The sequence below is a fragment of the Paenarthrobacter nicotinovorans genome (assembly GCF_007670255.1).
GTDB lineage: Bacteria > Actinomycetota > Actinomycetes > Actinomycetales > Micrococcaceae > Arthrobacter > Arthrobacter nicotinovorans_B.
On record NZ_SZVS01000001.1, the window covers coordinates 1 to 55,985 of the forward strand.

59 protein-coding genes, 5 tRNA genes and 1 riboswitch are annotated in these 55,985 nt (G+C 62.4%); of the genes, 44 read left to right on the forward strand and 20 right to left on the reverse strand.

Going from position 1 to position 55,985, the window contains the following annotated elements:
* Positions 1–123: 123 nt before the first annotated feature.
* The 3 genes from FDP28_RS00010 to FDP28_RS00020 form a co-directional block, all read right to left on the reverse strand.
* Positions 124–198, reverse strand: a tRNA-Val gene (locus FDP28_RS00010).
* Between the two features lie 38 nt (positions 199–236).
* Positions 237–307, reverse strand: a tRNA-Cys gene (locus FDP28_RS00015).
* A 46-nt stretch (positions 308–353) separates the two neighbouring features.
* Positions 354–426: transfer RNA gene (locus tag FDP28_RS00020), tRNA-Gly, on the reverse strand.
* Positions 427–675: 249 nt separating this feature from the next.
* Between FDP28_RS00020 and FDP28_RS00025 the strand changes: the two genes are divergently transcribed.
* From FDP28_RS00025 to hisF, 16 genes are all read left to right on the forward strand, one after another.
* Positions 676–750: transfer RNA gene (locus FDP28_RS00025), tRNA-Val, on the forward strand.
* A 125-nt stretch (positions 751–875) separates the two neighbouring features.
* On the forward strand, positions 876–1,040 hold the full coding sequence (locus FDP28_RS20455) for a hypothetical protein (RefSeq protein ID WP_186313455.1): 165 nt from the start codon (positions 876–878) through the stop codon (positions 1,038–1,040).
* Between the two features lie 12 nt (positions 1,041–1,052).
* Entirely contained in the window at positions 1,053–1,973 is a 921-nt protein-coding gene (locus FDP28_RS00030) for a PD-(D/E)XK nuclease family protein (RefSeq protein ID WP_260842260.1), read from the forward strand.
* A gap of 50 nt (positions 1,974–2,023) precedes the next feature.
* The gene (def, locus tag FDP28_RS00035) at positions 2,024–2,596 is read left to right on the forward strand and encodes a peptide deformylase (RefSeq protein ID WP_144658580.1); all 573 of its coding nucleotides are present in this window, start codon (positions 2,024–2,026) and stop codon (positions 2,594–2,596) included.
* Positions 2,593–3,513, forward strand: coding sequence for a methionyl-tRNA formyltransferase (gene fmt, locus FDP28_RS00040; protein ID WP_144658581.1), 921 nt, complete (start codon positions 2,593–2,595; stop codon positions 3,511–3,513). The genes def and fmt overlap by 4 nt, the downstream gene beginning before the upstream one ends.
* A complete protein-coding gene (locus tag FDP28_RS00045) occupies positions 3,510–5,090 on the forward strand; it encodes an RsmB/NOP family class I SAM-dependent RNA methyltransferase (protein WP_144658582.1) in 1,581 nt (526 codons plus the stop codon). Before fmt ends, FDP28_RS00045 begins: the two co-directional genes overlap by 4 nt.
* 73 nt (positions 5,091–5,163) lie before the next feature.
* On the forward strand, positions 5,164–5,838 hold the full coding sequence (gene rpe / locus FDP28_RS00050; RefSeq protein WP_144658583.1) for a ribulose-phosphate 3-epimerase: 675 nt from the start codon (positions 5,164–5,166) through the stop codon (positions 5,836–5,838).
* A 77-nt stretch (positions 5,839–5,915) separates the two neighbouring features.
* Positions 5,916–6,073, forward strand: a riboswitch (FMN riboswitch).
* 89 nt (positions 6,074–6,162) lie between these two features.
* Positions 6,163–6,855, forward strand: a complete 693-nt coding sequence (gene pnuC, locus FDP28_RS00055; protein ID WP_144658584.1) for a nicotinamide riboside transporter PnuC — start codon at positions 6,163–6,165, stop codon at positions 6,853–6,855.
* Positions 6,852–7,988: a bifunctional diaminohydroxyphosphoribosylaminopyrimidine deaminase/5-amino-6-(5-phosphoribosylamino)uracil reductase RibD gene (gene ribD / locus FDP28_RS00060; RefSeq protein WP_144658585.1), complete on the forward strand. Its 1,137-nt coding sequence runs from the start codon at positions 6,852–6,854 to the stop codon at positions 7,986–7,988. Before pnuC ends, ribD begins: the two co-directional genes overlap by 4 nt.
* Entirely contained in the window at positions 7,988–8,614 is a 627-nt protein-coding gene (locus FDP28_RS00065) for a riboflavin synthase (protein WP_144658586.1), read from the forward strand. Before ribD ends, FDP28_RS00065 begins: the two co-directional genes overlap by 1 nt.
* Positions 8,611–9,300: a 3,4-dihydroxy-2-butanone-4-phosphate synthase gene (ribB, locus tag FDP28_RS00070; RefSeq protein WP_144658587.1), complete on the forward strand. Its 690-nt coding sequence runs from the start codon at positions 8,611–8,613 to the stop codon at positions 9,298–9,300. Before FDP28_RS00065 ends, ribB begins: the two co-directional genes overlap by 4 nt.
* Positions 9,297–10,004, forward strand: coding sequence for a GTP cyclohydrolase II (gene ribA / locus FDP28_RS00075; protein WP_144658588.1), 708 nt, complete (start codon positions 9,297–9,299; stop codon positions 10,002–10,004). The genes ribB and ribA overlap by 4 nt, the downstream gene beginning before the upstream one ends.
* An 18-nt stretch (positions 10,005–10,022) precedes the next feature.
* Entirely contained in the window at positions 10,023–10,508 is a 486-nt protein-coding gene (gene ribH / locus FDP28_RS00080; RefSeq protein WP_144658589.1) for a 6,7-dimethyl-8-ribityllumazine synthase, read from the forward strand.
* A 123-nt stretch (positions 10,509–10,631) separates the two neighbouring features.
* On the forward strand, positions 10,632–10,895 hold the full coding sequence (locus tag FDP28_RS00085) for a phosphoribosyl-ATP diphosphatase (RefSeq protein WP_018778638.1): 264 nt from the start codon (positions 10,632–10,634) through the stop codon (positions 10,893–10,895).
* Between the two features lie 86 nt (positions 10,896–10,981).
* A complete protein-coding gene (gene hisG / locus FDP28_RS00090) occupies positions 10,982–11,842 on the forward strand; it encodes an ATP phosphoribosyltransferase (RefSeq protein WP_144658590.1) in 861 nt (286 codons plus the stop codon).
* A gap of 45 nt (positions 11,843–11,887) precedes the next feature.
* A complete protein-coding gene (gene hisF / locus FDP28_RS00095; RefSeq protein ID WP_144658591.1) occupies positions 11,888–12,664 on the forward strand; it encodes an imidazole glycerol phosphate synthase subunit HisF in 777 nt (258 codons plus the stop codon).
* Positions 12,665–12,749: 85 nt separating this feature from the next.
* On the opposite strand, the gene FDP28_RS00100 is transcribed toward hisF, so the two are convergent.
* Positions 12,750–13,394, reverse strand: coding sequence for a TIGR03085 family metal-binding protein (locus FDP28_RS00100; protein ID WP_144658592.1), 645 nt, complete (start codon positions 13,392–13,394; stop codon positions 12,750–12,752).
* Positions 13,395–13,484: 90 nt separating this feature from the next.
* Here FDP28_RS00100 and hisI point away from each other — a divergent pair, with 90 nt between their 5' ends.
* The 11 genes from hisI (at position 13,485) to pyk (ending at position 28,709) form a co-directional block, all read left to right on the forward strand.
* Positions 13,485–13,901 carry a phosphoribosyl-AMP cyclohydrolase gene (gene hisI, locus FDP28_RS00105; RefSeq protein WP_144658593.1) on the forward strand — a complete coding sequence of 139 codons (417 nt, stop codon included), beginning with the start codon at positions 13,485–13,487 and terminating at the stop codon, positions 13,899–13,901.
* A 60-nt stretch (positions 13,902–13,961) separates the two neighbouring features.
* A complete protein-coding gene (locus FDP28_RS00110) occupies positions 13,962–15,542 on the forward strand; it encodes an anthranilate synthase component I (RefSeq protein WP_144658594.1) in 1,581 nt (526 codons plus the stop codon).
* A complete protein-coding gene (locus FDP28_RS00115) occupies positions 15,539–16,141 on the forward strand; it encodes a Trp biosynthesis-associated membrane protein (RefSeq protein WP_144658595.1) in 603 nt (200 codons plus the stop codon). The genes FDP28_RS00110 and FDP28_RS00115 overlap by 4 nt, the downstream gene beginning before the upstream one ends.
* A gap of 123 nt (positions 16,142–16,264) precedes the next feature.
* Complete coding sequence (locus FDP28_RS00120) at positions 16,265–16,537, forward strand: HGxxPAAW family protein (RefSeq protein ID WP_144658596.1); 273 nt, start codon at positions 16,265–16,267, stop codon at positions 16,535–16,537.
* A gap of 2 nt (positions 16,538–16,539) precedes the next feature.
* Positions 16,540–17,358, forward strand: coding sequence for an indole-3-glycerol phosphate synthase TrpC (trpC, locus tag FDP28_RS00125; RefSeq protein ID WP_186313456.1), 819 nt, complete (start codon positions 16,540–16,542; stop codon positions 17,356–17,358).
* A gap of 114 nt (positions 17,359–17,472) precedes the next feature.
* A complete protein-coding gene (gene trpB / locus FDP28_RS00130) occupies positions 17,473–18,849 on the forward strand; it encodes a tryptophan synthase subunit beta (RefSeq protein ID WP_144658598.1) in 1,377 nt (458 codons plus the stop codon).
* Positions 18,849–19,661, forward strand: a complete 813-nt coding sequence (gene trpA / locus FDP28_RS00135) for a tryptophan synthase subunit alpha (protein ID WP_144658599.1) — start codon at positions 18,849–18,851, stop codon at positions 19,659–19,661. The genes trpB and trpA overlap by 1 nt, the downstream gene beginning before the upstream one ends.
* Before the next feature lie 21 nt (positions 19,662–19,682).
* A complete protein-coding gene (lgt, locus tag FDP28_RS00140) occupies positions 19,683–20,837 on the forward strand; it encodes a prolipoprotein diacylglyceryl transferase (protein WP_144658600.1) in 1,155 nt (384 codons plus the stop codon).
* Between the two features lie 259 nt (positions 20,838–21,096).
* Complete coding sequence (gltB, locus tag FDP28_RS00145; RefSeq protein WP_144658601.1) at positions 21,097–25,710, forward strand: glutamate synthase large subunit; 4,614 nt, start codon at positions 21,097–21,099, stop codon at positions 25,708–25,710.
* Positions 25,703–27,160 carry a glutamate synthase subunit beta gene (locus FDP28_RS00150; RefSeq protein ID WP_144658602.1) on the forward strand — a complete coding sequence of 486 codons (1,458 nt, stop codon included), beginning with the start codon at positions 25,703–25,705 and terminating at the stop codon, positions 27,158–27,160. The genes gltB and FDP28_RS00150 overlap by 8 nt, the downstream gene beginning before the upstream one ends.
* Positions 27,161–27,215: 55 nt before the next feature.
* Complete coding sequence (gene pyk, locus FDP28_RS00155) at positions 27,216–28,709, forward strand: pyruvate kinase (RefSeq protein WP_144658603.1); 1,494 nt, start codon at positions 27,216–27,218, stop codon at positions 28,707–28,709.
* A 68-nt stretch (positions 28,710–28,777) separates the two neighbouring features.
* On the opposite strand, the gene FDP28_RS00160 is transcribed toward pyk, so the two are convergent.
* Positions 28,778–29,284 (reverse strand): HPP family protein, encoded by a 507-nt coding sequence (locus FDP28_RS00160; protein ID WP_260842261.1) that lies wholly within the window; start codon positions 29,282–29,284, stop codon positions 28,778–28,780.
* 202 nt (positions 29,285–29,486) lie between these two features.
* Positions 29,487–30,092: an ANTAR domain-containing response regulator gene (locus FDP28_RS00165; RefSeq protein WP_144658605.1), complete on the reverse strand. Its 606-nt coding sequence runs from the start codon at positions 30,090–30,092 to the stop codon at positions 29,487–29,489.
* Positions 30,093–30,290: 198 nt separating this feature from the next.
* Between FDP28_RS00165 and FDP28_RS00170 the strand changes: the two genes are divergently transcribed.
* The 7 genes from FDP28_RS00170 (at position 30,291) to FDP28_RS00195 (ending at position 32,255) form a co-directional block, all read left to right on the forward strand.
* Positions 30,291–30,372: transfer RNA gene (locus FDP28_RS00170), tRNA-Leu, on the forward strand.
* 232 nt (positions 30,373–30,604) lie between these two features.
* The gene (locus FDP28_RS00175) at positions 30,605–30,811 is read left to right on the forward strand and encodes a ribbon-helix-helix protein, CopG family (protein ID WP_260842262.1); all 207 of its coding nucleotides are present in this window, start codon (positions 30,605–30,607) and stop codon (positions 30,809–30,811) included.
* Positions 30,808–30,933, forward strand: coding sequence for a hypothetical protein (locus FDP28_RS20700; protein ID WP_260842263.1), 126 nt, complete (start codon positions 30,808–30,810; stop codon positions 30,931–30,933). Before FDP28_RS00175 ends, FDP28_RS20700 begins: the two co-directional genes overlap by 4 nt.
* Positions 30,923–31,177, forward strand: coding sequence for a type II toxin-antitoxin system death-on-curing family toxin (locus FDP28_RS00180; protein ID WP_260842264.1), 255 nt, complete (start codon positions 30,923–30,925; stop codon positions 31,175–31,177). Before FDP28_RS20700 ends, FDP28_RS00180 begins: the two co-directional genes overlap by 11 nt.
* Before the next feature lie 171 nt (positions 31,178–31,348).
* Positions 31,349–31,510: an FCD domain-containing protein gene (locus tag FDP28_RS00185; protein WP_260842265.1), complete on the forward strand. Its 162-nt coding sequence runs from the start codon at positions 31,349–31,351 to the stop codon at positions 31,508–31,510.
* Positions 31,511–31,561: 51 nt separating this feature from the next.
* The gene (locus FDP28_RS00190; protein WP_186313457.1) at positions 31,562–31,732 is read left to right on the forward strand and encodes a hypothetical protein; all 171 of its coding nucleotides are present in this window, start codon (positions 31,562–31,564) and stop codon (positions 31,730–31,732) included.
* 7 nt (positions 31,733–31,739) lie between these two features.
* Positions 31,740–32,255, forward strand: coding sequence for a Dabb family protein (locus FDP28_RS00195; protein ID WP_260842266.1), 516 nt, complete (start codon positions 31,740–31,742; stop codon positions 32,253–32,255).
* A gap of 181 nt (positions 32,256–32,436) precedes the next feature.
* Here FDP28_RS00195 and FDP28_RS00200 read toward each other — a convergent pair whose 3' ends face one another.
* The 5 genes from FDP28_RS00200 to FDP28_RS00220 form a co-directional block, all read right to left on the reverse strand.
* Positions 32,437–32,760 carry a DMT family transporter gene (locus FDP28_RS00200; protein ID WP_144658607.1) on the reverse strand — a complete coding sequence of 108 codons (324 nt, stop codon included), beginning with the start codon at positions 32,758–32,760 and terminating at the stop codon, positions 32,437–32,439.
* 1 nt (position 32,761) lies between these two features.
* Positions 32,762–33,112: a DMT family transporter gene (locus FDP28_RS00205; RefSeq protein WP_144658608.1), complete on the reverse strand. Its 351-nt coding sequence runs from the start codon at positions 33,110–33,112 to the stop codon at positions 32,762–32,764.
* Positions 33,109–33,657 (reverse strand): TetR/AcrR family transcriptional regulator, encoded by a 549-nt coding sequence (locus tag FDP28_RS20940; protein WP_144658609.1) that lies wholly within the window; start codon positions 33,655–33,657, stop codon positions 33,109–33,111. Before FDP28_RS20940 ends, FDP28_RS00205 begins: the two co-directional genes overlap by 4 nt.
* An 81-nt stretch (positions 33,658–33,738) precedes the next feature.
* Positions 33,739–34,359: a PAS and ANTAR domain-containing protein gene (locus tag FDP28_RS00215; RefSeq protein WP_186313459.1), complete on the reverse strand. Its 621-nt coding sequence runs from the start codon at positions 34,357–34,359 to the stop codon at positions 33,739–33,741.
* A 47-nt stretch (positions 34,360–34,406) separates the two neighbouring features.
* Complete coding sequence (locus tag FDP28_RS00220; protein ID WP_144658611.1) at positions 34,407–34,757, reverse strand: hypothetical protein; 351 nt, start codon at positions 34,755–34,757, stop codon at positions 34,407–34,409.
* A gap of 275 nt (positions 34,758–35,032) precedes the next feature.
* Here FDP28_RS00220 and FDP28_RS00225 point away from each other — a divergent pair, with 275 nt between their 5' ends.
* Positions 35,033–35,344, forward strand: coding sequence for a putative quinol monooxygenase (locus tag FDP28_RS00225; protein WP_144658612.1), 312 nt, complete (start codon positions 35,033–35,035; stop codon positions 35,342–35,344).
* Positions 35,345–35,461: 117 nt separating this feature from the next.
* Here the strand turns inward: FDP28_RS00225 and FDP28_RS00230 are convergent, their stop codons facing one another.
* The 3 genes from FDP28_RS00230 to FDP28_RS00240 are packed head-to-tail and all read right to left on the reverse strand — an operon-like array spanning position 35,462 to position 38,096.
* Positions 35,462–36,034, reverse strand: coding sequence for a flavin reductase family protein (locus FDP28_RS00230; RefSeq protein WP_144658613.1), 573 nt, complete (start codon positions 36,032–36,034; stop codon positions 35,462–35,464).
* A 2-nt stretch (positions 36,035–36,036) separates the two neighbouring features.
* On the reverse strand, positions 36,037–37,083 hold the full coding sequence (locus tag FDP28_RS00235) for a methionine synthase (protein ID WP_144658614.1): 1,047 nt from the start codon (positions 37,081–37,083) through the stop codon (positions 36,037–36,039).
* 20 nt (positions 37,084–37,103) lie between these two features.
* On the reverse strand, positions 37,104–38,096 hold the full coding sequence (locus FDP28_RS00240; RefSeq protein ID WP_144658615.1) for a DUF1852 domain-containing protein: 993 nt from the start codon (positions 38,094–38,096) through the stop codon (positions 37,104–37,106).
* Between the two features lie 120 nt (positions 38,097–38,216).
* Between FDP28_RS00240 and FDP28_RS00245 the strand changes: the two genes are divergently transcribed.
* The 4 genes from FDP28_RS00245 to FDP28_RS00260 all read left to right on the forward strand — a co-directional run bounded on the left by FDP28_RS00245 (position 38,217) and on the right by FDP28_RS00260 (position 41,309).
* Complete coding sequence (locus FDP28_RS00245) at positions 38,217–39,158, forward strand: LysR family transcriptional regulator (protein ID WP_144658616.1); 942 nt, start codon at positions 38,217–38,219, stop codon at positions 39,156–39,158.
* 129 nt (positions 39,159–39,287) lie between these two features.
* Positions 39,288–39,749 (forward strand): hypothetical protein, encoded by a 462-nt coding sequence (locus tag FDP28_RS00250; protein ID WP_144658617.1) that lies wholly within the window; start codon positions 39,288–39,290, stop codon positions 39,747–39,749.
* 8 nt (positions 39,750–39,757) lie between these two features.
* Positions 39,758–40,486, forward strand: coding sequence for a cyclase family protein (locus FDP28_RS00255; RefSeq protein ID WP_144659086.1), 729 nt, complete (start codon positions 39,758–39,760; stop codon positions 40,484–40,486).
* A gap of 64 nt (positions 40,487–40,550) precedes the next feature.
* On the forward strand, positions 40,551–41,309 hold the full coding sequence (locus FDP28_RS00260; RefSeq protein ID WP_144658618.1) for an IclR family transcriptional regulator: 759 nt from the start codon (positions 40,551–40,553) through the stop codon (positions 41,307–41,309).
* Here the strand turns inward: FDP28_RS00260 and FDP28_RS00265 are convergent.
* The 3 genes from FDP28_RS00265 to FDP28_RS00275 form a co-directional block, all read right to left on the reverse strand.
* The gene (locus FDP28_RS00265; RefSeq protein ID WP_144658619.1) at positions 41,306–42,076 is read right to left on the reverse strand and encodes an IclR family transcriptional regulator; all 771 of its coding nucleotides are present in this window, start codon (positions 42,074–42,076) and stop codon (positions 41,306–41,308) included. The genes FDP28_RS00260 and FDP28_RS00265 overlap by 4 nt on opposite strands.
* 33 nt (positions 42,077–42,109) lie before the next feature.
* On the reverse strand, positions 42,110–43,264 hold the full coding sequence (alr, locus tag FDP28_RS00270) for an alanine racemase (RefSeq protein WP_144658620.1): 1,155 nt from the start codon (positions 43,262–43,264) through the stop codon (positions 42,110–42,112).
* Positions 43,265–43,332: 68 nt separating this feature from the next.
* The gene (locus tag FDP28_RS00275; protein WP_144658621.1) at positions 43,333–44,778 is read right to left on the reverse strand and encodes an amino acid permease; all 1,446 of its coding nucleotides are present in this window, start codon (positions 44,776–44,778) and stop codon (positions 43,333–43,335) included.
* Between the two features lie 277 nt (positions 44,779–45,055).
* On the opposite strand from FDP28_RS00275, the gene FDP28_RS00280 reads away from it, so the two are divergent.
* Genes FDP28_RS00280 through FDP28_RS00290 form a run of 3 tightly spaced genes read left to right on the forward strand, consistent with a single transcriptional unit; the run spans position 45,056 to position 48,939 of the window.
* A complete protein-coding gene (locus tag FDP28_RS00280; protein ID WP_144658622.1) occupies positions 45,056–46,102 on the forward strand; it encodes a homoserine dehydrogenase in 1,047 nt (348 codons plus the stop codon).
* On the forward strand, positions 46,095–47,504 hold the full coding sequence (locus FDP28_RS00285; protein WP_144658623.1) for an aldehyde dehydrogenase family protein: 1,410 nt from the start codon (positions 46,095–46,097) through the stop codon (positions 47,502–47,504). The genes FDP28_RS00280 and FDP28_RS00285 overlap by 8 nt, the downstream gene beginning before the upstream one ends.
* Positions 47,505–47,517: 13 nt before the next feature.
* The gene (locus FDP28_RS00290; protein ID WP_144658624.1) at positions 47,518–48,939 is read left to right on the forward strand and encodes an aspartate ammonia-lyase; all 1,422 of its coding nucleotides are present in this window, start codon (positions 47,518–47,520) and stop codon (positions 48,937–48,939) included.
* Here FDP28_RS00290 and FDP28_RS00295 read toward each other — a convergent pair.
* Complete coding sequence (locus FDP28_RS00295; protein WP_144658625.1) at positions 48,936–49,385, reverse strand: Lrp/AsnC family transcriptional regulator; 450 nt, start codon at positions 49,383–49,385, stop codon at positions 48,936–48,938. The two genes, FDP28_RS00290 and FDP28_RS00295, sit on opposite strands and share 4 nt — an antisense overlap.
* Positions 49,386–49,456: 71 nt before the next feature.
* Between FDP28_RS00295 and FDP28_RS00300 the strand changes: the two genes are divergently transcribed.
* Positions 49,457–50,176 (forward strand): HAD hydrolase-like protein, encoded by a 720-nt coding sequence (locus tag FDP28_RS00300; RefSeq protein WP_144658626.1) that lies wholly within the window; start codon positions 49,457–49,459, stop codon positions 50,174–50,176.
* Positions 50,177–50,635: 459 nt separating this feature from the next.
* The gene (locus tag FDP28_RS00305) at positions 50,636–53,986 is read left to right on the forward strand and encodes a galactose oxidase-like domain-containing protein (RefSeq protein WP_144658627.1); all 3,351 of its coding nucleotides are present in this window, start codon (positions 50,636–50,638) and stop codon (positions 53,984–53,986) included.
* A 72-nt stretch (positions 53,987–54,058) separates the two neighbouring features.
* Here FDP28_RS00305 and FDP28_RS00310 read toward each other — a convergent pair whose 3' ends face one another.
* Both FDP28_RS00310 and FDP28_RS00315 read right to left on the reverse strand, forming a co-directional pair.
* A complete protein-coding gene (locus tag FDP28_RS00310; RefSeq protein ID WP_260842267.1) occupies positions 54,059–55,048 on the reverse strand; it encodes a serine hydrolase in 990 nt (329 codons plus the stop codon).
* A 301-nt stretch (positions 55,049–55,349) separates the two neighbouring features.
* Positions 55,350–55,937 (reverse strand): neocarzinostatin apoprotein domain-containing protein, encoded by a 588-nt coding sequence (locus FDP28_RS00315; RefSeq protein WP_144658628.1) that lies wholly within the window; start codon positions 55,935–55,937, stop codon positions 55,350–55,352.
* Between the last annotated feature and the right edge of the window lie 48 nt (positions 55,938–55,985).

Consider the following 55,985-nt stretch of genomic DNA (forward strand, 5'->3'; position numbering starts at 1 on the left):
CGACGAGATTCGAACTCGCGACATCCACCTTGGCAAGGTGGTGCTCTACCAGCTGAGCTACGTCCGCACATGCTGCCCATCGAAATGATTCCGACGTTCAACAACAAACAAGTTGCCTTGTTCTGGTGGGCGATACTGGGATCGAACCAGTGACCTCTTCCGTGTCAGGGAAGCGCGCTACCGCTGCGCCAATCGCCCATGCATCCAGCCAAAGCTGGAAGACATGGTTTTCACCGAGGTGGGTACGGGATTCGAACCCGTGTATACGGCTTTGCAGGCCGCTGCCTCGCCTCTCGGCCAACCCACCGTGTAAGCAGGATTCCGGGGAATTCTTGCCTTGACAGTGCCTTGCGAGCGGACGACGAGATTCGAACTCGCGACATCCACCTTGGCAAGGTGGTGCTCTACCAGCTGAGCTACGTCCGCAGTGCGGTTCCAACGGGCTGCCCTGCAGGCATTCCGTCGCTTTCCGACGAGTAAAAACTCTATAGGAGGTTCCTGCATTCTCCAAATCGGTTCCTCGCAGGTGGTTGCGGAACCGCTTGGATCGTTGAGTTGACGCGGAATTGGGGGAGTTTCATGGCTGTAATTCCATTGATGTAGTTCGTAGCTTTCCGGAACCTGGCGTCCCGTTTTGCAATCCGGCCGGGGTCCGTTAGTGTTTTCTATGCACCCGGGCGATTGGCGCAGTGGTAGCGCGCTTCGTTCACACCGAAGAGGTCACTGGTTCGAACCCAGTATCGCCCACCACCGGGAACCCCGTTTGGACTGTTTGCGACAGTCCAGGCGGGGTTTTTTCATGCAGTTTGTGCTCGTCCCAAGGACTGGAGATGCTTTCTCCGTCACGAATCCCGGCCGGGACACACACTTCCTACGTGCGTGGAGAAGAAGAAGAGCGGCCCGGTACCTTGCCGGAATCGTCGTTGCCGTTGGGCGAACTGGCACAGACGGCCCCCATCCTTGCTGGAAAGTTGGCCCGCCTGGCGCCGGAACAGCTCGCAATGATCTTCGCCTTGGAGAATTCTGTCGGCCCTCTATGACACAGTCTTTATATGACTGCTCCACTGCTTGCCCACGCTACTGACTACGGCCGAATGTATGCCCGGTCCACCACAGAGCAATTCTCCGTACCATCCATCACCACAGTGATCGGGCAACAGGCCCACGCCCTGGACGGTTGGTTCAGCTACATGGGCGCCAGCAGTCTGGCCTCGGATCCGGAGCTTCCTGCGATTCTTGGAAGTCCCGCACGGGTACGGCAAGCAGTCAACAAGGCTTCCAAGGCAGCTGAGCTATACCGGGACACGGCCGCTGCCCGCGGCGATCGTGTCCACACTTATTGCGAGCAGGTTGCCTTGCGGGCCCTGGGGCGCCCGCACCGGATGCAGGAATGCAGGGAAGAATTGGCAGCCAACGGCGAGCAGGCCTTCGCAGCCCGGTTTGATGAGTGGTGGGAGCTGTACCGGGTCGAGCCCTTGGCACCTGAAATCACTGTGTGGAACAACACGGTGGGATACGCGGGAACCTTGGATCTGGTGGCGAAGATCAACGGGCGAATTTGCCTTATCGACTACAAGACCAAAGGCACCACGCGTGATGGAACCGTGAAAGCCCTTGATGACAAAGTGGTCATGCAACTCACGGCCGGGATGAAGGCCGAGGAAAGCCTGGTGGATCCCGTCTCGGGTGAATGGGAGCCGTGGAGGTACGGAGACAACCCCATGCTCCTGGCGGTTGCGATTGGAGAGACGGAGGTAAGGCCCATGCGCGCCAATCCCGAGATCCTCAAGCACCACTGGTGGAAGTTCTGCGCTCTTCGACGGGTGTGGGAGATGTCGGCGGATGTCACTGCTGCCGGACAAGCGCTGCTTCCCGTGGCCCCGCCGGTGTTCGCTGCAGCCGGTCCTGTGCAGGTGAACAGCGTGGGCGCCGTGGCCTCAACGAACGCCATGGCCTCAACTAAACTGGCTTAGGCCCCGCAACACACGGGCCTAGGTTTGACGATCGTGAGGACAGGCAACGCATGGCAATTTTGAGTATCCGAATCATCGGGGATCCGGTGCTGCGCACCGTGGCTGACCCTGTCACCGACTTCGGTCCGGAGCTCGCCAAGCTGGTCGCCGACATGACAGAAACCATGGAGGATGTCGAAGGCGCTGGCCTCGCAGCTCCCCAGGTAGGGGTCAGCCTGCGGGTCTTTACCTACCGCATCGGGGGAGTGGAAGGCCACATCATCAATCCCGTCTTGGAAAACAGCGAGGATTTCCAACCCGACGAAGTAGAGGGCTGCCTCTCCATCCCCGGCCTGGGCTTCCCCGTGCGCCGCTACCGCACCACCCGGGCAACAGGCGTGGACTTGAACGGGAACCCCGTCTCCGTCGAAGCGGAAGGCATGTTGGCCCGTTGCTTCCAGCATGAAACAGATCACCTTGACGGTGTGCTGTACACCGACAGGCTGGAAGGCGAGGACCGCAAGGCCGCCTTGCGTGCCATCCGCAACGCCAACTACCACGCCATTACAGAACAAACCACCTCCAAGCGCGCCAACACGGTAGGGTCCAGCTTCGGCGGCGGCAGTTTTGGAGTTCCCGAGTGAGGGTGCTCTTTGCGGGCACCCCCGCCGTTGCGGTCCCGTCGTTGGACGCCTTGGTTAAGGCCGGTTTCGACGTCGTCGCTGTCCTGACCCGTCCGGACGCTCCGTTGGGACGCAAGCGCGTCATGACGCCATCCCCGGTGGCGGCGAGGGCAGAAGAGTTGGGCATCGACATCATCCGGGCAGCCAAGGTCGACGCCGACACCACAGCACGCATTGCGGACTACGCACCCGATGTGGCCGCCATCGTGGCGTACGGAGGAATAGTGCCCCGGGCGGCTTTGGATGTTCCCAAGCACGGTTGGGTCAATCTCCACTTTTCCCTGCTTCCGGCCTGGCGCGGGGCTGCTCCCGTCCAACGCTCGCTGATGGCAGGTGATGACATCACCGGAGCCGTGACGTTCCAACTGGAGGAAGGTTTGGATACAGGGCCGGTTTTCGGAACCCTGACTGAGGCCGTCGGTCCGGAAGACACGGCCGGCGATCTGCTGGAGCGGCTCTCTTTCAGTGGGGCAGTCCTTCTGAGCCAGACACTCTCCGCCATCGATGCGGGGCAAGCATCGCCGCAGCCCCAAACGGGGGAAGTCTCGCTCGCGCCGAAACTCAGCCTCGATGACGGACGCCTGGACTGGCAAAAGCCCGCGTTGGCCTTGACTCGTCAGGCCCGCGGCGTCACCCCCGAGCCGGGTGCGTGGACGACTTTGGATGGGCAGCGGGTCAAGTTGGAATCCGTAGGGCTGAGGTCGGAAGTCAAGGACCTGGCACCGGGCGCAATCCGCGTGGATGGCAAAGTTGTCCTGGTGGGAACCGGCTCCCATGCAATTGAACTGGGCCGCATCCAGCCGGCCGGCAAGAAGATGATGTCGTCGGCTGATTGGGCCCGCGGCCTGGCAGCACCCGAGAGAGTGGTATTCGAATGAGCGAGTCCGGCCGCCGAGGCCCGAACAACAGCGGCAGCCGGGACGGCGGCGGGAACGGCAACCGAGGGGAAGGCAGCCGCGGGCAGGGGCACCGTGGGGCCGGGGGCGGAAGCCGCCGCAACGCCCAGGGCAGGGAGCGGAACCGGGGACCCCAGCGGGGCTTTACCAATAATGCCCCCTCGCAGAGGACCCGCCGGGCGGACCCCGCGCGATTGGTCGCCTTTGAGGTACTCCGCGCTGTCGCTTCCGAGGACGCCTATGCCAACCTCGTCCTCCCTGCCAGGATCCGGGAGCACCGCTTGGACCGGCGCGATGCCGGGTTCGCCACGGAATTGAGCTACGGCGCCCTCCGTGGCCAAGGCACCTACGATGCCATTCTGGCCCGCTGCGTGGACCGGCCCCTGAATCAGCTGGATCCGGCGATTCTCGATGCTCTCCGGATCGGCGCACACCAGCTTTTGTCGATGCGTGTTCCTGCTCATGCTGCCTTGGACCAGACTGTTGGTCTGGCAAGGGCAGTCATCGGAGCCGGCCCGTCAGCCCTCATCAACGCTGTACTCCGCAAGGTCACCGCCCACACCATGGACCAGTGGCTGGACATCCTGCTGGACCACGAAACGGACGAGACCAAAATCGCCGCCCTGCGCCATGCCCACCCGGAATGGATCGTTCGCGCACTGCGTCAATCACTGGTGAACCATGGGCGTCCCAAGAGCGAGATCGATGCCCTGCTGGAAGCGGACAATGCCGCACCGGTGGTGAACCTTGTGGCTTTGCCTGGACTGGGCGACCTCGACGAGGCGTTCGACAACGGTGCGACACCCGGTGAGCTGGTGGAAGGATCGGCCCTTTCCGCCGGCGGCGACCTTGGTCGCTTCGAATCGGTCCGGCGCGGCACAACCCGTGTACAGGATGTCGGCTCCCAGCTTGTGGCACGTGCGTTGGCCGGTGTTGACCGGGGAGAGCGTTCCGCACGGGGTGAGAAGTGGCTGGACCTTTGTGCCGGTCCTGGCGGCAAGGCGGCGCTCCTGGCGGCCCTGGCTCATCGCGATGGCGCAACCCTCCTGGCGAACGAGCCTGCACCACACCGTGCCAAGCTTGTTCAACAGGCGCTCTCCGCTGTCCCGGAAGAAGCTTGGACCGTGCGGACAGGTGATGGACGCGAAGTGGGCAACGAGCACCGCGAATCGTTCGACCGTGTCCTGGTAGATGTACCTTGCAGTGGCCTGGGCGCGCTGCGCAGGAGGCCGGAGTCGCGCTGGCGGCGTTCACCCAAGGACATTGGAGACCTCGGCCCGCTCCAGCGCGAACTCCTGAATTCCGCCATTGACGCGGTCAAGCCCGGCGGTGTGGTGGCCTACGTGACGTGTTCGCCCCATCCGGCGGAGACCACGGCCGTGGTCAGCGATGTCCTGGGCAAGCGGGCGGACCTCGAACTGCTGGACTCCGGGCAGGCACTGGACCACGTCAGCCTTACGGGCAACCTTGGGGCAGGACATGAACACACTGCCCAGCTGTGGCCGCACATCCACCAAACAGATGCCATGTTCATGGCCATCATCCGCAAGAAGCCGTAGCTGCACGTTCCTGGCCGCATCGGAACCCCCGCCACGGCCGCACCATGACCCACACCGACCCGAAGGGGCTGCCTTGTCTCAGTGCTGTATCAACCCGAGCATCCTGTCTGCTGACTTCGTCAATCTTGAGGCAGAGTTGCAGCGCATCAGCAACGCCGACGCCGTGCACGTCGATGTCATGGACAACCACTTCGTGCCCAACCTGACGCTCGGATTGCCGGTGGTGCAGAGGATCCAGGCGGTCAGCCCGGTTCCGCTGGACGCGCATCTGATGATTTCCGACGCCGACCGCTGGGCACCTGCCTACGCAGACGCCGGCGTCGCGTCCGTGACGTTCCACGCCGAAGCGGCCGTCGCTCCGGTCAAACTGGCCCGTGAATTGCGCGCGCGGGGTTCCAAGGCCGGAATGGCGTTGCGTCCGGCCACCCCGGTGGAGCCGTACCTGGACATGCTCAGCGAACTGGACATGCTGTTGATCATGACCGTTGAACCTGGCTTTGGCGGGCAATCCTTCCTTGACATCACGCTGCCCAAGATCAGGCGGGCCCGCGCGGCAATCGAGGGTTCGGGCGTTGCCGTGGCGATCCAGGTCGATGGCGGGATCACGGAGGAAACCATCGTCAGGGCTGCTGAGGCGGGCGCCAACGTCTTCGTGGCCGGCTCAGCGGTCTACGGCCATGAGGACCCGGCAGCAGCCATCGATCGGCTGCGCACCGCAGGACAAGCCGCGGCGGCGGCAAAAGCCTGATGGTTGTTATGGGATGTTACGAAGATGGCCGGGAATAGCCTGGCCGTCGTCGTAGGTGTGGCACAATAACAACACACATACGTGCTCCGGGGTCGGTGTAAGTCCGAACCGGCGGTCATAGTCCGCGACCCGCGAGCCACTGATGTCCTGAGCGATCAGGACTTTCGGTGGCAGACGGTTGAACCGGTGGAATTCCGGTACCGACAGTTAAAGTCTGGATGGGAGAAGCACGTACAGTCATGCCGTGGGCGTTCCTTCAGCGACGCCCGGTATTGCGCTGTCGTACACCCCCGGAGTCATCGCGGCTTACTGGGAAGGAACGGCATGGACTTTCTGCGATGGCTCTTCGAAGCACAGATCCCCGTTGGTGGATCTGCCCTTGTCTTACGCGAAGTGCTTGGAAACATCTTTGGGTTGCTCAGCGCCCTCGGCGGAATGCGCCGGAAAGTCTGGGCCTGGCCGGTCGGCATCGTCGGCAACATTCTTTTGCTCACCGTGTTCCTCGGCAACGTGTTTGGTGCCGCTGCGCCCGCCACTCTCTGGGGACAGGCCGGACGGCAGGTAATGTTCATCGCGGTGGCCGCCTATGGCTGGTACCGCTGGCAGCAAGGCCGTCAAACGAGTACCCAGGGCCGTGCGGTGATACCAGGCTGGGCCTCCAACAAGGTCCGCCTGGCGTTGATCGGCGCAATGTTCGCCGGAACCGCCGCCCTCACACCCTTGTTTGACTCGCTGGGCTCTTATCCGCCGGTGTGGGCCGACGCCTGGACCTTCATGGGCTCGCTCCTGGCCACCTACGGAATGGCACGCGGTTGGACCGAATTCTGGCTTATCTGGGTCGCCGTGGATATCGTCGGAGTGCCTTTGTTGTTCAGCGCCGGTTACTACGCCAGTGCTGTCATGTACCTCTTCTACGGATTCTTCACGCTGACCGGCTTCTTCGTTTGGTGGCGGGCGGAAAAGCGTGAGCGCGGCGCAGTTCAGGCCGTTGCAGTTGCCGCGGGGGCTGTTCGATGACCGCGCACGGTGCATTTGCGCCGGCTGAGACGTCGGCGATGGATGCGGCCCTGGCGGCCGCGCTGGCTGGCCCCCGTGGGGCGAATCCCTTGGTCGGCGCTGTCATTCTCGGCCCGGATGGCGAACAGCTGGCCACGGGATACCATCGCGGAGCTGGAACTGCCCATGCCGAGGCCGACGCGATTTCAGAGGCCCGGCGCCAAGGCATCGATATTCAAGGCAGCACCATGGTGGTATCCCTTGAGCCTTGCAACCATGTAGGCCGTACGGGCCCGTGTGCCCAGGCAATCATCGCGGCCGGTATCGCGAAGGTGATTTACGCCGTCGACGATCCCCATGACCCGGCCGCCGGCGGCGCCAGGACCCTGCGCGCAGCGGGCATTGAGGTTACGTCAGGACTCGGCCGTGAAGAATCACTTGACCTGAACCGGGAATGGTTCGACGCCGTTGCCGCCAAGCGCCCCTTCGTCACCTTGCACATAGCCCAGACCCTGGACAGCCGCATCGCTGCCGTCGACGGCACCAGCCAGTGGATCTCCAGCGCCGAGTCGCTGGAAGACAACCACGGGTTGCGTCGCCTGATCGACGCGATCCTGGTGGGGACCGGAACAGTGCTTATTGACAACCCGCGGTTGACGGCCCGGACCCCGGCCGGTGAACTTTCCCAACGCCAACCCATCAGGGCAGTCATGGGCCTCAGGGATGTCCCGGAGGAAGCTGCCGTGCGGGGAAACGACGGCCGCTTCCGTCATCTGCCCACAAGGGATCCTGCCGAGGCGCTGGGCATGCTGTTCGACGAGGGCGTCCGTCACGTGATGGTCGAAGGGGGCTCGAGCATTCTGAGCACCTTCCTTGCTGCCGGCTTGGTGGACGAGTTGATCGTCTACCTCGCCCCGACCTTGCTGGGATCGGGGACTCCGGCCCTGAACGACCTCGGCATAGGCACACTCGCCGATGCCCAGCATTGGGAATGGGACGCAGCCTCCGGGGGATCGGTCCGCACTCTGGGCAATGACCTTCGGCTGCATCTTCGCCCCGCCGGACGCACTTCCAACACACCACAGAATTCGATTCCGCAGACGCGTGTGACCTCACACAGTGAAGCTGCGGAATATGTCACAGGAGGACACTGATGTTTACCGGAATCGTTGCAGAACAAGGCACAGTCCTTGGCATCGAGCACGACGGCGACGCCAGCGCGACACTGCGCTTGAAGGCTCCCACAACCGCGGGCGACCTGCCCTTGGGCGGCTCCATCGCCGTCAATGGCGTGTGCCTGACTGCGACCAGCATCGACGGCCAGGATTTCAGCGTGGACGTCATGGGGGAAACCTTGGTCCGTACCACGATCGGGGAGCTGGCGGCGGGGGACACCGTAAACCTCGAGCGCTGTGTTCCTGCCGGCGGTCGGCTGGACGGCCATGTCGTCCAGGGACACGTGGATGGCGTTGGTGAGCTGCTTGAACGCGAAGCGCTGGGGAACTGGGACCGCCTGCGGTTCGGCGTCCCGGCCCCGCTGGCGCGCTACATCGCCGAGAAGGGTTCGATCGCCGTCGACGGTGTTTCGCTGACCGTAACCGCTGTCAGTGCCGCGTCCGAAGCGGAACCGTGGTTCGAAGTCGGCCTTATTCCCACCACACTTGAGGAGACCGGACTGGGGGCAAAGGCCGTAGGCGGCCGCGTCAACCTGGAAGTGGATGTCCTGGCGAAGTACACCGAGCGCCTTTTGTCGTTCGCCCCGCAGGGAGGCACCCGATGAGCGCCACCACCAAGCCCGAGCAAAAAGCGGCGCCGCGTCCCGGTCTGGATCCGGTGGAGTCGGCGATCGCCGCAATGGCGGCCGGCAAAGCCGTTATTGTCGTGGACAACGAGGACCGGGAAAACGAAGGCGACATCATCTTTGCCGCTGAACACGCCACTCCCGCCCTGATGGGATGGACCATCCGGTATTCCTCCGGGGTTATTTGCGTTCCCCTGGAAGGTGAGCGGGCTGATGCCCTGATCCTGCCTCCCATGGTGGAAATAAACCAAGATGCTAAGGGTACTGCCTATACTGTTTCCTGTGACGCTGCGATAGGAGTCAGCACGGGAATTTCTGCCACGGACAGGGCCTTGACGGCTCGAATCCTGGCAGATCCCGCCAGTACTCCGGCGTCACTCACCCGTCCTGGGCATATTTTTCCGCTGCGGGCCGTTAAGGGGGGAGTGCGAGAACGTCCGGGACACACGGAAGCTGCCGTGGACTTGTGTCGTCTGGCCGGGCTCGCCCCGGTGGGTGTTATCGCAGAGTTGGTACATGACGACGGTGAAATGATGCGCCTGGACAGCCTGCGCGGATTTGCCGCTGAACATGGATGCCCCCTCATCTCCATTGAGGACCTGGTGTCGTATGTTGAAGCGGTGGATTCCCGGGCGGCGCATCGGGTAGACGAGGAGAAGCGATGACCGCATCGACAGCACACAGCAGTGAGCACACGGACTCCGGGCCGCACCCGGTGAGCGGTGGACCCATCGTGCAGTTGCCCACCGCCTACGGCGATTTCGTGGCGCAGGCATGGACGGACCATGTCACGGGAGTTGAACATCTCGCTGTCAGTTCACCCAACGCGCCCAAGGGTGGCCAGGCTCCTCTGGTCCGCCTGCACTCGGAATGCCTTACGGGCGATGTCTTCGGTTCCTACCGCTGCGATTGCGGTGAGCAGCTGGCTTTCGCGCTGGAACTGATCCATAAGGAAGGCGGTACGCTGCTTTACCTGCGTGGACAGGAAGGCCGTGGGATCGGCCTGGCCAACAAAATCAAGGCCTACGCCTTGCAGGAGGCCGGGTTCGATACCGTCGAAGCCAATGAGCAACTTGGACTGCCCGTGGATGCACGCTCCTATGACGCGGCTGGGCAGATCCTTGCGGAGATGGGACTCCACGAAGTCCGTTTGCTGAGCAACAACCCCGATAAGCAGCACCGCCTTGACAAGGCAGGGGTGACTGTCGTTGAGATGGTGCCCACAGAGGTGCCGTCCCGGGAGCAGAACCTCCGGTACCTGCAGACCAAGAAGGACCGGATGGACCACCTGCTCAGGCTCGAAGTCGAGCCGGTCAGCAACGGCAAGAACCCAGCTTCACCCAAGATTTTCAACAGCAACCAAGACTGAACGGATCCACAGCACACCATGAGCGGACACGGCGCGCCCACTATCGACCTCACTACCCTCAACCCCGAGGAGACCTCGCAGCTCAAGCTCGCCATCGTGGCGGCAAGCTGGCACACCCAGATCATGGACGGCCTGGTGGACGGTGCCCTGCGTGCAGCCAAGGAAGCGGGCATCGCGGAACCCACGCTGTTGCGGGTTCCGGGCAGCTTCGAACTTCCGGTCGCCGCTGCCAGGCTGGCACCGCACTTTGACGCCGTCGTGGCCCTGGGCGTCGTTATCCGCGGCGGAACCCCGCACTTCGACTACGTCTGCCAGGCCGCGACGTCGGGACTTACCGATGTCAGCGTCCGCACCGGAGTGCCGGTGGGCTTTGGCGTACTCACCTGCGATACCGAACAGCAGGGCCTCGACCGGGCCGGCCTTCCCGGCTCCCAGGAAGACAAGGGCCACGAGGCCGTCACAGCTGCCCTGGCTACCGCGGTGACGCTGAAGCACTTCAGCTGAGCGGGTACTGCCTCGGCTAAGCGTGCACGAGAAGGGGATGTCGGTGTGTCTTCACTCACATCCCCTTCGTCATGCAGCGCCCCAACGAGCGGCGTCGGCCCAGGAGCAAGTAGTCTGGAGGGCGTGAAGAATTTCGAGACGCTGTTCGCAGAACTGAGTGAGAAAGCAGCGACCCGCCCGGCAGGCTCGCGTACGGTAGCCGAGCTGGACTCCGGAATCCACGGCATTGGCAAAAAGGTGGTCGAAGAGGCCGCTGAAGTCTGGATGGCCGCGGAGTATGAATCGGACGAGGCTGCTGCTGAGGAAATCTCCCAGCTCCTGTACCACCTGCAGGTCCTCATGCTTGCCAAGGGCCTCAGCCTGGAAGACGTTTACAAGCATCTCTAGCCACGCCACTCCGCCTGCCCGCAGGCGGAGCAAGCCGCGTGGCCGATGTGCCTGAAACCTCCATTCCAAACAGAAAGTCTCCCAAAATGCTCCGTGTAGCAGTCCCCAACAAGGGATCCCTGTCCGAAGCCGCCTCCGCAATGCTGTCCGAGGCCGGATACCGCCAACGCCGCGACTCCCGCGAGCTGGTGATGGTCGATCCCGACAACGACATTGAATTCTTCTTCCTCCGTCCCCGGGATATCGCCGTGTATGTGGGACAGGGAACCCTGGACGTCGGCATCACCGGCAGGGACCTGCTCCTTGACGCAAAAGTCGAAGCCGAAGAACTGCTTCCCCTGGGTTTTGCGCCTTCGACCTTCCGCTTCGCCGGCCCTGTGGGTGACTTCACCGGCGTCGAGCAGCTTGAAGGCAAGCGCCTGGCCACCAGCTACGACGGCCTCCTGCGCGACTACCTGGCTGAGCGAGGCGTCAATGCCAAGGTGGTCCGCCTGGACGGCGCCGTCGAGTCCTCTGTCCGCCTCGGCGTTGCGGATGCCATTGCTGACGTGGTGGAAACCGGCAATACCCTCAAGGCCGCCGGCATGGAAATCTTCGGTGACCCCATCCTGAAGTCCGAGGCCGTGTTGATCCGCCGTTCGGGTTCCGGTGGCGCCGCCAATGGGACGGCCAAGGAAATCGACATCCTCATCCGCCGCCTCCAGGGCGTTCTGGTGGCGCGACAGTACGTGTTGATGGACTACGACATCCGCAAGGATCTGGTGGAAGACGCCGCGGCACTGACCCCCGGCCTTGAGTCGCCCACGGTTTCCCCGCTGCGTGATTCCGAATGGGTGGCCGTGCGTTCCATGGTTCCCAAGAAGGAAACCAACCGCATCATGGACGAACTGTACGACCTCGGCGCCCGCGCCATCCTGGTCAGCAGCATCCACGCCTGCCGGATCTGACACACGCACTGATCAAGTAGAGCCAGCAGAACTGAGGAGCAGCACATGGCTGTAGCCGTACGCGTCATCCCATGCCTGGACGTGGACGCGGGCCGCGTCGTCAAGGGCGTCAACTTTGAAGGCCTCCGCGACGCCGGGGACCCGGTGGAACTTGCCCACCGCTATGACAACGGCGGGGCCGACGAACTGACGTTCCTGGACGTCACTGCCTCATCGGGAAACCGTGAAACGACGTTCGACGTCGTTCGCCGCACCGCAGAGGAAGTGTTCATTCCCCTCACCGTGGGTGGTGGGGTCCGTGGTGTGGCCGAGGTCGATAAGCTCCTGCGCTTCGGTGCGGACAAAGCTTCCATCAACACGGCCGCCGTTGCCCGCCCCGAGGTGATCGACGAGATCACCCGGCACTTCGGCTCCCAGGTGCTGGTGCTCTCGGTCGACGCGCGCCGTACCCGGGAAGGTGACGTTCCGACGTCGTCCGGTTTTGAAGTCACCACGCACGGCGGCCGGACCGGTACCGGAATCGACGCCATTGCCTGGGCGAAGGAAGCTGCTGACAGGGGAGTCGGGGAGATCCTGCTGAACTCCATTGACGCCGACGGCACCAAGGATGGCTTCGACCTCGAACTCATCCGCCTGGTCCGTGCAGCGGTCAATATCCCGATCATCGCCTCGGGCGGCGCGGGGGCTCCAGAGCATTTTCCGCCGGCCGTCCAGGCAGGCGCCGACGCCGTGCTTGCAGCCTCGGTGTTCCACTTTGGTCCGGACGACATGATCTCCCAGGTCAAGACCGCGATCCGTGAGGCTGGCTTCGAAGTCCGCTGATTTCCCGCCGTAAACGTACAACGCGGGGTCACTTATGGCCCATCATCCCCTCCGGGATGGGCCATAAGTGACCCCGCGTTGGTGGTTAAAGTCCGATGTCCGCTGACTGCAAAAGCGCGACGGCGTCCGGCTGGCCCTCAAAGGTGACCAAGGCCTGGTTGGTGCGGCCGTGGGCGTGCATCAGCAATTCGCCCGGCTCGCCAACGATGGCCACGGAAACGGGTGCGCGCTTGGCAACGTGCCGCGGGCCTGTGGGCCTGACCAGAACGATGCCAAGGTCCACGCCACGGTACAGGAACGCTGCGCGCTTGATGAGGTCGTTCCAGAGAGCGTCCGAGTAGGCCTCGTCCAGTGCCCGGGGTGCCCAGCGGTCCCCGGCGCGGCGGATGTCTTCGGTGTGCACGAAGAATTCGATGAGGTTCGAGGTCTCGTCCAGCGCCTTGATCTTCAAAGGAGAAAACGCCGGCGGGCCCGAGCGGAAGGTCTTGACGAGGTCTGCGTAGTCGTCCGTGGTCTTCAGTTGCGAGGCCAGTTTGGAGGTGGCTTTCTCTGACGCTTTACCAAGGCGGGGGATCAGCAGTCCGACGCCGACAGCGAACTTCCGCTCCCGCAGATACAAGTGCGCGGCAAGGTCCCGTGTCCGCCACCCTTCGCAGAGCGTGGGGGAGTCAGGTCCGGCCGCCAGCAGGGTTTCGGCCAGTACTTCTCGGGAGGGATCGACGAAATGCATCACTTGTGAAACTAGCACGATCGGCGCGCACTTGCGCACTGGAACCGCCGCAGAATCGCCAGTCCCGCCAAAGGCACTAGACTTGATCTGATGTCAGAGCAGTCCGCCCCCAGCCCCTCTCCCGCCGTGGAGCTTTCCAGCGACCCCGCGGGTCCGTTGCCGCAGGAGATCGCAGATGCCCTTAAGCGCGATTCCGCAGGCCTGGTTGCCGCCATCGTGCAACAGCATGACACCAACGAGGTCCTGATGCTCGGGTGGATGGATGACGAAGCCCTGCACCGCACGATGACCACCGGACGCGTCACGTTCTACTCCCGTTCCCGCCAGGAGTACTGGCGCAAGGGCGACACTTCCGGACACGTACAGTTCGTGAAGTCAGTCGCCCTGGACTGCGACGGCGACGCCCTCCTGATCCGTGTTGACCAGATCGGCGCTGCCTGCCACACCGGAACCCGGACCTGTTTCGACGGTCGCGACCTGACGGTCGTCACGGGCCACCGCGAATAAGGCACCCCAGCACTTTCCACTGACGCACCACCTCAGACCAAAAGGCGGAGAACAATAGCCATGCAGGACCTTGGAATCATCAGCCCGGGCCTGGAAGAGTTCCGGGAACTCGCCGTCCACAGCCGTGTCATCCCTGTCCGGCTGAAAGTCCTTGCCGACGCCGAAACCCCCATCGGGCTCTATCGGAAACTGGCCAAGGGGCAGCCTGGGACCTTCCTGTTGGAATCAGCGGCCGTCGGCGGCGCCTGGTCGCGCTACTCCTTCATCGGTTCGAAGTCCCGCGCCACGCTGACCACCAAGGAAGGCCAGGCGCATTGGATCGGCGAGCCTCCGGTGGGCGTGCCCGTTTCCGGCAACCCGGTCGAAGCCGTCCGCGACACGATTTCCGCATTGCAGACCGACCGCTTCGAGGGCCTGCCGCCCTTCACCTCCGGCCTGGTGGGCTTCCTTGGCTGGGAATCCGTGCGCCACTGGGAGCGTTTGACCTCCCCGCCCGAGGATGACCTGCAGTTGCCGGAAATGGCGCTGAACCTGGTTACCGACATGGCCGTCCACGACAACGTCGACGGTACTGTCCTGTTGATTGCCAACGCCATCAACTTTGACGACAGCACCGAACGCGTTGACGAAGCCTGGCACGATGCCGTGGCCCGCGTGAACGGGCTCCTGGAGCAGATCAGCACGCCCGTGCCCCAGCCTGTTTCCGTGCTGGATACGGCTGCGTTGGACTTCGCCTCCAGCGTGCAGGAACGCTGGGACGAAGCCAAGTACTTGGAAGCCATCGACCGCGGCAAGGAAGCGATCGTGGACGGCGAGGTTTTCCAGGTGGTGATCTCGCGACGCTTCGAGATGGAATGCGCCGCTGATCCCTTGGACGTTTACCGCGTGCTGCGCAACACCAACCCCAGCCCGTATATGTACCTCTTCAGCTTGGAGGATGCCGACGGCCGCGAGTACTCGATCGTGGGGTCTTCGCCCGAAGCTCTGGTGACGGTGACCGGTGACGAAGTCATCACCCACCCGATCGCCGGCTCACGTCCTCGCGGCAAGACGGTTGAGGCGGACAAGGCCTTGGCGACTGAGCTGCTGGCGGACCAGAAGGAACGCGCCGAACACCTGATGCTGGTGGATCTCTCGCGCAACGACCTCTCCAAGGTGTGCGTCGCCGGTACCGTCGATGTCACGCAGTTCATGGAAGTGGAACGCTTCAGCCACATCATGCACCTGGTCTCCACGGTAGTGGGCGAGCTCGCTCCCCACGCCAAGGCTTACGACGTCCTGAAGGCTACCTTCCCCGCAGGCACGTTGTCCGGTGCCCCCAAGCCCCGCGCCCTCCGGCTCCTGGACGAGTTGGAGCCGCACCGCCGCGGCATCTATGGCGGTGTGGTGGGCTACCTGGACTTCGCCGGCGACATGGACATGGCCATTGCCATCCGTTCTGCCCTGCTCCGCGAAGGCCGTGCCTACGTTCAGGCCGGTGGCGGAATTGTGGCGGATTCGCACAAGCCCTCCGAAGCCTTGGAGACGGTGAACAAGGCCGCTGCGCCGCTGCGCGCCGTGCACACCGCGGGCTCGCTGCAGAACATTGCGGTAGATGCCGGTCGGGATGAACTGCCCGACGGCGGGACGTCCGCCCCGTGAGCACCGCCGCCTCCGCACTTCCCGCACAGGCCCCGCCCCGCTGGGCCCGCAAGTCGACTGTGGTCCTCGCGGCCGTCGTTCTTGCCTTGGCTGTTTTCGGAACCACCACGCAGACCTGGATCGAGGTGCAGCTGGATCCCGCTGGGGTGTCCAACAGCAACCTCCACGTGCCCGGCAACAAGGCTGCAACCGCCGTCACCGCACTTGCTCTCGTGGCGTTGGCCGGTGGCCTGGCCGCGTCCATCGCGGGCCGGGTGGCGCGGTGGATCATCGCCGTCATCATTGCCTTCTCGGCCGCCGGAATCGTCCTTGCCGCCTCCACCGTACTGGCCGATCCACTCGGAGCCGCCCAGGGATCCATCGCTGCGGCCACCGGTGTTGCTGGTGGGCAGGCGGGTGTGGTTGCCACGGCCTTCCCAGTGGTGGCCATCGTCGCAGGCGCCCTGCTGGCTGTGTGCGCCGCGGTGCTGCCGCTGGCCGGGCGTCACTGGAAAACCCGGACCAAATACGACGCGGGTTCGAGGGGCAGGCAGGACGGCGAGCCAGTGGACGAGATTGACAGTTGGGACAGCTTGTCACGGGGCGAGGACCCAACCTAGAGGCACAAGTGCAAAGTTTCGGTGCGGCGTTGCGCCAGCGTTGCCCCGCGCGTCGGTCGATGTCCCCGGCCGACGTCAATAAATGGCAGAATGTAAGCAGTATTCATCCTGAGGAGATTTCACATGAGCAAAACCACAGTGTCCGCAAACCAAGCTGATTCCACCATGGCCAGCCACGCTGACGCCATCGGTCACGGAAACAGCCCGGCTGCCTGGACCTGCGTGATTGTCATGCTGGTTGGTGCCTTGATCTCTTCCATTGCTTTCGTCATCGCCAGCACCCCCATTTTCGTTGGCGGCCTGGTTGTCATGGTTATCGGCCTCATCGTTGGCCTGGTAATGCGCAAGGCGGGCTACGGAGTGGGCGGCAGCAAGCTGCAGAACAACGGCCACTAATCGTGACCGTTCTTGATGACATCATCGTTGGCGTCAAGGAGGACCTCGAGGCACGCCGCGCCCTTGTGTCCCTCGAGGAGCTGAAGGAGCGCGCCGCCGCTGCTGCGCCTGCACGTGATGCCTGGGCAGCCCTGGGGGGAGCTTCGTCCGACCGCAGCGAGCTCAAGGTCATCGCCGAGATCAAGCGCCGGAGCCCTTCCAAGGGTGACCTCGCCTCCATCGCCGATCCCGCATCGCTGGCAGTGCAGTACGCGGACGGCGGAGCTTCCGTCATCAGCGTGCTCACCGAACAGCGCCGTTTCGGCGGCTCGCTGGCGGACCTTGATGCCGTACGTGCCGCCGTCGAAACGCCGTTGCTCCGCAAGGATTTCACGGTTGATGAGTACCAGATCTGGGAAGCCCGTGCACATGGCGCGGACCTCATCCTGCTCATTGTCGCCGCTTTGACCGATGAAGAGCTTGTACGGTTCAGCACCTTGAGCCACGAGCTCGGCATGAATGTCCTGGTGGAAACGCACACCGAGGAAGAGATTGAACGGGCTGTCGCTGCGAAGGCCAGGATTATCGGCATCAACGTGCGGAACCTGAAGACGCTCGACGTCGACCGCTCGGTTTTCGGTTCGCTGGCCGGTTTGATTCCCGCTGGTGCAGTCGTGGTCGCCGAATCCGGGGTCAGGGGTGCAGATGACGTCGCGCACTACGCCGCAGGTGGCGCCAACGCCATTCTTGTCGGCGAAGCGCTGGTCAGCGATTCCACCCCGCGCGAGCGGATTACCGAATTCAAGGCAGCTGGAGCTGCCGCCATCGCCGTCAGGAACTGAGGCAGTTACTGAATCACGGCGAGAATTCATAAGGCAGCCCGGGCTCAAGCCCGTGGCTGCCTTGTGGCACGTGGAACTACCCAAAGAACTAAGTGGAACAGGACGGTGAGACTGATGGTCGACGCGCCAACAGCCGGCTCAGAAGAGAATGCCGCAGACGCATTCCTGCAAGGTGGCCCTTCGCTGCGCAACGCATCGGGGCCCTACTTCGGAAGCTACGGCGGACGCTGGATGCCCGAGTCTCTCATCGCCGCGTTGGACGAAGTGCAGGACACCTTCGAAAAAGCCAAGGCTGATCCTGATTTCATCGCAGAGTTGAAGGACCTCAACAAGAACTACTCCGGCAGGCCGTCATTGCTGACGGAGGCGAAACGCTTCTCCGCGCACGCTGGGGGAGCGCGCATCTTCCTCAAGCGCGAAGACCTCAACCACACCGGCTCGCACAAGATCAACAACGTCCTCGGCCAAGCGCTGCTGGCCAAGCGGATGGGCAAGACCCGCGTCATCGCCGAAACCGGTGCCGGGCAGCACGGTGTTGCCAGCGCCACCGCAGCAGCCCTGCTGGGCCTTGAGTGCGTGGTGTACATGGGAGCCGAGGATTGTCGCCGTCAGGCTTTGAACGTAGCCCGCATGCAGTTGTTGGGTGCCACTGTTGTACCGGTCACCAACGGCTCCCAGACACTTAAGGACGCCATCAACGACGCCCTCCGCGACTGGGTCTCGAACGTGGAGAACACCCACTACCTTCTGGGCACTGCTGCCGGAGCCCACCCGTTCCCGGCCATGGTCCGCTACTTCCACGAAGTCATTGGCGAAGAAGCCCGGAGCCAGATCCTCGAGCAGACCGGAAAGCTTCCGGATGCCATTTGCGCCTGCATCGGCGGCGGATCCAACGCGATCGGTCTGTTCCACGCGTTCCTGGACGACGCATCGGTGAAGATCTACGGTTTTGAAGCCGGCGGTGAAGGCGTGGAAACCGGCCGGCACGCAGCAGCCATCTCCCTGGGCCGCCCCGGTGTGCTCCATGGCGCGCGTTCGTACCTCATGCAGGACGAAGACGGACAGACCATTGAGTCCCACTCGATTTCCGCAGGCCTGGACTACCCCAGCGTGGGTCCTGAACACTCCTACCTCGCGGACATCGGACGCGTCAGCTACGAGGCCGTCACTGACACCGAAGCCATGGATGCGTTCAGCCTCCTGTGCCGGACGGAAGGCATCATTCCCGCCATCGAGTCCTCGCACGCCCTGGCCGGTGCCATCAAGATTGGCCACCGCCTGACTGTTGGCAAGGAAAACCCTTCCGACGTCACGGTGATCGTGAATCTGTCCGGTCGAGGCGACAAGGACGTGGAAACCGCTGCGGCCTGGTTCAACATGTTGGACGAAGAGGGACACGTCAAGGGCACCACCCTGTCCACCCGTAAGCCCAAGGGGCCGTCCGACCGCGTGTCCGGGACTGCTGCGGATGAAAACGAGGACCAGAACTGATGAACGCCCAAACCGCCAGCAAGTCCGCTGCCGCCATCGACAAGGCCCGCGCCGAAGGCCGCGCCGCCTTGGTGGGCTACCTGCCTGCCGGGTACCCGACGGTCAAGGAAAGCATCGAAGCAGGCATCGCCTTGGCCCGCAACGGTGCCGACCTCATTGAAATCGGCATCCCGTACTCCGATCCCGTCATGGACGGTCCGGTCATCCAGGCAGCCACAACTGAAGCCATTTCCAACGGATTCCGCGTTGCAGATGTCTTTGACGTGGTGGCGGGCATCACGGCAGCTACGGATGCTGCCGTGCTGGTGATGACATACTGGAACCCCGTCATGCGCATGGGCGTGGACGAGTTCTCCCGTCGCCTGGAAGAAGCCGGGGGAGCGGGACTCATCACCCCGGACCTCGTTCCTGACGAAGCCTCTGAGTGGTTCGAAGCTTCCGACAAGTACGGACTGGACCGCGTGTTCCTCGTGGCTCCCTCGTCCACCCCCGAGCGGCTCGACATGACCGTGAAGGCAAGCCGCGGGTTCGTCTATGCCGTGTCCATCATGGGTGTTACCGGCACACGGACTTCAGTCAGCAGCGCCGCCGAGGAAGTGGTGGCACGCGCCCACGCGGCCGGGGCTGATCGGGTATGTGTGGGCTTGGGTGTCTCCAACCCGGACCACGTCCGTGAGATCGCTGCCTACGCCGATGGAGTCATCGTGGGCACCGCCCTGGTGGCGGCCCTCCGCGACGGCGGCGTGGACGCCGTCGGGCAACTCACCAAGAACCTCAGCGCCGGCCTGGGCCGCGCCGCTGCAGAAGCCTAGGAAAAGGAAACAGCGAAGCGCATGCAGACCGTCCTCCACGCAGCGGCAATGGTCCCCCTGAGTATTCCGAGCCCTTCGTGGTCCGGATTCGACATTCCGTTGCCGTGGGGGACTTTGCGCATCCACGCCTACGCCCTCTGCATCCTGGCGGGAATCATCGTCGGCTTGTGGCTGACCTCGGCGCGATGGAAGCAGCGCGGAGCGCCTGAGGGCAGCCTGTGGGATATCGCTATCTGGGCCATCCCGTTCGGCATCATTGGCGGCCGCCTTTACCACGTCTTTTCTTCGCCCGATGCGTACTTTGGGCCCGGCTTTGATGGCACGGGCGACCTCTCGCTGATCCCCCAGATCCAGCGCGGTGGACTGGGCATCTGGGGCGCCGTGGTCCTTGGCGTGGTGGGCGCCTGGATCGGCTGCCGCCGGGCCGGTGTCAAGTTGACTGCCTTCCTGGACGCGGCCGCTCCCGGCCTGCTCCTGGCCCAGGCCATCGGACGGCTGGGGAACTGGTTCAACCAGGAACTCTTCGGCGCACCCACAACCTTGCCGTGGGGCCTCGAGATCGACCCGTCCAACGCAAACTTTCCACCGGGAATGGCGGCGGACACACTGTTCCACCCGACGTTCCTCTACGAAATGCTGTGGAACCTTGCCGGCGTAGCCATCCTGTTGCTGCTGGACAAGAAGTTCAGGTTCCGTCGGGGCCGGCTGTTCTGGCTGTACGCCATGTACTACACGCTGGGCCGTGTCTGGATCGAGGCATTGCGTATTGACGATGCCGAGCAGATCACCCTCTTTGGAATCACCACCCGTCTCAACGTGTGGACCAGCATCTTCGTCTTCGTAGCGGCTCTGGTCATCTTCCTGGTACTAGGCCGACGTGCTCGGCCGGTGCCGGATACCCCTTATTTGGCGGGGCGGGAGCCGGAAAAGGACCCTTCCGGAGAGCCCGCAGCGGTGACGAGCGTCACCAGTCATGATGTGGACGCATCTGTCTCAGATAGTGGTTCACGTGATAATCTCCCTGATAACCACAGTGATCCGGACAACGTTGACGGGCCGCGGGACGCATCAGAGAAGACCGTTCAAGACACCACGTCTGCCACGGACGCCTCAGCTGATGCCACCGCCGCACGGAAAGCACCCGGATCCTCGCCTAGGGCAGACGACACCAAGTAGTCGCCGTAGGTAAAGGGGCAACAGAGTCACCGCTCGTAGGGCCCAGTCCACAGCGTCGTGGCACCCCGGAAACCGGATCGCAGCATACCGATGTTCACTGGTCAAGCCGGGGCCAGAGGTCTGCGTAACTGTTAGTTGCGCTGGATCGGCTGGCCTACAATTCCAATAACTAGCGCTTTGTTGTGCCCGTCACAGGGCAGGCAAGGTGGGGCCAACGTTGTCCCTTCCATACGCACGATCTCGAGGAAGGACGTCTCCCATGACCCATCTTCATAACCCCGGTTGGTCCGAAAATATCGAACCGCAGGGTGCCATGTCTCCGTTCAAGCGCTTCGCCGCGCTCCCGGAGGCCCAGGGTCTTTACAACCCTGATAAGGAGAAGGACGCCTGCGGCCTGGCCATTATTGCCACGCTCCGCGGGGAACCGGGATACGACATCGTGGAGGCGGCACTGACCGCCCTCCGCAATCTCGAACACCGCGGCGCCGTAGGCGCCGACGAAGGAACCGGCGACGGCGCGGGTCTGCTCATGCAGGTCCCCGACGAGTTTTTCCGGGCCGTCACCGAATTCGAACTGCCCGCACCCGGCCAGTACGTTGTGGGTACCGCATTCCTGCCGGCTGAAGCCCGGGAAGCTGCCACGGCCAAGGCCGGCATCGAGGCACTGGCTGCTGATGAGGGGCTTACGGTCCTTGGCTGGCGCGAGGTTCCCGTCGTAGCGGACCTCGTAGGTGCCATGGCGCGTGCGTGTATGCCCTACTTCTCGCAGCCGTTCTTCGCTGCTGCCAACGGCGAGCAGCTTGAGCACAATGAACTTGACTCCCGTGCCTGGCGGATCCGCAAGCGCGCCCAGAACAAGTTCGGCGTCTACTTCCCGTCGCTGTCCTCCCGCACCATCGTGTACAAGGGCATGCTGACCACGGCCCAGCTGGAGCCGTTCTACCCGGACCTTTCGGACAAGCGCTTCAAGACCAAGCTCGCCATTGTCCACTCGCGCTTCTCCACCAACACGTTCCCTTCCTGGCCGCTGGCCCAGCCGTTCCGCACCATCGCGCACAACGGCGAAATCAACACGGTCAAGGGCAACCGCAACTGGATGCGTGCACGCCAGTCGCAGCTGGCCAGCCCCCTTCTGGGTGACACCCCGGAAGAGCTGTACCCCATCTGCACCCCGGGTGCCTCTGACTCGGCTTCCTTCGACGAGGTTGCCGAGCTCCTGTGGCTCTCTGGACGCCCCATCACGCACTCCATCATGATGATGATCCCGGAGGCATGGGAGAACCACGCCACCATGGATCCGGCCCGCCGTGCCTTCTACGAGTACCACTCCCTCCTCATGGAGCCCTGGGACGGTCCCGCAGCTGTGTCCTTCACCGACGGCAGCCTTGTCGGCGCCACCTTGGACCGCAACGGCCTGCGCCCGGGACGCTACTGGATCACTGAAGACGGCCTGATCATCTTTGCCTCCGAGGTAGGCGTGATCGAGGTTGAGCCCTCCAACGTGGTCAAGAAGGGCCGCGTTGCCCCGGGCAAGATGTTCCTGGTGGACACCGAAGCCGGACGCATCATTGACGACGCCGAGGTCAAGGCCGAGGTCGCGGCAGCCAACCCGTGGGCCGAGTGGCTCAAGGACAACCTGATCGACATCAACGAGCTTCCCGAGCGTGAGCACGTGCTCCACACGGCAGCTTCGGTGAACATCCGCCAGCGGACCTTCGGCTACACCACTGAAGAGTTGAAGATCCTGCTTGGACCGATGGCCCGTACCGGTGCCGAGCCGCTGGGTGCCATGGGTTCGGACACTCCGGTCGCCGTGCTCTCCAAGCGCCCGCGGTTGCTGTTCGACTACTTTGTGCAATCTTTCGCCCAGGTCACCAACCCGCCGCTGGATGCCATCCGTGAAGAGCTGGTCACCTCCCTGAAGTGCGCCATTGGCCCCAACGGCAACCTGTTGGATGGCAAGCAGGTCCGCCAGCCGCAGATCTCGTTGCCGTTCCCTGTGATCAACAACGACCAGCTCGCCAAGATCGCGAACATTGAAAGCCCCGACGGCGACCGCATCGCCATGAAGGTCCGCGGCCTTTACCGCCCCGAGGGCGGAGAAGCGGCGCTGCGCGCCCGCTTGACGGAGATCTGCGAGCAGGTTTCCGGTGCGATCAACCGTGGCGTGCAGTACGTCGTGCTGTCGGACCGTGACTCCAATGCCCAGTGGGCACCGATTCCTTCGCTCCTGCTGGTCAGCGCTGTTCACCACCACCTTCTTCGCAGTGCCAACCGCACCAAGACTGCGTTGGTGGTCGAAGCCGGCGACGTCCGTGAGACGCACCATGTTGCCGTGCTCATCGGCTACGGCGCTTCGGCGGTCAACCCGTACCTGGCCATGGAGTCGGTGGAACAGCTGATCTCCAACGGCGATGTCACGGGAGTGACTGCCGAAGACGGCGTCTACAACCTCATCAAGGGCCTGGGCAAGGGTGTCCTGAAGATCATGTCCAAGATGGGCATCTCCACCGTGGCTTCCTACACGGGTGCCCAGACGTTCGAGGCTCTGGGCCTGTCCCAGGAACTCGTGGATGAATTCTTCTCCGGTACGCACTCCCAGCTCGGTGGCGTCGGCCTCGACGTCATCGCCGCCGAAGTTTCGGCCCGTCACCAGATGGCTTACCCCGAGGGTGGCATCGAGCACCCGCACCAGCCGCTGCTCGGCGGCGGTGAGTACCAGTGGCGCCGCGACGGCGAACCGCACCTCTTCAACCCGGAGACGGTATTCCGTTTGCAGCACGCGACACGCGAACGCCGTTACGACATCTTCAAGGCCTACACCAAGGGCGTAGACGACCAGTCCGAGAACCTGATGACCCTGCGTGGGCTCCTCAAGTTCAAGGACGGCGTCCGCCCGGCTGTTCCGCTGGAAGAAGTTGAACCCGTTTCCAGCATCGTGAAGCGTTTCTCCACCGGAGCCATGAGCTACGGCTCCATCTCCAAGGAAGCGCACGAAACCCTCGCCATCGCCATGAACCGTTTGGGCGCCAAGTCCAACACCGGCGAAGGCGGCGAGGACGTCGACCGCCTCCTGGATCCCGAGCGCCGCTCTGCCATCAAGCAGATCGCTTCCGGCCGTTTTGGTGTCACGAGCCTCTACCTCACCAATGCCGACGACATCCAGATCAAGATGGCACAGGGCGCCAAGCCCGGTGAAGGTGGCCAGTTGATGGCGCAGAAGGTCTACCCCTGGGTGGCCCGGACCCGTCACTCGACCCCCGGCGTCGGTCTGATTTCCCCGCCTCCGCACCACGACATCTACTCGATCGAAGACCTCGCGCAGCTCATCTACGATGCCAAGCGCGCCAACCCTTCGGCCCGGGTGCACGTGAAGCTGGTTTCGGAAGTCGGGATCGGCACGGTGGCCTCCGGCGTGACGAAGGCGAAGGCCGACGTCGTGCTTGTGTCAGGTCACGACGGCGGAACCGGCGCCTCGCCGCTGAACTCGCTCAAGCACGCGGGTGTGCCGTGGGAGCTCGGCCTCGCCGAAACCCAGCAGACCCTCATGCTCAACGGCCTGCGCGACCGCGTTGTGGTCCAAGTTGACGGACAGCTCAAGACCGGCCGTGACGTGGTCATTGCCGCCCTGCTCGGTGGCGAAGAGTTTGGTTTCGCAACCGCTCCTCTGGTGGTTGAAGGCTGCATCATGATGCGCGTCTGCCACCTGGACACCTGCCCGGTTGGTGTGGCCACGCAGAACCCCGAGCTTCGTGCCCGGTTCTCCGGCAAGCCCGAATTCGTGGTCAACTTCTTCGAGTTCCTCGCAGAGGAAGTCCGCGAAATCCTCGCAGAGCTTGGATTCCGCAGCATCGAAGAGGCTATCGGCCACGCCGAGGTGTTGGACACCCGGGACGCCCTCAACCACTGGAAGGCCGAAGGCCTGGACCTCGATCCCATCCTGCACGGGCTGGAATTCGACGACGACGTGCCGCTGCGCAACATGACCGGCCAGAACCACGAGCTGGACAAGCACTTCGACCAGCGGCTGATCACCATGGCACAGGAAGCGCTCAGCGACCGCATGCCCGTCAAGATCACCCTGGACGTTATCAACACGGACCGTTCCGTGGGCACGATGCTGGGCCATGTGGTGACCAAGACCTTCGGTACTGACGTCCTGGCAACGGACACGATCGATGTGACCCTGAACGGCACTGCCGGCCAGTCCTTGGGCGCGTTCCTGCCTGCAGGCATCACGCTGCGCATGTTCGGTGACTCCAACGACTACGTGGGCAAGGGCCTGTCCGGTGGGCGCATCATCGTCCGTCCGGACCGCACCAATGTGTTCCAGGCAGAACGCAACGTCATTGCCGGCAACGTCATTGGTTACGGTGCCACCAGCGGCGAGATGTTCCTGCGTGGTCAGGTTGGCGAACGCTTCCTGGTCCGCAACTCCGGTGCGACCGCCGTCGTCGAGGGCATTGGCGACCACGGCTGTGAGTACATGACCGGTGGCCAGACGCTGATCATCGGCCGTACGGGCCGTAACTTCGGCGCCGGCATGTCCGGCGGCACCGCCTATGTTCTGGACCTGCAGCCTGAGCGCGTCAACAAGCTCGCCCTCGATTCCGGCGAACTCCAGCTCCTGGAGCTCGACGCCGAGGACCGCGACATTGTCCACGGCCTCCTCACCAAGCATGTTGAGGAAACCGAATCCGTCCTGGCGGGCCGTCTGCTCGAGAACTTCGACGACACCGCAGCCCGCATCACCAAGGTACTGCCGCGCGACTACGCCGCAGTCCTGCAAACCCGTCTCGACGCCATCGAAGAGGGCCTTGACCCCGATGGCGAAGAAGTATGGTCTCGAATCCTGGAGGTAACCGGTGGCTGATCCACGCGGATTTCTGAAAGTCCGGCAGCGCGAGACGCAGCCACGCCGTCCCGTTCCCGTCCGCATCATGGACTGGAAAGAGGTCTACGAAGCACAGGAAAAGGGTGTCCTGAAGAGCCAGGCCGGCCGCTGCATGGACTGTGGCGTTCCGTTCTGTCACCAGGGCTGTCCTTTGGGCAACCTCATTCCTGAGTGGAATGACCTCGTATGGCGGGACAAGGGTGAAGAAGCCATTGAGCGACTTCACGCCACGAACAACTTCCCTGAGTTCACGGGCCGCTTGTGCCCGGCCCCTTGTGAAGCGTCGTGTGTATTGGGCATCAACCAGCCCGCCGTGACCATCAAGCAGGTTGAGGTCTCCATCATTGACCAGGCGTTCGACAACGACTGGGTCCACCCGCTTCCGCCGACGCGCCTTACGGGCAAGACGGTTGCCGTGGTTGGCTCCGGTCCGGCCGGCTTGGCCGTCGCGCAGCAGTTGACCCGCGTTGGGCACACCGTTGCGGTGTACGAGCGCGATGACAAGATCGGCGGCCTGCTCCGGTACGGCATTCCGGACTTCAAAATGGAGAAGGAACAGGTTGACCGCCGCCTCGAGCAGATGAAGGCCGAAGGCACCCGCTTCCGGACCGGCGTCGCCGTGGGAACCGATGTCACCTGGGAGCAGCTTCGCCGTCGTTACGACGCCGTTGTTGTCGCCACCGGGGCTACGGTCCCGCGCGACCTGCCGATCCCTGGCCGCGATCTTGATGGCGTCCACTTCGCCATGGACTACCTGGTCCCGGCGAATCGCGTAGTCGCGGGGGAGACCCCGGAGAACCACATCGATGCCCGCGGCAAGCACGTTGTCATCCTCGGTGGTGGCGATACCGGTGCTGACTGCATCGGAACCGCCCACCGCCACCAGGCAGCGTCGGTGACGACCCTCGCGATCGGCAAGCAGCCGCCGTCGGAACGTGCCGCACACCAGCCGTGGCCGACCTTCCCCACCTTGTTCGAGATGGCCAGTGCCCACGAAGAAGGCGGCGAACGCACGTACCTTGCCTCCACTGTCGAGTTCGTGGGGGAGAACGGCAAGCTGACGGGCGTCAAGGTTGCTGAAACAGAGTTCGTAGATGGCAAGCGCCTGCCCAAGGCAGGCACGGAGCGGATTATTCCGGCTGACCTGGTCTTCCTGAGCCTCGGCTTTACCGGCGCTGAGCCGGCAGGGATCACGGAACAGGTCAGTGCGGAATTCGACGGTCGGGGCAACGTGGCCCGCGACGGCTACTACATGACAAACACTGAGGGAGTGTTTGTCGCCGGCGATGCCGGACGTGGCCAGTCTCTGATTGTGTGGGCCATTGCGGAAGGCCGTGCATGTGCGGCCGCAGTGGACAAGTTCCTGATGGGAAGCACCATTCTCCCGGCACCGGTCGCCCCCACCGACCGGGCGATAGCGGTCTTATAGCGCCGGCAGGAACTGATCTTTTACTCAATCAGCATGAACTACTTAGGGTAGGTATATGAGACGCGCGAAAATTGTGGCAACTTTCGGCCCGGCTATCTCCAGCTTCGACAACACCCTCGCGGTGCTGGAGGCCGGCGTCGACGTTGCTCGCATGAACATGAGCCACGGCGACTACTCCGTGCACGACAACACCTACGAGAATGTCCGCAAGGCGGCGGCGCAGCTGGGCAAGCCCGTGGCCATCATGGCCGACCTCCAGGGCCCCAAGATCCGCCTTGGCCGCTTTGTTGACGGTCCCCACGAGTTGGCCGTTGGCGACACCTTTACCATCACCACCGAGGACGTCCCTGGCACCAAGGACATTTGCTCCACCACGCTCAAGAGCCTCACCGAAGATGTCAACGTCGGCGACGCGCTGCTGATCGACGACGGCAAGGTGGCGCTGCGCGCCGTTGAAGTTGACGACGTCAAGGTTGTTGCCACTGTGACTGTTGGCGGCAAGGTCTCCAACAACAAGGGCATCAACCTGCCCGGCGTCGCCGTCAACGTCCCCGCGTTGAGCGAAAAGGACGAGGATGATCTGCGCTGGGCGCTCAAGCGTGGCGCCGACCTCGTGGCCTTGTCGTTCGTTCGTGACGCTGCGGACATCACCCGTGTCCACGAGATCATGGACGAAGAAGGCCGTCGCGTCCCCGTGATCGCCAAGATCGAAAAGCCGCAGGCCGTGGACCAGCTCCACGAAATCATTGACGCATTCGACGCCATCATGGTTGCCCGTGGCGACCTCGGCGTCGAACTGCCGCTCGAAGAGGTTCCGATTGTCCAGAAGCGCGCCATCGAGTTGGCCCGCCGCTGGGCCAAGCCGGTCATCGTGGCAACCCAGGTCCTCGAATCCATGATCGACAACCCGCGGCCGACACGCGCCGAAGCCTCCGACTGCGCCAACGCAGTTCTCGACGGCGCCGATGCAGTCATGCTCTCGGGTGAGACCTCCGTGGGCCAGTACCCGATCGAAACCGTCAAGACCATGGCGCGGATCATCGAATCCACCGAGGTCCACGGACTTGAGCGCGTCCCCCCGCTGGGTACCAAGCCCAAGACCCGCGGTGGCGCCATCACCCGTGCCGCCGTCGAAATCGCAGACCAGCTGGACGCCAAGTACATCTGTACTTTCACACAGTCCGGTGACTCGGCACGACGCCTGTCGCGTCTGCGCCCGGTCAAGCCGGTCTTCGCGTTCACGCCGGTTGAGCACGTGTGGAACCAGCTGGCCCTCACCTGGGGCATCCAGCCGGTACTGGTGCCCTCGGTCGGCCACACCGACGAGATGACCGCCCAGGTGGACCGCAGCCTGCTCGACATGAAGCTCGTGGACGAAGGTGACCTCGTGGTCATCGCCGCCGGTTCCCCTCCAGGACAGGCCGGTTCCACGAACTCTCTGAAGGTTCACAAGGTAGGCGACCTCGCCGACACCTCCAAGGTCGATGACGGTTCCCGCAAGGAACCCGTTGGCCCGTGGCCCGAAAAGAAGTCCAAGACCAAGGCGTAGTCCCTGGTTTTGCGCAACAGGCCCCGCCGTTTGGCGGGGCCTGTTGTCGTTTAGATACTGCAGATGTATCAGGAAGACGAAGGCCGGGTTCCGAGGATGAGATTCAGGGTCCAGCCCAGTGCTGTAACCAGGAGAATCGCACCCGCCATGGTGAGCAATTGCGCAGGCGTCTTGAGGATGCCGAGGCTGACAATGAGTGTTGTCGCCCCGGCTGGCGGGTGGGGCTTCTTGATCAGCGCCAGGATGAGGGAAGTCAGGCCTACCGACGCTATGCCGGCTACTACGTGCCCCGGAGTGAGTCCACCGGTTGGGGCTGGTGGGATGTCCTGGAGGCCCAGAGCATAAAGGCAGCCAGCACCCGCAAGCAGTCCCACCCCATGGCCTGCCAGGGTGTTTCCGGGCGATGCCGCCTTTTGCTGCGGCGACTCGAAGAAGAGCATCACCGTCGGCCCCAGGCTGGGAAACAGCCAAGGCAGGTGGCTCAAAAGACCGACGAGGCCAGCTGCGGCCAAGGTAGCTGCGCCAAGGACGCAGGCATAAGTTCCCGCTCCCAGCTGGCCTGCGCTTTTGTTCATTCTTTCAAGTACCGACGTCGTTGGCATACTCCCGCCTCTCAGGCGTGATTCCAAAGTCCCTTGGTTCTGGATTCACCCTCCCGAATAAGATCAGCATACTTATTATCTGTCGCCGTGGGTAGGGATTGAATGCCCAGCGCTGGCTTCGCTTAAGGGGAGAAGGGCGGCTTCGCAAGGAAGCCGCCCTTCTTTTCGAGGGATGCTAGTTGACCTGGTTGATGATGGTCTCGGCAACCTCACGCATGCTGAGGCGACGGTCCATGGAGGTCTTCTGGATCCAGCGGAAGGCTTCGGGCTCCGTGAGGCCCATCTTGGTGGTCAGGAGGCTCTTGGCGCGCTCTACAAGCTTGCGCGTGGCGAACTGCTCCTGGAGGTCGGAAACCTCGTTCTCGAGTGCCTTGATCTCCTCGTGGCGGGAGAGGGCAATCTCGATGGCCGGGATGAGGTCGGCGGGGGTAAACGGCTTGACGACGTACGCCATGGCGCCGGCATCGCGTGCCCGCTCCACCAGTTCCTTCTGGCTGAACGCGGTCAGGAGGACGACGGGGGCGATGCGGGCCTTCACGATCTTCTCAGCTGCCGAGATGCCATCCATGACGGGCATCTTGACATCCATCAGCACGAGGTCAGGCTTAAGTTCTTCGGCCAGCTCCACGGCCTTTTCGCCGTTGTCCGCCTCGCCTACGACGTCGTACCCTTCGCCCTTCAGGATCTCGATAATGTCCAAGCGGATGAGTGTCTCATCCTCGGCTACGACAACACGTCGGGCCGGCTGGCTTGTGGGTGCGGACTCCGTCTGTTCGGTCACGGGATCTCCTTGGAAAGGTTCGGCGGGTTCAAGTCCATCTTAGTGGGGACGGTCGTGGAGCATGTTTTTGTTGCACCAGCGCGTCCGGTTCTTTGAATCAGCCTATCTGCATGTAGAGTAGTTTCGCGTGCTGGGAACGGATCGCGTTGCTCACAGAAATGAGAGCAGTCAGCGAGAATTAACGTCCCGGTAATCCGCGCCCGAGTGGCGGAATTGGCAGACGCGCCGCACTCAAAATGCGGTATCGAAAGGTGTGTGGGTTCGAGTCCCACCTCGGGCACGGCACAACCCCTCTTCGGAGGGGTTTTGCTCTTAAGTGTGAACAAACCTTGACATGTTCCTCCGCCTGATAGTCCTGGAGGGTGCCTGGCCGCCGGGTGCGGCCCGTTCAGTTGGATAGGGGAGCGGGTCGGGCGTGACATGGCTGGTGTACTCGGAGCATATTCGCGAGACGGTCCAGTGGATTGTCAGCCCCTAGGTTAATTCTTTGTACCGTTTTGGTACCAGTGGGTATGGCAATGAATCTTCGCGTCCCGGAAGACCTTGATCGCAGGTTGGAGAAGCTCGCGGCGGAGGAACATGCCTCCAAGTCGGCGTTGCTGCTTCAGGGTGCCGAGCTGATCCTGCAGCGCCACGCGCGCCGGAGTGAGATCAGCGAGGGCTTGGAGTTCGTCATGAGCCATGACGCCGAGCTGTTGACGCGGCTTGAGGACGCGTGACCACCTACCTCGACATTGAGGACGCGCTGCAAGTAACCGACCGGTACGGATTCCACATTCGTGATGTTGGCTTGCTGGCCTCGGCCCCTGGCCCGGCCCGCGACAACAGTTATGGGTACTGACGCCTATGCTGAATTGACGATGAAGGCGGCTGCGTTGCTGGAGTCGGTAGCCCGATTCCACCCGCTCATTGACGGCAACAGGCGCACCGCCTGGACGCTCATGGTCCTGCTCTTGTGGATCAACGGCTACCGCCACGACTTCACCACTGATGAGGGTTTCGGGCTGGTTGTGGGAGTCGCTGCCGGCGACATCGAGTGGCGGGACTCTGCCGCGCAAATATCGAAGCACCTGGTGGCTCGATAGCCATTGTTGTCTGAAGTGCCGTGACGCGGACGTGCCCTGGGAGGATTAAGCCCAGTTCGAGCCCGGAGAACAGTATCGACTATATTCCTTTGGCCGTCCCGGACCCTGGCCACGAGGCCCCTAGCTGCCGAGGAAGTCCGCGGATAGGGGTCCAAAGATTTCGGTGTTGTCATGTCGGACCGTGAAGGCCATGCAGAGGCTGCCTTGCGCGAACACACAGCTATCTACAAAGCACTCGTGGCCCGTGACACTTCAGCCGTCTCGGCGACCATGCGCTCGCATATGGCCACTGCCTCGCGGCGCCTGCTGGCCGGTTTCGACGCCGCCCAGTAACGGCAAGCCGATCGTCAGTCACCGCTGAAGCCAAGGAACTGGGTCACCGGCGTGAGCTGCTCGCCCCCGAACAGCGCGCAGGCCTCGTTGACTGCACCATGCTCGGGCGGGCTGGCACCGCCGCGGATGTCGAAGGCATCATTGGTCTACCTGGCCAGCGACGATTCCGCATACGCTACCGGTGGCATCTTCACCGTCGACGGCGGACTGACAGTAAAGTAGGAATGCATTGACAGAAGCACCGATACCGGAAGCCCCACACGACGTCGTCATCACTGCGCCCGATTACCGGCCAGGCGTGATCAAGCACATTGTCCTGTTCCAGTTCCGTGAGACAACATCCCAGGCCCAGCGTCAGGAGATCGAAGACCGGTTTCATGCCCTGGGGACATCCACCAGGGGCGGACAGACGTACATCCTCAGTATCGAGTCCGGCCCCCAGAACAGCCCGGAAGGCCTTCACCGCGGGCTCGAGCAGGGTTTCATCGTCACGTTCGGCTCAGAAGGAGACAGAAACTACTATCTTGGTGAGCCACTGATCACTGATCCTGATTGCTTTGACCGAGCGCACCACGAGTTCAAGCAGTTCGTCGGTCCGCACCTGGAGCCAGACGGAGTTCTCGTCTTTGACTTCCCCGTAAAGCGGGGTGACCCCGTGGAGAGGGGACTTAACGAAACGACGTCGCGAGGGCCCACCACCTGGATATGGACTTCCAGACTGCATTGTTCGAGTCCTCCGGCCTGAGCAGGCTACCGGCGATCATGGAACACCGCCATCTTCGAAGCCATCGATGCCGCTGACCTCCGGGCGACGACCCTGAGCTGGCAGTCAAAAATGGAGGACGGATTGAGCTATGACGCCGAGCACGATGGCGTACGCGGCCTTTGGCAACTCCAATCCAGGACCATCACGGAAACTGAGTGGCTCAGTGATGAGAGCCGAGTTCCACAAGAAGTACTCCGATTCCTATGGACACCATGCCCGCGGCCATCAGGGGAGTCAGCGGCTCCTTGAAAAGGATCCGGGCCGAAACAGCAGTGAGTGCAACCCCGCAAGCTACCCAGATCCCGTAGGCCACCCCAAGGGGAAAGCCTTCGGCCAAAGTCAGGCTAAGAAAGGCAAAGGCACTGGTGTAGCCTGCCACCACAGGGATGGCCCACAGCTTCTTCTTGAGGCCTTCAGAGGCACGTAAAGACATCGTCGCAGCAACTTCGGTGAAGATAGCCAGGAAGAGATAAAGCCACGCCATTTTATTGTTCCTCCGGAACGGCGATGCGTTCGGGCTGATGGGACCCAATTTCAACGGCGAAAACACCAGCGAGAATCAGCGCCATGCCCAGGCCCATGAGCCAAGTGAGGTCCTCGCCGAAGAGTAAAGCGGATGCCAGGGCTGTCATGGTGACCCCGCCGGCGCCCCAGACGCCATAGGCCACACTGATCGACATGCCGAGGCGCAGGCAAACCGTGAGAAGGGCAAATGCTCCCGCGTAGCCGCAAACAACCACGGCATACCAAGCGGGTGCGTCAAGAGCTGCCTTTAGGGCCAGCGATGCGCTGACCTCACTGAAGATTGCAATCACCAAAAACAGCCACTTGTTCATGTCAATCCACTTCCCTGTGTCAAGGCGAGCAAGTGCGCAACAACAGCCTTTCTGTCCCCTTCGTTGGGGGCAAGAACGCCACTGGCCTGTGCCGCCCAGAGCCCTTCGGCTGCCAACCTGGCTGTATTCAGTCTTATGCGCTGCTCATGTGGCGTCTCCGGGGGAAGGTCGAGCATTGGACCCAAGTGGCGTTTCCATGCTTCTTGCAATTGCGGAATGTAAGCCGAGTGGGACCATAAGGCCCATTCAGCGCGGGCGTTCTGCCCTTCGGCGGCAGTCTTGATGTAGGCGGCGTAGCGTTCGGTCAACGAAGCCTTTTGAGGCTCAGTGGCTAGGAACTTTGACATCCGTTGGATTACTTGGAGGGCGGCGTGTTCAACCAGGCCGCTCATGAGGGCGTCACGGGTTGGGAAGTGATACATGAGCCCAGGCTTGCTAACGCCAGCCTCCCTGGCCACTTTGTCCAGCGTTATAGCGGCACCCTCGAGGGTGCCGGCCACTCTTAGTCCGGCGTCCAATATTCGCGGCCGTTGGTTCTCGCGCACGCTCGTTACTTTACCATCCGGACGGTAAAGTTTGGATCAGGACGGCCAACAGAGAGAAAGTCGCGTTAAACGAGGGGAGCTCTAGGCTGCCCACCCTCGTAGAACCTCCTGGATGCGCCCTCGTTCAGCTGCGGCAACGAGTCCTGCAGCGAGTACAGCGAGTTTCGTGTTGGTGTTCTGGCTGTATCGTGAGAGGAGGTCAAATGCCGCTGACGGGCCGACGTTGAAGCTGGCCATGAGGATGCCTTTGGCTTGCTCGATGACTCCCCGGCTGGCGTAGGCGTTGACCAGGGCGGCGGCGGCAGCATGACCACTTTCAATCGCTATCGCCCGCGTCAGGTCAATCATGAGCCCGTGGATGGACGCGACCTGCCCGTCCTTGTTCCGGTCGGCCTCGGCAACCGTCAGGACCCGGTGTTCTTTGCCTTTGCTGTCGATGATGCGGTGGAAGTTCGATCCCTGCCCGCCGTCCCGGGCCAGTGTCGCGATAAACCGCCTGGACGCATCCCGGTCTTCCGGGTGCTTGTGCGCCAGAATCAGCTCCTTCGTGGGGACAACTTCACCCCTGGAGTAGGCGTGGATCCGGAACAATCCATCGGACCACTTGCACTTGCCCGTATGCACCGAGAGTCGAAACGAGCCCGTGGGGCACACCTCACCGTCGGGCAGCGGAAATCCGTACGAGACACGTCCCTCTGACACCCGGCCATCCCTTTCAGCCATGACCGCCACCGACGCTTTTTTCACGTCTAGGGATCGCTTTCCAGAACGGCGCGGGCGGCTGCGGGGTCTGTGGGATCGTGAGCATACTTCTCCTGCTCTTCCGTTTTTCGGCGGTAGAAGTCATAGGCCGCTTGTTTGGTGACCCCGAGCGCCTGACCGATCTGGGACCACGTCGCGCCGGCCTCCCGGGCTGCTTTCATGACGTACCAGCGCCTGGCGGTAAGCCGGTCAACAGCTCGTGCATTCACCCGCAAGGCCTCCAGGGCGGATACTTCGCGTGAGGCTTCGTCTGCGGTGAAGTCTTCCCAGAGCTTGAGTGGGTCGTAGATGTCGGGCTTGTCGGGATCCCGCTGGATTGACTCTGGCCCGTCAGTCATGGTGTCAAGCTATCTTGACGCCGGCTCCGGGTCAATAGTTCCCGACACACCCCTCAGTTCCAGCTCGCGTTGATGCCGTCCATCCGCATTGACTCGTTTACCCAGTGTGTCTTGTAGTGACCAGCTATCACTGGGACACTGGGCAGATCGTCTCGCCGCTCCCTCGATAAGTTGGGAGGCCACCCACCACCTTCGCAGCAATACCGTTCCACGATGACTCGTCATGAGAATCGTCGTGCAGTAGGAAATCGTCCAGATTCGGAAGGTGCAGGAAAATGATTGAAGTTGCATTGTTGGTGACCCTGAAAGCCAGGGCCGGCAAGGAAAAGGAAGTCGCGGAATTTCTTCGCAGCGCGCGCTCCATCGTTGAACAAGAGGAAGGCACGCGTGCATGGTTTGCACTTCAGTTCGACGAGTCGACTTTCGGAGTCTTCGACGTCTTCCCTGATGACGAAGCCCGCCAGACCCACCTGTCGGGGGGTGTCGGGCAAGCTCTTGCCGCTCAGGGGGCAGAGCTGTTCAGCGTCGAACCCAACATTCAGAACGTCGACGTGCTCGCCTTCAAGCTACCCGGTGAAAGCGTATAAGGCTGCGGCTGACCCGCTGCATGACTTCGATGACAGCTTCTTTGCCTCCCGACGGCGGGAGTTATCCTCCCGCCGTCGTGAGCCGTTAGGCTTTCGGTCCCGGACTCCGCACGCCGCTCAGGCTTCAAGCCTGGAGTGCTCGCCCAGACGGTGCCATGAACGGTTGTGGTAGACCAGGGCGTCACCGGGTTCGCCCGCTTGGACGTCACGCATTACGCGGGACTCCAGCGCGTGAACGGCGATGATTGTGGAGGTCCCCACTTCCATGCGATTGATGACGGCGCAGCGCACCCAGGCGCGGACATCGTCATATACCGCCTCGCCGGTTGCAAGGGCCGACCACCGGTGCGTCTGGTCAAAGCGGTCAACGCCGGGCGTCGCTCCAAACTTGGCCAGATCGACGTCGTGCGCGTCCAGCAGGTGCACGACGACGGTTTCGGCGCGCGAAAGCACTTTCGACGCAGAGGACAGTGCCGAGACCGAGAAAATCAGCAACGGAGGATCAGCGCTCACCGAGACGACCGACGATACCGTCAGTGCAACCGGACCTTCGCCGGCATCCGCCGTGACGACGGCGACACCTCCCGGGTGGCCACGGAACAGTGCCTTGAATTCGTCGGCCGTGAGGGAAGACGGGAAGCTTTGCTTCGGAGCCTCCAGCCACGTGTCTGTGGGGTAGGCGTGAAACATCGTTATGACACCCTCGTGGCGGAGACGGCCAGTTCCTCGCGAATGATATTCGTCCCTGCGCTGAGAGCACTCAGCTTGGCCAGTGCGATGTCCCGCGGGAACGGTGCCATGCCGCAGTTGGAGCTGGGGATGAGCTTATCCGCATCGACGAACTGCAGGGCCTTGCGGAGGGTGTCGGCGACTTCCTCCGGCGTCTCTATGGTCTCGCTTGCGACGTCGATTGCCCCGAGCATGACTTTCTTGCCGCGGAGAAGCTCAATGAGGTCCATGGGGACGTGGGAGTTCTGGCATTCCAGCGAGATGATGTCGATGCTGGAGCTCTGCAGCAGCGGGAACGACTCCTCGTACTGCCGCCACTGTGAGCCGAGCGTTGCCTTCCAGTCGGTATTTGCCTTGATGCCGTAGCCGTAGCAGATATGTACGGCAGTCTCGACGCGCAGTCCTTCTGCCGCTCTCTCAAGCGCGGCCACGCCCCAGTCCTTGACTTCATCGAGGAAGACGTTGAACGCGGGCTCGTCGAACTGGATGATGTCAACGCCGGCCGCTTCCAGTTCTTTCGCCTCCTCGTTCAGGATCGCAGCGAATTCCCAGGCCAGCTTCTCGCGGCTCTTGTAGTGGTCATCGTAGAGCGTGTCGACCATCGTCATGGGACCGGGAAGAGTCCATTTGATTGGCTGGTCCGTGGTTTTGCGGAGGAACTTTGCGTCTTCAACGAATACCGGCCGCTCGCGGCGCACAGGTCCGACGACGGTCGGCACGCTTGCGTCGTAGCGATCGCGGATGCGCACGGTCTTGCGCTGTTCAAAGTCGACCCCGGTCAGGTGCTCGATGAAGGTCGTTACGAAGTGCTGGCGGGTTTGCTCGCCGTCGCTGACGATGTCGATCCCGCGTCGGGTCTGTTCGTGGATGGCGATGCGCAGCGCATCCTGCTTGCCCTCGACCAGCGCATCTCCCTCCAGCTTCCACGGGGACCAAAGAGTCTCCGGCTGTGCGAGCCACGATGGTTTCGGCAGGCTTCCGACAACGGTGGTGGGCAAAAGTGTGTTCATGATTGACGATTCTCCGTGGGTCAGTTGACGAGAGCGGGGTATTGGGCGGTCCACTGATCCAGCAGATCCTTGTGGGGCGTGATGAAGTGTTCCTCCGTGTACTTCGCCTGAGTGACCGCGAGCTGACTGCGCTCGACGCGGTCGTAGGCGATCTGGGTCCGCGAGTAATCCTGCTCGCCCAGGCTCGGCTGGTAGATTGCGGCCGCCGCGGAGTTCGCGTTGTAAATCTCCGGGCGGTAGATCTTCTGGAACGTCTCCATGGTGCTGATGGTGCCGATGAGCTGCAGGTTGGAGTAGTCGTTGAGCAGGTCGCCGCGGAAATAGAAGGCGAGCGGCGCAACGCTGCCGCGTGGCATGAAGTATCGGACCTGCATCCCCATCTTCGCGAAATATGCGTCCGTCAGCGAGAACTCGTCCTGCTGGTACTCGACGCCCAGGACCGGGTGACGGTTCTCCGTTTGCCGGTACGTCTTGCTCGTGGAGACACTGATGCACACCACGGGCGGCTGCGGGAAGCGCTCCTGGCACGCCGGGGAATCGAGGAAGTGCTGGAACAGTTTGCCGTGGAGATCGCCGAAGTTTTCGGGAACGGTGGGCTTGCCCGATTCACTTGCGGCCGCCGGCAGTACAACGCTGAAGTCGAAGTCACGGACGTAGGAGGAGAAGTTGTTCCCTACGATCCCTTGGTGGCGGACCCCGTTCAGCTGGTCGACGATCTGGATGTCGAGAACCTCAAACAGGGGGAACTGCCGGTCCGTGCCCTCCGCGGTGAATTCTATTTGCACGGAAACGATCTCGAGTTCGAGCGAGTATCGGTCCCGGTCCGGGTTGTCCCAGCTTGCGAGATCGTTGAAACGTCGCCGAATCATGGTCAAGGCGTTGCGGAGGTTCTCCTGGCGGTGCTCGCCGCGTGCCAGGTTGGCGAAGTTCGTCGTGATCCGGGAGCCTTCCGACGGCGAGTAGTCCTCGTCGAAGCGGGTGGTGGTAATGCTGAAGGTAAAGTCGTCTGCCATGATGCCAATCCGTTGATGATGGCCGGAGACGGCCTTTCAGAAGGGGATGTATCAATGGTGCAACCTTCACCGGGGTATCGGGTAACTCAGCGTTACTATGCATTCATATAGACTTTGCCTATGGCACAGCTTTCCAGTGGACTGACCCTGCAGCAGCTCCGGTACTTCATAGAAGTTGCAGCCGAGGGGTCGATCTCCGCCGCTGCCGATCTTCTCTACGTAGCGCAACCGACAATGTCCGCCGCGATGAAGGACCTTGAGGCCCGGGTGGGACGTGCGCTTCTGGTGCGCTCCGCCCGCGGGGTCACCCTCACCGCAGACGGGGCGGAGTTCCTCGGCTACGCGAGGCAGGTCGTCGAGCAGTTCGCTCTCCTCGAGCAGCGCTACCTTGGCAGGCCACCGACGCGCCGTCTGCTCGGGGTTTCAACGCAGCACTACTCATTCGCGGTGGATGCCTTCGTCCGGATGGTCAAGGCCACTGAGGTGGCCGAATACGAGTTCTCACTGCGTGAGTCCCGTACCTGGGACATCATCGAGGATGTCCGGACGCTCCGCAGCGAGATAGGCATCCTCTACCGAAACGATTTCAACCGGAAGGTCATCGACAAGCTGCTCCGGGAATCCGGGCTCGCGTTCACTTCTCTTTTCCTCGCCGATCCGCACATTTTCGTTTCGCGTAAGAACCCGCTTGCCTCAAAAGAGCGGGCGACTCTCGCCGATCTCGCCGGTTTGCCGCGTCTGACCTTCGACCAAGGTGCGAACAACTCTTTCTACTTCGCCGAGGAGATTCTCTCCACTTTGTCCAGTAAGCAGGAGATCCGGGTCTCTGACCGTGCCACGATCTTCAACCTCATGATCGGGCTCCACGGTTACACGATCTCAACTGGCATCATCAGCGGCGAGCTCGACCCGGAGATCGTCGCCATCCCGCTCGACGTTGACGAACGCATCGAGATCGGCTGGATCGGCCACGCCGCGATTCCGCTCACCGACCAAGCGCAGCGCTACCTCAAGGAGTTGCGGGCCGTCGTCGCTGAATTCGGCGTAGCGCTCCTGGACTGAGTGCAGTTGAGCCGCTAGAAACGCCAACCTTGATGGGCGTGCACTATTAACATCTCTAAATGCTTGTAATGCACAGTCACCTGTGTCACGATGATCCTTGGCATCTACTCTCAAGCAAGGAATTCAACCGTGATCATTGAACTCAAAAGTGTTCGGAAGCTGCGCATCCACTGGCCCATTTCGGTGGAGACGATGACCCGCCTTGGTCAGGGGGAGCCCAGCGCCCTCGAAGCGGACGCTGGTATCGCCCGCCTTCTGGACACCCTTAAGTCTTCCCCTGAACTCGGCGGTTTCGGGAACTACCACCACGTCTTCGAATCCTCGGCCGGTTTTGAGGGCTTCACCGTAGCGGAGGGCGCGAATCCAACGCTGGGCCACGTCGGCCAGCGGACCATTTCGCCCACATTCGTTTTCACCTCGTACTTCGACGCCGCCATGGATGAACCAACCGTCCAGCGATTGGTGCAGCGCATCGTGGACATCCATCCCTGGGAGGTTCCCGTCATTGAAGTCTCCGGGCCACTCAGCGTTTCCACCAGCGCTGGCACCTCCAACGCCGCGAACATCCTGCAGGAAAGGATCGCCTCGTGAGCAATTCGATGTGGCAGCAACTGGCACCGCTGCTCGCCAACAGGACCTTCACCGACCTGACCCACGCCTTCCACCCTGGCCAGCCACACTTTGCGGCGTTTCCCGATGAGCAACGCGAAGCCCTCTTCGACATGGACAAGGGCGATGGTTTCACCGCACACAGGTACTCAATCGTCGGCCAGTGGGGCACCCACGTCGATCCGCCGTCGCACTTCATCCGGGACGGCCGCACCCTGGACCAACTGCCGGTTCAGGACATGGTGCTGCCGCTGGTGGTCCTGGACATCGCCAGCCGCGCCTCTGTCGACACCGATGCAACGCCCACTCTGACGGACATTGACGCCTGGGAGGAGCGCAATGGCAAGATCCCGGCTGGATCCTTCGTCGCGCTGCGCACGGGCTGGAGCCATCGCTGGCCCAATGCCCAAGAGATGGCCAACCGGGATTCAGAGGGCATCAGCCACACGCCGGGATGGTCGCGGGAAGTCCTGGAGTTCCTGGTCGAAGAACGCAACGTAGCGGCGATCGGACATGAACAGACCGATACCGACCCCGGCCTTGCCACATCCCGCCAGGACTTCAGCCTTGAAACGTACATCCTGGCCAAGGACAAGTGGCAGATCGAACTCCTCGCCAACCTGGACGGACTGCCGGAGTCCGGAGCCGCAGTCATAGCCACCTGGGCCAAACCGCTGGGCGGAAGCGGATTCCCCGCCCGCGTCTTCGCGATCCACTGAGGCGGCAGGTCGCCGTCGTTCTTGCCTGCGGCGACCTTGGCCGCGGACTGGCTAGAATCGAGAAATGTCAAAGACCTCCAGCATGGGCCGCGGCATGATGGCCATTTTCGCCGTCGGCGAGCGTCACACCGAAGGGTACGACGGCGGTACGGTCGCCGAAGTCGCGGCCCGCCTGGACAAAGACCGCAGCCAGGTCTCGCGGAGCCTCAAAGGAGCACTCCAGGAAGGATTCCTGGCACGCACGTCGGACCGGGCATACTGCCTCGATTGGTCGTTGCTCACCGACGCCCAACTGGTGACGGAACAACGCCTGCGGACTGAAGGCCTCGCAGCCTTGGAAGGTTTGGCGGCCGAGACCACCGAGGCCTGCTTCCTGGGTGTCCTCAGCGGAAACAGCACCGTCACCATTGCCGAGCACGTACCTCCCGCTGCCAATCTTGTTGGTTCCTGGCTGGGCCGCCCTTACCCTGCGTACTGCAGTGACGCCGGCCAGGCCCTCCTGTGGGACGCACCCGAAGAGGAGGTGCGGAGGATCTTCCAGAACGTGGAGTTCGTCCGACACGGGCCCAACACGCCGTCGTCCGTGGACGACTTTCTTGAGCGCTTGGAAGGCGCCCGAAGCAGGGGATACTCAATTGTCGACGAGGAGGCCGAACCGGGCCTATATTCGCTCTCTGCGCCGATCCGTGACTTCAAGGGTGATGTGGCCGCAGCGTTGCAGATAGTTGGCCCAAAATCGCGGCTGGAACCCCAGCGGGATCAGCATGCCCTGGTACTGGCTTCATGGCGCGACTGGCTCGAAACCCGGGTCGGGGGAGTCTAATAAACCTGCCCGTGTGCGGAGCCCAAACGTTTTGACGCGGCCTGCAGGGCATCGGCCACCACCGCAATGTCCGGTTCTGCTCCGGACCGGCTGCCCAGCACGCTGAGCGCTGCCAGGATTTCTCCTCGGGCTGAGCGCACAGGGACTGCCAGTTCCCACACACCGTGCTCATATTCTTCGGTCGCCAAGACGTATCCGGCCGGTTTGTCGCGCGCCATCAGTTCCTGGACCTCGGCCGGAGAGTGGGCAGCGGCCGGTCCACCCACACCAATGAAGTTCACGTCCCTAAGCAACGAGTCCAAGGCGCCGGCGTCATGATCCCACAGCAGGGCCCTGCCAGCACCCGTGCACCAAACCGGTGTCACCATTCCAGGCTTGGCAAAACCGCCGAAAGCGGCGTTGTTGCTTGAGGAGCGCAGGAGCTGCACCCGCACTTCGTCCCGGACGGAGAGGCGGGCCCGAAGACCAAAACCGGCCACCAGCTCTTCCAACTCCGCCTTCGACTCCTGGACCCAGTTCCGGTTGAGGGAACCAGCCAGGGCGAAGAAGCGCCGGCCCACCCTGAAGGGTCCCCGGTCTTCCCGCTCCAACAATTCAAGATCGCAAAGCTCCTGGGCTAGCCGGGACACGCGGCTCTGTTCCATGTCCAGTTCGGCGGCCAATTGCGAGACACCCAGCAACTGCCTGCCCTGTTTCTCCCGGTCCGCCACCAACCGCACCAAGCGCAGGCCCTGGGCCAAAGACGAGGCTTCGGATGGTACATCCACGGATCGGCTCCTTTCAGAAGGCTCAAGCCATTCTCACATGGCCGCCTCCGAGGCGAGAACGCGGGAGCCGCCCGCCCATACGGTGTACAGATCGGCCAGGATGTTCCCGTTGGCAGACTCCAGCTCATCCACCGTGATCTCCTGGCTGCCTTGACGGCCGAAGAGGACCACTTCGTCACCCGGGCAGACGTCTGCGACGTCGGAAACGTCCACCACCATCGAGTTCATGGAGACCGCATCCACGACGGGAACCCGTTGTCCCCGGACGAGCACACTGCCTCCCATCGCAAGCGCACGCCTATAGCCGTCGCCGTACCCGGCGGTAACGGTGGCCAGCCGTGCTTCGGAGCGCAGCGTGTGCAGGTGGCCGTACCCCACTTTGCTTCCGGCGGGATAGCAGTTCACCGAGCCGATCCTCGCCTTGAACGCCAAACAGCGCCGGTATCCCGGGTGGCGCAGGTCGGAGTCTCCGTAGAGCAACGCGCCTGTCCGGACCATATCCAGCCATGCGGAGGGGACGTTGAGGGTTGCGTAGGAATTTGCTGCATGCAGCAGGACCTGCTCGCGTGGGACCCCGGCGGCCTGAAGGATGGACGTCGCCTGCTCCTGGAAGCGGACCAGGCCTGCTTCGATGTCCCGAACGTCGTCCAGCGGGAAATGCGTCATGACGCCGGCGAGTTCCAGGTTCCCGTGACTCAGTATTCCCGCTGCGCTTGCCCGCCCCAATGCACTGGAGACATCCAGGCTGTGACGGCTGATGCCCGAAGAGTTGATATCCAGATGGATGCGGACAACCCGCCCGGCAGCAGCTGCGATCCGGTTGATCTCCCATGCGCTTTGGGGGTCGGCAACCAGTTCTTCCACGCCATACCCGACGGCGGCCGCGATCTCTTGTGGCGCTGCTGCACGGACACGCAGCAGCTTGCCGGTAAATCCGTGGCTTCTGGCAATTCCGGCTTCCCTGTTGGATCCGACGCCGATGTAAGGAACGCCGGACCGCACGAGCGCCGGCATCAGGAGCTCCGCCCCGTGCCCGTACGCGTCGGACTTAATCACAGTGCAGAGCCTGGCACGGTCGCGCAAAAGTTCCCGCACTGCACTGACGTTGGCTTCGAAAGCTTCTCCGTCCACCTCCAACCAGCTGGCAAGATTGTCTGTGCGGCCTACTGGGGGAGCCGGATGCAACATGGTGGGTTCCTTTGAAGACGGCTCCGCGGCCGGGCAACAAGTTGTCCGGCCGCGGAGGATGGAAGGGGTCAGGCCGACTGGTCCTTGCGGCTTCTGCCGCTGTACCGAAGCCGGAAGAACAGGTAGCAGGCGGCCACGAATGGAATCCCGAAGTACAGGGCTGCGATCTGGGACGGGTCCATGGCAATGCCAATGAGGGAAGCGAGGCACAGGACGAAGGCAAGGATCGGCACCACCGGATAGAGCGGAGCTTTGTAGGCGAGCTCGGTCACCTTCCCGCCGTTGCGGACAAACGCACGCCGGTGGAAAAAGTGGGACGCCACAATGGACATCCACACGCCCACTACGGCAAAACCGGCCACGGACACCAACGCGAGGTAGACGGATTCAGGGGCCGCGACGCTGCTGATGAGGGATGCGAGGCCACCCAGAATGCTGACGGAGAGTGCGATCAGGGGAATGCCCCGGCTGGTCAGTTTCTTGAAGGCCTGCGGTGCGTGGCCCTCGTCGGCCAGGGAGTAGAGCATGCGGGCGCAGGAGAACAGACCGCTGTTGCCGGCAGATAGCAGGGCGGTGATGATGACGAAGTTCATGATGTCTGCGGCAAAAGGAATTCCCACTGAAGAGAACACCGTAACGAAGGGGCTCTCGTCCAGGCCTACCTGGTCGTAGGGGACCGTTGCCGCGATGACAGCGATGGCGCCAACGAAGAAGATCAGCAATCGAATGACGGTGCTCCGCATTGCCTTGGGAATGTTGCGGGATGGATCAGCCGTTTCTCCTGCCGCGACACCGATCAGTTCGGATCCTGAAAAGGCATAGAAGACTGCAAGGGCAGTCACCAGGACACCGGTGAAGCCGTTGGGAAAGAGGCCGGCGGAAGTGCTGAAGTTCTCAAGGAGGAACGGATGGTTGCCCGAAGTGGATAGCGGGTGGAAGCCAAAGAGGGCTGCGCCACCGAGGATGATGAGGCCAATGATCGCGCCCACCTTGATGATGGCAAACCAGAACTCGGATTCACCGAAGAACCGTGAAGAGACCGCGTTGAATCCGAAGAGGATTGCCGCGAAGACAAGACACCAGACCCAAACCTCGACATCGGGGAACCAGCGCTGCATCAACAATCCTGATGCCGTGAACTCCGAACCGATGGCAACGGCCCAGCAGAGCCAGTACAACCAGGCGGTGGTGAATCCCGTTGCCGGTCCGATTGATCTCGCGGCGTAGATGTGGAACGCCCCGGAGACCGGATAGGCGATCGCAAGTTCGCCAAGGCAGGCCATTACCAAGTAAACGACGAACGCGCCCACCAGGTATGCAATGACGGCGCCCAACGGGCCTGCCTGGGAGATCGTGTACCCGGAGCTCAGGAAGAGCCCTGACCCGATCACGCCTCCCATCGCAATCATGATCAGGTGTCTGGTGCCCATGGACCGGCGAAGTCCGCTCTGGGCAGGTTCGGTGCCGGGTGTTTCGGATCGTTGGTCCAATTGCAGGGGTGTTGAAGATTCCATGTGATTCTCCGGTCGATGACGGATGCGAAGGGGAAGAGTCGGGCGGGCTGGGTATCGCCCGCTGAAGTCCGTAGTGATGAAGGTAACACACATCATCACTAAACGGTCATTAAAGACAACTATGAATGTCTATAACGCACGAATGTGGGCCGGCCACTCCCAAGATGTCCGCGGAATGGTCAGAATGACCAAGCTCTTTGCCATATCGACATGGCCGTACTGACACCAGGCCGCCGCAGGATTGAGTCATCAAGCCACACCACCCCAAAGGAGCACCATGACCACCTACGATCTCGCCCTCATTGGCTTCGGCGGAGTCAACCGCACGCTTGCCGAAATCGTCCACGAACGCGGTGCGGAACTCCGCGCGGATCTCGGGTTCGGTTTGCGGATTGTTGCCATCACGGACCTTCGGTTGGGCTCGCTCATGGTCCCCGGCGGAATCGACCTCGACATGGCGTTGCACCTCCGGGCCGGTGGAACATTCGCAGACTACGGGGGATCGCGGGACACCAACAACGAGGAGGTAATCCGCAACTGCACGGCCGACATTATTTGTGAAGCCACCTTCACCAACCCGGAAGACGGGGAACCAGCCGTATCCCACGTCCGCTGGGCGCTGGAATCCGGCAAGAGCGTCTGCACCACCAACAAGGGCCCCGTGGCGCTTCAGGGACGGGAGCTGACCGGCCTGGCCGCGGCAAACGGAGCCAGGTTCGAGTTTGAAGGTGCCGTCATGAGCGGCACCCCCGTCATCAGGCTCGCAAAGCAGATGTTCACCGGGCTCGCCATCGAGGGCTTCGAGGGCATCCTCAACGGCACCAGTAACTACGTGTTGGGCCGAATGGAAGCAGGTCTCGACTTGGAGTCAGCCGTTCGTGAAGCGCAGGAACTCGGTTACGCAGAAGCCAACCCCACTGCAGATATAGAAGGATTCGACGTCCAACTCAAGGTGCTGATTTTGGCCAATGAACTGCTGGGCGCCGGAATCACACTCGAGGACGTCAGCCGCGAAGGCATCTCCTCCCTGACCCCTGCAGACATCGCCAAGGCGGCTGCGGAGGGGCATCGATGGAAGCTGATTGGATCAGCAATCAGGAACACCGACGGCACCGTCTCGGCTTCGGTCAAACCTATGGCGCTGCCCCTGGATCACGGCTTGGCGGGCATCTCCGGTGCCACCAACGCCGTCTCTTTCACGACGGACCTGTTGGGCCCGGTAACGATCTCCGGCCCCGGCGCAGGAAGGGTCGAAACCGCCTATGCACTGCTCTCCGACATCATCGCCATGCACGCAGCCAAGAAAGTTGACTCCCATGTCTGAGACCCTCACCGCAGTGCTTCCCACCGAAACCGGTGTCCTGGACGTCACCAGTCCCTTCGACCACCGCACTGTGGGGAGTATCAAACTCACTGACCTCGACGAGGTGGCAGATGTCCTTGCCACCGCACGGGCCGGAGCCGAGGCATCGGCAGCGCTCTCCCGCAATGACCGGGGCAGAATCCTGGACCGCGCCGCGCAGTCCATCGAAGAACGCAGCGAAATTTTTGCCCGGACCATTGTCAATGAAGCCGGAAAGACCATCCGCCAGGCGCGCAAGGAGGTCCTGAGGGCAGTCAACACCCTTCGGTTGTCAGCTGCGGAGGCCCGGCGCAACGCCGGTGAGGTCGTCCCCTTTGACGCGTACGAAGGATCCGAGGACCGGCAGGGCTGGTTCTCCCGTGAACCGCTGGGAATCATCCTGGCCATCACGCCTTTCAACGATCCCCTTAACCTGGTAGCCCACAAGGTGGGGCCTGCAATCGCTGGAGGCAACGCCGTCGTTCTTAAACCTTCGGCACTGACTCCGCTGTCCGCGCAGCTGCTGGCGGAAACTTTGTTCGAAGCGGGACTCCCGGACACTGTACTGACCCTCGTACACGGCGGCCGCGAGGTCGCCCGGAAGATCCTGTCCGCCCCGGACGTACGCATGGTGTCCTTCACCGGCGGCTTCTCAACTGGGGAGGACATCGCAAGGACGGCGGGACTCAAGAAGCTGGCCATGGACCTTGGTGGAAATGCTCCCGTCATCGTCATGGACGACGCCGACCTGCAGAAGGCGGTCGAGTCCTGCGTCTCCGGGGCGTTCTGGGCAGCTGGGCAGAACTGCGTGGGAGTCCAGCGCATTCTGGTTCACAGCTCCGTCTACCAGGAGTTCAAGACCAGGTTCCTGGCCGAAACGGCGGCGCTGGTGTTGGGCGACCCGAGTGACGGGAAGACCGACGTCGGACCGATGATCACCGCCGGGGCCGCCGCAACGATCATGGAGAAGATTCGCTTGGCCGTCGACGCCGGTGCAGTCCTGCTGGCCGGCGGCAAGAGCTTCGGAAACCTGGTTCAGCCGACCGTGGCCGAGGCGGTTCCCGAAGACAGCCGGCTGTGGCAGGAAGAAGCCTTCGGGCCACTTGTGATGCTGCGGCCAGTGGATTCCCTGCAGGAAGCCGTGGACGTTGCCAACTCGATCGACTTCAGCCTTCATGCCGGGATCTTCACATCTTCACTCGGCAATGCCATGGGCGCAGCCAAGCAGATCCAGGCAGGTGGCGTGATGATCAACGATTCCTCCGACTACCGCTTCGACGGCATGCCGTTCGGCGGCTTCAAATTCGGCAGCCTGGGCCGCGAAGGAGTCCGCTTCGCCTACGAGGACATGACCCAGCCCAAGGTCATCTGCATCAAGAACTGACGGGAGGAGTACCTTGCAGAAGCAGTATCGGGTGGAGGAAGACTCTCTTGGCCGCATCAAGGTGCCGGCCGACGCCTACTGGGGCGCCCACACGGCCCGTGCCCTGGAGAACTTCCCCATCAGCGGGACAACCCTGGCACAGCATCCCCGCCTCGTCACGGCCCTGGCCATGGTCAAAAGGGCTGCCGCCGTTACGAACGGACGGCTCGGCGTCATTGATGCCACCACGGCGGCAGCCATCGGCGAAGCCTGCGAAGCCATCGAGGCCGGGCAATTCCTTGACCAGTTCTGCGTGGACGTCATCCAGGGAGGTGCAGGCACCAGCACCAATATGAACGCCAACGAGGTGATCGCCAACGTTGCGCTGGAAACTCTGGGGCACCCCCTCGGCAGTTATCAGTTGCTCCATCCCATCGACCACGTTAACCGCTGCCAGTCCACCAACGATGTCTATCCGACTGCCCTTAAATTGGCCTTGGCAGGCGCCGTGCAGGGCCTGTGCCAGGAACTCGACATGCTGGCTGAGGCGTTCCAGGATAAAGGAATCGCTTTCGTTGACATCGTGAAGATGGGGCGCACGCAGTTGCAGGATGCGGTACCCATGACCTTGGGCCAGGAGTTCCACGCCTTCGCGGCGACTGTCACCGAGGACCGGCAGCGGCTGGAAGAGTCTGCCGGTCTCCTCCTTGAGTGCAGCCTGGGAGCTACGGCCATTGGAACCGGAATCACTGCAGCTGCCGGTTACCGGGAGCGGGTAGTGGACGCGCTGGCAGAAATCAGCGGTTATCGGCTGGTGCCGGCCGCCAATCTGGTAGAGGCCACCTCCGATGTGGGCGTGTTCATGCACTTGTCCGGAATGCTTAAGCGTTCCGCGGTCAAAATTTCCAAAATAAGCAGCGACCTCAGATTGCTTTCCAGCGGACCACAAAATGGTTTGGGTGAGCTGCGGCTGCCGCCGCGGCAGGCGGGCTCGTCGATCATGCCCGGCAAAGTCAACCCGGTCATCCCGGAAACCCTCAACCAGATCGCATTCGCCGTCGCAGGCGCGGACACAACCGTCACCATGGCCGCCGACAACGGCCAACTTCAACTCAATGCCTTCGAACCGGTGATTGGGCACGTACTGCTTCAGGGACTGTCCTGGTTGACCAACGGAGCACGTATCCTCCGGACCCACTGCGTCGAGGGCATTGAAGCCAATGAGGAACTGCTGCGTTCGAAGGTGGCAAGCTCGGCTGGCCTTGCCACGGCTTTCATCCCGGCGATCGGATATGCAGCTGCAGCCGCGGTAGCCAAGCGCGCACTCCAAGACGATACGCCGGTGCTGGAGGCCATTACGTCACTGGGAGTGTTGGACCGGGAGGCCGCAAGGATCATCATGGACGACGCCGCTGGTCTTATTCCGCGGGTGCCGGGTGGTCCTGTGGTGCCCTAGACGGAACCCCTGCGGATCACATTGGAGAGCGTCATGGCCGTAACGGTGTCGGCCACGCCGGGAATGGCGGCGATCTCCTCCCAGATCTCCTGAACGCGGCCAAGAGAACGGGCTTCCACCCGGACAATCAAGTCAAAGTCGCCACTCAGGACATCACAAAGGACTACTTCGGGGATGGCACGGAGCGCAGCCAGGACATCAGCTCCGCGCATGCGGTCCTTGCGGTAAACCATGAGGAACGCCGAGACGGAGTCCTGTCCGTCGCCACCGGCCACCACCGTGTAGCCCTGGATGTAGCCGTGCCGCTCCATCCTTTCGATCCGCTGCCGAACCGCGTTCCTTGACAGCATCACCTTGCTGGCAAGGACCGCGTGGGGGACCCGGGCGTTCCTGGTTAATTCCGCGAGGATGCTTTGGTCAATACCGTCCAGGCCTGGTCGTTCCATGAGTCCCATCCACAAATAAGCACACAGACGCAAAGTACAGCGCCTGCTTTGACCGAAAGGCCCAAGAAGAAATGATACGTCGACAGCCCCGCGAGCCAGCTGCGGGGGAATTCACGTGCATCCTTTTCGATATGGACGGCACGTTGGTCGACTCCGCCGAAGGCGTGATTGGGAGCGCAGTTGCGGCCCTGGCGGCAGTCGGGGTCGAGCCACCCGGCAGGGAGGAACTGATGTCCTATGTGGGTCCGCCAATGATCGAGTCGTTCCGTTCGCTTCCGGGCATGGACGAAGAGCGGGCCCGCTTGGCTCTCAAGCACTACAGGAGGCACTACGCCGAAAGGGGATCCGGGAAAGCGCGGCTTTTTGACGGCATACAAGCGCTTCTCCAAGCAATCCAAGACGGCCTCCCGATGGCTGTAGCCACCTCCAAGATTGAGGACCAAGCCCTCAGGGTGGCCAGTTTGTTGGGGATCGATAAGCACTTCCTTGACATCTGCGGAGCCTCAGACGCCTTGGACCGGTCACGCAAGAAGGATGTCATCGCCGAGTCCCTGCGGCGGCTCCAGTCGCAGGGCGTGGACGTGGCCAGGCCCGTCATGGTGGGAGACAGGATCTACGACGTCGAGGGAGCCGCCTGCTTTGGGATCCCCACAGTTTTCGCTCTGTGGGGCTACGGCACTCACGAAGAGCTGGCAGGTGCCGCCGCCGTCGCGGCCCATCCGAAGGATGTGGCTTCCATTGTGCTTGGCCGGTCGCTCGTCACCCATGAAGCCTGCGCCAGTCTTCAATAAAGAGCCACTCTCGGGAGGCCGCCCGGTGGCACAGCCAACAAAATTCCATTGCTACGACAACTCACGGGCAGTTATTCTTCGACTGTGGAACTGGCCGTGCCGCAGGTCTTCCATCCGCCGCCGCATCCGGCCCGGCGTTTCGGACGGCATAAGTGCCGCCGTCAGGGTTCACCCGTACCGCCTAACAAACGCATGGTCTCCGCCCAATGGGTGATGCGTTTCTCTGCAGGACTGTGAGGAGATCACCGTGTTCGTAATAGTCCATCATCAGGCGTCCTGAAGCGGATAGCTGTGCCTGCGGGCATTCCCTGTGCTGGGCGGCCAGTGGGAGTCTGCTGAGTTTCCGTCCTTCTTTGTCGCCGAGCGACGAGACCATGTTCGTGTAACGAATGTGGCGCCTAGGTTTTCCATACCTGCGGATTCTGGCCTTGGACGGCCATTCGAATCGAAGGACCAGTCATGCAACGCATCGTTTCTTCACGTGCCCTCATACTCTTTGCGAGCCTCTCCCTTGCAGTCTCCGGGTCAATCATGAGTCTGCTTCCGGCAGCTGCGCCCGCCGCGGCGGCCGTTCCGCTGGCAACAGACCGGATCGTCAGCACGCACCAAAGTGCCGCCTCCACGCGAATCGTCTCGCCCGCCTTCACGACAAGCCAGACGAACGAACTCCTTCTCGCTTTCCTCTCATCCGACGGACCAAAGGCCACCGGAGGAGCCTCTTTCTCGTCGGTGTCAGGTGGCGGCCTCTCCTGGCGTTTGCGCAAACGGACCAACTCCCAATATGGCACTGCGGAGATTTGGCAGGCCGTCGCTCCGAGCGTGCTGACCAACGTCACTGTCACGGCCGCCAACTCGGGTTCCTACCAATCGTCGATGACGGTGGCGACCTTTGTCGGCGCGGACCTGGGCATTGACGGCGCTGTTGGAACAGGGAACGCCACCACTGGGGCTCCGAGCGCTTCCCTGACTACAACACGTGCCGGTTCGTGGGTGTGGGGAGTGGGAAATGATTGGGACAGGGCCACCGCCCGCACCGCCGGCGCTGGACAGACGAAGGTCGACGAATTCCTTTCGAGCCAAGGCGATACGTTCTGGGTCCAGCGCCAGAGCGCAATAACGACGGCGGCACCTCCTGCCGTCGTGGCGATCAACGACACGGCACCTACCACTGACCAATGGAACCTCTCCGTCATTGAAATTCTTCCGGCGTCAGCGGCAACAGGTGACACCACCGCACCCGTGATCTCCGCTGTGTCTGCCGGCACGCCCGGTGCCAGTGGAGCAACCATCACCTGGACCACGGACGAAACTTCCACCTCGCAAGTGGAATACGGCACCACCACTGCATATGGCCAAAGCACGGTTCAAAATTCGATGCTTCAGACCGCGCACTCGGAGGCTGTGGCCGGGCTTTCGCCAGGCACCCTTTACCACTACCGGGTGAAATCCGCTGATGCTGCAAGCAACGTTGCTGTCTCGGCGGACTCGACCTTCACCACCGCGGGCGGCGGTTCCGGCACGGATCCGGCGGTGGTCGGCTCGTGGGGTCCTGTCGTGGCGTGGCCGGAGGTGTCCATTCACGCTGCCCTGACACCGACCGGGAAAGTTCTCACCTGGCAGGGCGACTTCTCCCAAGGCGGCCAGCAGTACCTGCTTGATCCCGCGACAGGCAACTACATTCAGGTGCCGAGCGCTGCCGCCGACCTCTTCTGCGCAGGTCAAGCGGTCCTGCCCGACGGCCGCATCCTCGTCGTCGGCGGAACCTCTACAAGCGGCGGGCTGGGAATCCGCACTGTGACTGCCTTCGAACCTGCCTCGGAAACCTGGCAAACCCTGGCGCCCATGAACCATCCGCGGTGGTATCCAACAGCGACGACGTTGGCCGACGGACGCGTGTTGGTGACCTCTGGTTCGAACACCAGCTTGTCCGACCTCGTGCCCATCCCTGAGATCTATTCGCCCACCACGAACTCGTGGACCGACTTGACGGGTGCCAGCCGGACAATCCCGTACTACCCCTTCATGTATCAGCTGCCTGATGGCCGAGTCCTCCAGTCAGGGGCGTCCGAACAAGCCACCTCGACCCTGGCGCTGAATGTGTCGACGCAGCAATGGACCACCGTGGACTCCCGTGTCCTGGACGGCGCGTCTATCGCGAACTTCGCTCCGGGCAAATTCATCAAGGCAGGATCGGCTTCCGACAGTGGATTCACGGGCCAGTCCACCAACACCGCCTATACCCTGGACATGAATTCGCAAAGCCCGGCATGGCAGGCCACGGCAGCAATGGCGTTTCCCCGTAGCTTCGTGAACTTGACCAACCTGCCCGATGGCACAGTCCTTGCTACAGGAGGAGGCACTGACAAATCGGGTCAGGATGTCACCAAAGCCGTGATGCAGGCCGAGCTGTGGCAACCGTCATCGGGGACGTGGAGCACCCTTGCGCCGATGTCTGTTCCCCGCCTCTATCATTCGGTGGCGGTCTTGCTCCCGGATGGTCGCGTCTTCGTTTCCGGCAGCGGCGGGGACGAAGGGGTCACAGACCAGAGGAGTTACCAGATGTACTCCCCGCCGTATCTCTTCAAAGGACCACGGCCGAGCATCTCCAGTGTGCCCGGTAGTGCCCAATACGGTTCAACGGCGTTCATCGGCACACCCGACGCGTCCCGTATTCAATCCGTCTCACTGATCAAGACAGGATCAGTGACCCACGCCTTCGACGAGAACGCCCGGGCCATGAGCCTGAACTTCTCCCAGGCCGCCGGTGGTCTCAACGTCCAAATGCCTGTTAACGGCAACTATGCCCCTCCCGGGTACTATCTGCTTTCGATCGTAGACGCCAATGGTGTTCCTTCCACGGCTGGAATGATCAGGTTGCCGGCGCCGGGTCAGGACACAACCCCTCCATCGGCTCCGACGGGCCTGGTTGCCTCGGCTTCTGCCGGGCAGATCGCTTTGACGTGGACGGCCAGTACGGACAATGTGGGTGTCTCCTCCTACCGGGTTACCCGCGACGGAGCCGTGATCGGGACCTCGCCATCGTCAAGTTACTCCGACGGATCGGTTGTCGCCGGGACGACTTACACCTACACCGTCGCCGCCCTCGACGCGGCAGGCAACGTCAGCCCGCCGTCGAACAATGCCACGGCGCAAGCCGTCGCAGCGCCTCCCGGCGTCACGGTCGACAAGATCGTTTCGGTCCACCAAGGCACCAGCACGACGACGATCAGCGCCCCTGGCGTGACGACCACCGGCTCCAACGAAGTTCTCCTTGCTTTCATCAGTTCGGACGGTCCGAACACCGCAGGGTCTGCCCGGATCGCCACAGTGTCCGGCGGCGGGCTCACCTGGGCGCTGCGGCAAAGATCCAACACGCAGCCAGGCACTGCAGAGATCTGGCAAGCCGTCGCCCCGGGCCCGCTGTCCAACGTGACCGTCACGGCCACACAGGCCTCGGGCAGCTGGCAGGCCGCCATGACGGTGGTCGCCTTCCGCGGGGCGGACAGCACCACGGGTGCAACACTGGGTGCGAATGCCTCCTCAGGAGCGCCAACTGCCACTCTCACCACGACGAGGGCCGGCTCCTGGGTGTGGGGCGTCGGTACGGACTGGTCCAACCCCATAGCGCGCACGCCTGGGTCGAACCAAACACTCGTCGACCAGTTCCTGGCGCCAGCGGGGGACACCTACTGGGTCCAACGACAGAACTCCGCCACACCGTCGAACGGGACCTCGGTGACCATCAATGACACGTCCCCAACAACGGACCGGTGGAATCTCGCGATCATCGAAGTTGCGGCCGCGCCCTAGCCCTGGGCGCGTCCACGTTCAGGCGTGAGCTGCCAAGCGAATGAAGTAAGGCTCCAACCTTTTCAGGCTCTCCTACTCGAACAAGACGTCCACTACGACCTGCGTCACTTTATGAATGATGTCGGTACGTTCTGCAACGCTGCCTAAGTCTTCACCCCTGGTGTAAACAACCAGTGCGTAGCTGTGTCCGTCCTTGTCCAATATTGCGGCATCGTGCAGCTCGCCGCCCAGCTCCCCGTACTTGTGGTACACCTTGACGTCCCCGGGGACGGCCGCCGGAATGAGCGTTTCATCGTTCGTGTTCTGCATCATGGACAATAACTGCGTTGTGTCCTCGGCATTGAGCAGGCTCCCGGAGTACAGCCGACCGAGGATGCGGGCCATGTCCGCGGGGGTGAGGGTGTTCGTTTCCGGGTCGTACTGCATGCCCAATGAATCCGCGTACTCGCTCAGCTCCTGGAAGCCGATGGCATCCATGATCAGTGACCAGGAGTCATTGTCGCTCTGCTGGATCATGGCCTGCAATTGAAAGGATGCCGGATAGGCGCCCAGCAGCTCGTTGAGTGTTGCCGCGCCGGTTTCAACAAGGTGGTAATACGCTTCGGCTGCCAGTACCTTGGCGGTGCTCGCAGCCACGAAGGGTTCCTCGACGCCGTACTCGTGGACTTCCTTGTCCTCGCCGCCGGCTGTCACATCCAGGAGCGCTACCCCGATCTGATATTCCGGGTAGGCGTCGATAACGTCGTTGATCTTGCGCTCCAGGTCAGGGTCATTGATGGAGTCGGCCGCTGCCACCCCTGGCGCGGAGGGCGCAGACGTCGGCAGAGAAAGGGCAACCGCCGGTGGAGTCGATTGTTGCACCGAAGTCGTCTTGGACGCGGCGTTGGATGTAGCGCGGGCCTGGGTCGCAGTGTGGACGCTGACCGACACCACCGTTGCCAGAAGGAGGGCGCAAGCCCCTATGAAGAGCGCACGTTTTCGGTGAATGGCGCGCGAACGGCGTCGGGCACGGCCGATCGTGCAGGTCTTTGGCCCAGGCTGCTCCAGGTTGCTTTCGTCCACGTCCGCAACGCTAAGAGTGGAACCTATGCCGCAGCTATGAACCAACTGTTTTTGTGTTGAGCTCCGAACTGGATGAGGGTCAGCATGGCACACAAGACAGAACCCGCGCCGAGCGTTAACTCCACCCAACTCGGCGCACCCTAAATCCTCGAAACAAATTGACAAGATTTATAAAACGCAGAACTGATTAATCTTCATTCTCAATCCATCGCAATTAGATGCGCTATAGGGGGATAAGTATTGTCAAGCAAAAGGGTGGGTGTCTCCCAAAGGAAACACCCACCCTGCCTTGCTTCTCCAGTTACTGCTTGGATGCGTTGATACTGCTGCGCCTGCGTGCGACCACCACCGAAGCGGTGCCTGCGGCCAGGACGCTGGCGCCCACCAGCCCCCATGCGACCAGGCCGGGTTCGGCGGCTGTGTTGGTCGGCGCCGCCGCAGTTCCGGCGTCGGTAACGCTGGACACGGAAACCAGATTGGTCCCGCCCTTTCCATTGCCATTGTTGCCGCGACCGTGGTTGCCGTTGTTGACACCGACCCGTGCAGAGCGAACGTTGCCGGACGTGGCACCGGTAGCAACGACCTCGTATTGGCCAGCGTTTTCGAAGGTGATGCTGGTCGAGATGGAACCCTTGCTGTCGGCCGCCACGCTGAAGTTCGCCGGAGCGCTGCCCTTCGGGCCGCCCTTCTTCTCGAAGGTGACGTTGACGGTCTCGCCCGGGAAATATCCGGTGCCGGAAAAGGTGATGGTTTCGCCGCGGTCAATGTTGCCGTCGGAAACGGTCCCTTGCTCATTGCCCGGTGCGGGGTAGGTGCTGGCCACTGCCGGCGTTACGCCAGCGAAAACAACAACTCCCGAAAGCATTAGTGTTGCGATGGTCTTTTTCATTTTCTTCCTCGGGACGAGTTATGTAAATTCTGCCAGTTGCAAATTATT

Excerpts from the sequence above, each read along its gene's own strand:
- FDP28_RS00030 (WP_260842260.1), top strand. The coding sequence starts at position 1,053 with ATGACTGCTCCACTGCTTGCCCACGCTACTGACTACGGCCGAATGTAT.
- def (WP_144658580.1), top strand. The coding sequence starts at position 2,024 with ATGGCAATTTTGAGTATCCGAATCATCGGGGATCCGGTGCTGCGCACC.
- FDP28_RS00045 (WP_144658582.1), top strand. The coding sequence starts at position 3,510 with ATGAGCGAGTCCGGCCGCCGAGGCCCGAACAACAGCGGCAGCCGGGAC.
- pnuC (WP_144658584.1), top strand. The coding sequence starts at position 6,163 with ATGGACTTTCTGCGATGGCTCTTCGAAGCACAGATCCCCGTTGGTGGA.
- ribD (WP_144658585.1), top strand. The coding sequence starts at position 6,852 with ATGACCGCGCACGGTGCATTTGCGCCGGCTGAGACGTCGGCGATGGAT.
- FDP28_RS00065 (WP_144658586.1), top strand. The coding sequence starts at position 7,988 with ATGTTTACCGGAATCGTTGCAGAACAAGGCACAGTCCTTGGCATCGAG.
- ribB (WP_144658587.1), top strand. The coding sequence starts at position 8,611 with ATGAGCGCCACCACCAAGCCCGAGCAAAAAGCGGCGCCGCGTCCCGGT.
- ribA (WP_144658588.1), top strand. The coding sequence starts at position 9,297 with ATGACCGCATCGACAGCACACAGCAGTGAGCACACGGACTCCGGGCCG.
- ribH (WP_144658589.1), top strand. The coding sequence starts at position 10,023 with ATGAGCGGACACGGCGCGCCCACTATCGACCTCACTACCCTCAACCCC.
- hisG (WP_144658590.1), top strand. The coding sequence starts at position 10,982 with ATGCTCCGTGTAGCAGTCCCCAACAAGGGATCCCTGTCCGAAGCCGCC.
- hisF (WP_144658591.1), top strand. The coding sequence starts at position 11,888 with ATGGCTGTAGCCGTACGCGTCATCCCATGCCTGGACGTGGACGCGGGC.
- FDP28_RS00100 (WP_144658592.1), bottom strand. The coding sequence starts at position 13,394 with ATGCATTTCGTCGATCCCTCCCGAGAAGTACTGGCCGAAACCCTGCTG.
- hisI (WP_144658593.1), top strand. The coding sequence starts at position 13,485 with ATGTCAGAGCAGTCCGCCCCCAGCCCCTCTCCCGCCGTGGAGCTTTCC.
- FDP28_RS00110 (WP_144658594.1), top strand. The coding sequence starts at position 13,962 with ATGCAGGACCTTGGAATCATCAGCCCGGGCCTGGAAGAGTTCCGGGAA.
- FDP28_RS00120 (WP_144658596.1), top strand. The coding sequence starts at position 16,265 with ATGAGCAAAACCACAGTGTCCGCAAACCAAGCTGATTCCACCATGGCC.
- trpB (WP_144658598.1), top strand. The coding sequence starts at position 17,473 with ATGGTCGACGCGCCAACAGCCGGCTCAGAAGAGAATGCCGCAGACGCA.
- trpA (WP_144658599.1), top strand. The coding sequence starts at position 18,849 with ATGAACGCCCAAACCGCCAGCAAGTCCGCTGCCGCCATCGACAAGGCC.
- lgt (WP_144658600.1), top strand. The coding sequence starts at position 19,683 with ATGCAGACCGTCCTCCACGCAGCGGCAATGGTCCCCCTGAGTATTCCG.
- gltB (WP_144658601.1), top strand. The coding sequence starts at position 21,097 with ATGACCCATCTTCATAACCCCGGTTGGTCCGAAAATATCGAACCGCAG.
- pyk (WP_144658603.1), top strand. The coding sequence starts at position 27,216 with ATGAGACGCGCGAAAATTGTGGCAACTTTCGGCCCGGCTATCTCCAGC.
- FDP28_RS00160 (WP_260842261.1), bottom strand. The coding sequence starts at position 29,284 with ATGAACAAAAGCGCAGGCCAGCTGGGAGCGGGAACTTATGCCTGCGTC.
- FDP28_RS00175 (WP_260842262.1), top strand. The coding sequence starts at position 30,605 with ATGGCAATGAATCTTCGCGTCCCGGAAGACCTTGATCGCAGGTTGGAG.
- FDP28_RS00180 (WP_260842264.1), top strand. The coding sequence starts at position 30,923 with ATGGGTACTGACGCCTATGCTGAATTGACGATGAAGGCGGCTGCGTTG.
- FDP28_RS00185 (WP_260842265.1), top strand. The coding sequence starts at position 31,349 with ATGTCGGACCGTGAAGGCCATGCAGAGGCTGCCTTGCGCGAACACACA.
- FDP28_RS00200 (WP_144658607.1), bottom strand. The coding sequence starts at position 32,760 with ATGGCGTGGCTTTATCTCTTCCTGGCTATCTTCACCGAAGTTGCTGCG.
- FDP28_RS00205 (WP_144658608.1), bottom strand. The coding sequence starts at position 33,112 with ATGAACAAGTGGCTGTTTTTGGTGATTGCAATCTTCAGTGAGGTCAGC.
- FDP28_RS00220 (WP_144658611.1), bottom strand. The coding sequence starts at position 34,757 with ATGACTGACGGGCCAGAGTCAATCCAGCGGGATCCCGACAAGCCCGAC.
- FDP28_RS00225 (WP_144658612.1), top strand. The coding sequence starts at position 35,033 with ATGATTGAAGTTGCATTGTTGGTGACCCTGAAAGCCAGGGCCGGCAAG.
- FDP28_RS00230 (WP_144658613.1), bottom strand. The coding sequence starts at position 36,034 with ATGTTTCACGCCTACCCCACAGACACGTGGCTGGAGGCTCCGAAGCAA.
- FDP28_RS00235 (WP_144658614.1), bottom strand. The coding sequence starts at position 37,083 with ATGAACACACTTTTGCCCACCACCGTTGTCGGAAGCCTGCCGAAACCA.
- FDP28_RS00240 (WP_144658615.1), bottom strand. The coding sequence starts at position 38,096 with ATGGCAGACGACTTTACCTTCAGCATTACCACCACCCGCTTCGACGAG.
- FDP28_RS00245 (WP_144658616.1), top strand. The coding sequence starts at position 38,217 with ATGGCACAGCTTTCCAGTGGACTGACCCTGCAGCAGCTCCGGTACTTC.
- FDP28_RS00255 (WP_144659086.1), top strand. The coding sequence starts at position 39,758 with ATGTGGCAGCAACTGGCACCGCTGCTCGCCAACAGGACCTTCACCGAC.
- FDP28_RS00260 (WP_144658618.1), top strand. The coding sequence starts at position 40,551 with ATGTCAAAGACCTCCAGCATGGGCCGCGGCATGATGGCCATTTTCGCC.
- alr (WP_144658620.1), bottom strand. The coding sequence starts at position 43,264 with ATGTTGCATCCGGCTCCCCCAGTAGGCCGCACAGACAATCTTGCCAGC.
- FDP28_RS00275 (WP_144658621.1), bottom strand. The coding sequence starts at position 44,778 with ATGGAATCTTCAACACCCCTGCAATTGGACCAACGATCCGAAACACCC.
- FDP28_RS00280 (WP_144658622.1), top strand. The coding sequence starts at position 45,056 with ATGACCACCTACGATCTCGCCCTCATTGGCTTCGGCGGAGTCAACCGC.
- FDP28_RS00285 (WP_144658623.1), top strand. The coding sequence starts at position 46,095 with ATGTCTGAGACCCTCACCGCAGTGCTTCCCACCGAAACCGGTGTCCTG.
- FDP28_RS00295 (WP_144658625.1), bottom strand. The coding sequence starts at position 49,385 with ATGGAACGACCAGGCCTGGACGGTATTGACCAAAGCATCCTCGCGGAA.
- FDP28_RS00300 (WP_144658626.1), top strand. The coding sequence starts at position 49,457 with ATGATACGTCGACAGCCCCGCGAGCCAGCTGCGGGGGAATTCACGTGC.
- FDP28_RS00305 (WP_144658627.1), top strand. The coding sequence starts at position 50,636 with ATGCAACGCATCGTTTCTTCACGTGCCCTCATACTCTTTGCGAGCCTC.
- FDP28_RS00315 (WP_144658628.1), bottom strand. The coding sequence starts at position 55,937 with ATGAAAAAGACCATCGCAACACTAATGCTTTCGGGAGTTGTTGTTTTC.